This window comes from Actinokineospora sp. NPDC051303 (assembly GCF_055586285.1).
In genome coordinates this window covers 128,147-184,937 of record NZ_JBVJIN010000005.1, presented here as the reverse complement: position 1 = coordinate 184,937, position 56,791 = coordinate 128,147, and the positions used below count along the sequence as shown (strand labels likewise).

Below are 56,791 nucleotides of genomic sequence, written 5' to 3'. Positions count from 1 at the left end.
AAGTCGATCGATCGTTTGCAGGGGGCGGACTCCCTCTACGTCGCGCTCGGGAAACTCATGGAGCAGGCCGAGACCGCGGAGAACGCCCTCAAACAGGCCATCGCCAACTACCAGCACACCGACCAAGGCAACGCTGCCAAGTACAGGGGATAGCTAGCGTGGCCCGATATCTCGCACGCGCGGTGCTGCTGTCGTCCGCGCTCCTGCTCGCCGCCGGTTGCGGCGACCCCGTGGCGGGCACGCCCGGCGCGGCTCCAGCCGAGTCCAGCGCCGCTGAGCCGACGACTGGACCTTCCGCGTCCGCACCGACCTCGGCGACCGCACAGTCCTCGGCTCCCGTGAAGAAATCCACCTTCACCAACACCGAACTCTGCGAGCTGCTCACCGCGGACGAGGTGGCGCAATTCGGCGCCGCGAACCCGAAACCCACCTATAACGGCTTGAGCGGAAATCCGCAATGCCAGTGGCGCGGTGACACCGTGGTCGGAATTGATTTCGGGCCGGACTCGTCCGTGGAAGGGAACCGCACTGGTGAGGGGATCACCAACACCAACATCGAGGTCGCGGGGCTGCCTGCCGTGTTGCAGTTGAACGAGCCCTATGGTCTTTGTCAGGTGCTCACCAGGATCAATGGCGGGAAGTCGACCGTGGCGACGGGGGTGTCTCTGCTTTCCGGTGGCAGGGGCAAGTACGACAAGTGCGAGCTGGCGCAGAAGCTGGCGAATATCGTGATTCCCAAGGTTCAGGGCTAGGGGGAGAGATGGCGCCCAACGGCGGAGAGCATCGGTACGGCACCCAGGAGTACGCGGGCGACCGCGCCGCTGACGTGCAGCGGGGCCAGCGCAACATGCCGCAGGAAGACCGCTCGACGGGGCACGAGATCCAGCAGAGCATCGCCGCGAGCCAGGCCGCGAAGCTGGCGCCAGAGGTGCGGATGGGCGACGACCGGGTGGTCGTGCCGCAGAACTGGGCGAGCCGGACGAGCACTGAGCTGTTCGCGGCCGCCACGCAGCTCAACAACCCCACCACCGCTGACGCCCTCGGCCGTGGCTTCAACGAGAGCGGCAACCGGCTGATCGAGGCCGCCAACCGGCTCTACGAAGCGGTCGCCAAGCTGGAGCACGCCTGGCAGGGCGCCGCAGCCGACTCGGCGCGGCAGGCGTTGACGCCGCTGGCGGCGCAGGCCGGGCAGGCGGGGATCACCGCGCAGTACATGGGCACGGCCATGGCCCGGCAGGCGACGGCGGCGGCCGCGGTGAAGAACCTGCCGCAGCCGGTGGAGTTCGACGCGTCGACCGAGTTGAACAAGGCGCTGGCCAACCCCAACCCGATCGCGGGCATGGCCGACATGGCGGCGAAGGCGGAGGAGGCCAAGGCCGTCAAGCAGGAGCAGGTCACCTACCTGGAGAACTACACCCAGGCGATGACGGCCGTCGACTCGGCGACGCCGTCGTTCGTGCCGCCGCAGACCCGGATCGAAGGCGGGGGTGGCGACGGCGGGTTCCACGGCGGCGGCGGGGTCCCCTACGGCGCGGGCCCCGGTGGCGGCGCCGACCTCACCCCCGGCGGCTCCCACCACACCAGCCCAGCGGGCCTCACGCCCGGCGGGCCGGGTGGGCACACCCCCTACACCCCGCACAACCCGCAGACTCCCGCGCTTCCCGGCGCGCAGACCCCCGGCGGGCTGTCCAGCGGCACCAACGCGGCGGGCTACACGCCGCCCAACAGCAGCACCCATGTGCCGAACTTCTCCGCCACCGGGGCCAACCCCAACCTCAGCGGGCAGGGCGGCGGCTTCGCGGGCGGGCCCTTCGCCGGTGGCCGCGGCGGCTTCGGGCCGGGTGGCGGCGTCGGTGGCGCTGGCGGCCGAGGCGGAGCCGGGCTCGGCGCGCGCGGCGGCGCGGGAGCCTTCGCCGCGGGCGACCCGGACGGGCACGGCGGCCGTCCCGGTGGCCCGGGGCTCACGGCGGCCGAGGAAGCCGCGCGGGCTCGCCAGGGCCAGGGCGCGGGCACCGGCGGGCGCAACGCGTCCGGCATGGGCGCGGGCGCTGGCGGCGGCCGAGGGCAGGGCGACGAGGACACCGAGCACCAGCGTCCCTCGTACCTGATCGAGCCGGACCCGGAGGACACCTTCGGCACCGACCAGATCACCGCGCCCCCGGTGATCGGCCAATGAGCGAGCCGTTGGCCGAGCGCGCGGGCGCGTGGCGTGGCCGGATGAGTGGGCGGGCCCTGGTGAGCGAATGCGCGGGCGAGTTGTCGACGCGGTGCGCGGGTGTGCGGGGCCACCAGATGGATGGGGTGAGCGGGCGCGTGGGTGTGCGGGGTCGCCGAGGCAGTGAGGTGGCCGCATGACCGTGCAAGCAGCCGAGACGCTGAGTCCGTTGGCGCTCGACTTTCTTTGGGAGGCCCTGGGCGCGGGCGACCTGCCGTATCCGCTGGAGGTCCGGTCGCACGGGGCGACGGTGGACGAGCGGTCGCTGTTGCGCAGGCGCGTCCACGAGGAACTGCGTGAGCGGGGGCTGCTGGACCGGACCGGGCGGGTCGAGGCGCACATCGAGCGGTCGCTGGCGCTGATCGCGCGGCCGGAGATCTCGATCGACTCGGTGTTCCTGCCCGAGGTCGGCGGGCCCGCAGTGGCCGCGTTCGCCGCGGTGGCCGGTGGCAGCGGGGTCCTGGCCGTGCAGGCCGGTGGCGGTCTGCGGCTCACCCCGTTCCGGGCGGAAGCGCTGGTCACCGAGGTCGTGGGGATGCTGCCGGGCGCGCCGCGCGGCAGTGAGACCTCCATTTCGCTGCCCGCTGCCGAGTTCGCCGCGGGCGGGCGCGGCAACGGCGTCGCCGCGGAGGACACCAAGAAGGCGCTGGCCAGGCTGGTGTCGTCGCCGAACCTGCGGGGCGGCCAGCTCGCGGCCACCAGCCGCGACCGGATGGGCGGGCGCAAGCGCGGGCGGGTGCTGTCCTGGTTCGACAAGCCCTCCGGCCGCTACCTCAGCACCATGCGCCGCGGCCGCGACGGGCAGGACTGGGTGACCGTGGCCCCCGCGGACGCGCCCACCTTCCGGCACCGGGTGGCCGAACTGGTCGCGGAGGTGACCGCGCCAGCGCGCTGAGCTGCCGGGAACCATGCCCGGCGGCTCCACGTTGTCAACCATGGGCACCCAAGCCGGCACTTCGCGCGGTGAGGGCGTCCGTGCGGACGGTACTCTGGTGAGACCGGAATGCCTCGTCCGGCCGGGTAATGGGTCGTCATTGCCCTCACATGCAAGTCAGGGAGGGTGGAGGCCGCGTCGCGGCCGTAAGTGAATGGACCGCAAGCGCCTGCTTCGCAACCCGCTGCTGTGGATCGTGGCGGTGTTGCTGATCTATTTCGCCTTCAGCATGCTGTTCGACGACACGCGTGGCTACACCTCGGTGCCCACGTCGAAGGCCGTCGCGCAGATCCAAGCGGGCAACGTCAAGGTTGCCGAACTCGGCGACAAAGAGCAGCAACTCAAGCTGACCCTGAACAACCCGATCGACCACGACGGGCAGCAGGTCACCCAGATCCTCGCGCAGTACCCGGCCGGGGCGACCTCCCAGGTCTACGAGGCCCTGATCGCCAAGACCGGGACCGAGTTCAAGACCAGCGTCACCCAGGACTCGTTCCTGACCCAGATCCTGATCTTCCTGATCCCGCTTGGCCTGCTCCTGCTGCTGCTCATGTGGATGATGAACAACGTCCAGGGCGGCGGCAACCGGGTCCTCAACTTCGGCAAGTCCAAGGCCAAACAGTTGCCCAAGGACATGCCGAAGACCACGTTCGCCGACGTGGCGGGCGCGGACGAGGCGGTCGAGGAGCTCTACGAGATCAAGGACTTCCTGCAGAACCCGGCCCGCTACCAGGCCCTCGGCGCGAAGATCCCCAAGGGCGTGCTGCTCTACGGGCCGCCGGGAACCGGCAAGACGCTGCTCGCGCGGGCGGTCGCCGGTGAGGCCGGGGTGCCGTTCTACTCGATTTCCGGCTCGGACTTCGTGGAGATGTTCGTCGGTGTCGGCGCCTCCCGCGTCCGCGACCTGTTCGAGCAGGCCAAGCAGAACTCCCCGTGCATCATCTTCGTGGACGAGATCGACGCGGTCGGCCGCCAGCGCGGCGCTGGCCTCGGCGGCGGGCACGACGAGCGCGAGCAGACCCTCAACCAGCTGCTGGTCGAGATGGACGGATTCGACGCGCGCGGCGGCATCATCCTGATCGCGGCCACCAACCGCCCGGACATCCTGGACCCGGCGCTGCTGCGCCCTGGCCGGTTCGACCGGCAGATCCCGGTGTCCGCGCCCGACCTCCTGGGCCGCAAGAAGATCCTGGAGGTCCACGCCAAGGGCAAGCCGATGGCCCCGGACACCGACCTGCACAGCCTGGCCAAGCGCACCGTGGGCATGTCCGGCGCCGACCTGGCGAACGTGCTGAACGAGGCGGCGCTGCTGACCGCCCGGCAGAACGGGGCGTTGATCACCGGAGCCGCGCTGGAGGAGTCGGTCGACCGCGTGATCGGCGGCCCGGCGCGCAAGAGCCGGATCATCTCCGACAAGGAGAAGAAGATCACCGCCTACCACGAGGGCGGGCACGCGCTCGCCGCGTGGGCGATGCCCGACCTGGAGCCGGTCTACAAGCTCACGATCCTGCCGCGCGGGCGCACCGGCGGACACGCGCTGGTCGTCCCCGAGGACGACAAGCAGCTCATGACCCGCTCGGAGATGATCGCCCGGCTGGTGTTCGCCCTCGGCGGTCGCTCGGCGGAGGAACTGGTGTTCCACGAGCCGACCACGGGCGCCTCCAGCGACATCGAGCAGGCCACCAAGATCGCCAAGGCGATGGTGACCGAGTACGGCATGAGCGCCCGGCTGGGCGCGGTCAAGTACGGCCAGGACCAGGGCGACCCGTTCCTTGGCCGCTCCATGGGCCACGCGCCGGACTACTCCCTTGAGGTCGCGCACGAGATCGATGAGGAGGTGCGCAAGCTCATCGAGGCCGCGCACACCGAGGCGTGGGACGTGCTGAACACCTACCGCGACGTGCTGGACGACCTGGTTGTCGAGCTGCTGGAGAAGGAGACGCTCACCCGCAAGGACCTGGAGCGGATCTTCTCCCGGGTCGAGAAGCGGCCCCGGATCACCGCGTTCAACGACTTCGGCGAGCGCACCCCGTCCGACAAGCCGCCGATCAAGACCCCGCGCGAGCTGGCCAAGGAACGCGGCGAGCCGTGGCCGGAGGACACCGACCGGGAGCCGGTGCCGACCCCGGTCGCGGCCATCCCGGGCGCGGGCGACCTGCCCGGCGGCCCGCCCAGGACCAACCCGGAGCTTCCGCCGGGCGCCCCGGGCAACGGCGCGGGCCCCAACGGGATGCCGCCGCCGTACGGCCAGCCCGGTCCGTACGGGGCGCAGCCGCCGCCCTATGGGCAGCAGCCGCCGCCGTACGGCCAGCCGCCGCAGCAGCACACCGGCAGGCGCGACGGCCCGCCGCACTACGGCGCGCCGCCCGGGTGGACCCCGGCGACGACCCCGGGGCACCCGCAGGGCGGCCCGCACCAGTCGTGGCAGCCGTCGTGGGGTGAGCGGCAGAACGAGGCGAACCAGCACGGCGAGCGGCCGCACGGTCCCACTGGCCGGGATCAGGACTCCGATGGACGCGCCAACGGTTCCTAATGCGATGGTGGCGGCATTCAGCCGCGACGATCTGCGGAGGCGCCGATGACGACCAGCAGCGACGGGGCCGGGGCGGGTTTCGCCTCGGCCCCGGTGTTCGACAAGGACCGGGCTGAGAAGGCCGTCCGCGAACTGCTCATCGCCTGCGGTGAGGACCCCGACCGCGACGGGCTGTTGGAGACCCCGGCCCGGGTGGCTCGGGCCTACGCTGAGCTGTTCGCGGGCCTCTACATCGACCCGGATTCCGTTCTGGACAAGACGTTTGACGAGAGCCACGACGAACTTGTCCTCGTCACCGATATCCCGATGTACTCGACCTGCGTTCCCAGCGCGCAGACCGTGAACGCGGTCGGCGGGCGGAAGCGGGCGGCCGATGTCCGCGTCGGCGACCAGCTGTGGACCCTGGCGAACGGGACCGTGGAACCGACTTCCGTTGTCGAGGTCAGCGCCCGCGAGGCCAGGGGACTGGTCGAGGTCACCACGGCGGGCGGCGCGTTCACGGTGACCCCGGACCACCCGATGGCCACCCCGGACGGGTGGCGGGAGGCCAAGGACGTCGCCGGAACGTTCATCGAATGGACCCCCGAGGCCGGTCTCGCCTCCCGGAAAACCGGGCTGACCAGCGCGAGGAGGCCGGTGCTCGCGGCGGCGCTCCCGGCGGCCGACGCCTGGACGCGCAGGCACGGGTTCGACCAGCGGTCGCACGGGACGGTGCTGGCCGAGTCGGAATGGGCCCGGGTCGAGTCGGTTCGGGAAGTGCCGGGTTCCGGGACGCACACCGTGCACAGTTTCACCTGCGACCCACACCCGACTTTCCTGATCGCCGGGCACCTGGCGCACAACTGCGAACATCATCTCGTGGCATTCCACGGGGTCGCGCATGTCGGCTACATCCCCAATGAGCACGGCAAGGTGACCGGGCTGTCGAAACTGGCCCGCCTGGTCGACCTCTACGCCCGTCGCCCGCAGGTGCAGGAGCGGCTGACCTCGCAGATCGCCGACGCGCTGATGCGCAAGCTGGACCCGCTCGGGGCGATCGTGGTCATCGAGGCCGAGCACCTGTGCATGGCGATGCGCGGCATCCGCAAACCGGGGGCGCGCACGACCACCTCCGCGCTGCGCGGCCTGCTGCAGACCTCCCCGTCGTCGCGGGCCGAGGCGTTGCAGCTGATCAGCGGGCGCAGCCGGTGACTCTCCTGCCCAGCCCCGGCCGGTGCGCGGTGATGGGGGTGCTCAACGTGACCCCGGACTCGTTCTCCGACGGGGGCCGCTACCTCGACCGGGGCGACGCCATCGCGCACGGCCTGGACACCTGGGCGCGGGGCGCCGACCTGATCGACGTGGGCGGGGAGTCCACCCGGCCGGGCGCGGGGCGGGTCGACGCCGAGACCGAGACCGCGCGGGTGGTCCCGGTCATCCGGGAACTGGTCGCGGCGGGGGTCGTGGTCAGCGTCGACACCACCCGGGCGCGGGTGGCCGAGGCCGCGGTCGCCGCGGGCGCCACCGTGATCAACGACGTGTCCGGCGGGCTCGCCGACCCGGACATGGCGCGGGTCGCGGCCGAGACGGGCGTGCCGTGGATTCTGATGCACTGGCGCGGGCACAGCCGGGACATGGACGCCCTCGCCGACTACGTCGACGTCGTCGCCGAAGTGCGCGCCGAGCTGCTGGCCAGGGTGGACGCCGCGTTGCAGGCCGGGGTGTCCGAGCAGGCCATCGCGCTGGACCCCGGGCTCGGGTTCGCCAAGAACGCCGAGCACAACTGGGCGCTGCTGCGCGACCTCGGCGCGCTGCTCGAACTGGGGTTCCCGGTGCTGGTCGGCGCGTCCCGCAAGCGTTTTCTCGGCTCCCTGCTCGCCAAGGACGGCGTGCCCCGCCCGCCGGACGGCCGGGAGGACGCGACCGCGGCCGTGTCGGCGCTTGTCGCCGCGGCGGGCGCCTGGGGCGTGCGGGTGCACGACGTGGACCGATCACTCGACGCGGTGGCGGTGGCCGCCGCCATGACGGGAGCCCCGAAGGGAAGGCAGGAATGACTGACCGGATTACCCTCACCGGGCTGCGCGTGCGCGGGAACCACGGCGTGTTCGACCACGAGAAACGCGACGGGCAGGAGTTCGTCGTGGACATCACCCTGTGGATCGACCTCGACCGGGCCGCGGCCACCGACGACCTGCGGCACACCGTGCACTACGGCGAACTCGCCGAGCGGGCCGCGAAGATCGTCGCGGGCCCGTCGCGGGACCTCATCGAGACCGTCGCCGCCGAGATCGCCGAGGGCGAGATGGCCGACGACCGCGTGCACGCCGTCGAGGTCACCCTGCACAAGCCGAGCGCGCCGATCCCGCTGTCCTTCGCGGACGTGGCGGTCACCGTGCGGCGGTCCCGGCGGGCGCGCCGGTGACCAGGGCCGTGCTGTCCATCGGGTCGAACCTGGGCGACCGGCTCGCCAACCTGCGGGTGGCCGTTGACGGCCTCGCCGACGTGCTCGTCGCGGTGTCCCCGGTGTACGAGACGGCCGCCTGGGGCGTCACCGACCAGCCCGACTTCCTTAACGCGGTGCTGATCGTGCGTGACGACGCGACCGACGCGTGGGGCTGGCTGCGCCGCGGCCAGGACCTGGAGAACCGGGCGGGCCGGGTGCGCGAGCGGCGCTGGGGCCCGCGGACCCTGGACGTGGACGTGGTCACCGTCGACGGGGTGCGCAGCGACGACCCGGAACTCCTGCTCCCGCATCCGGGCACGCCGGAGCGGGCCACCGTGCTCGTGCCCTGGCTCGACATCGAGCCGGACGCCGAGGTCCCCGGCCACGGCAGCGCCCGCGCGCTGCTCGCGGGCCTGGACAGCGCCGGTGTCCGCAGGCGTGACGACCTGGAGTTGCCGTGAGGTTCACCAAGCCGCGCGACCTGGTGCCCGCGGGCGTGCTCACCGCCGTGATTGTGCACCTCGCCTTCCGGCTGTTCTACGGCGACCTGGTTCCGCTGCCGACGCTCGCTGGGGTCACGCTGCTCGTCCTGGCGATCGCGGAGACCGCGCTGGGGTTCGCGCTGCGCGCCCGCATTCGGCGCACGACGCCGGGCAAGGTGGTGCAGGCGCTGAGCGCGGCCCGCGCGGTCGCGCTGGCGAAGGCCTCGTCGCTGCTGGGCGCGATTATGCTCGGCGCCTGGCTGGGCGTCCTGGCCTATGTGCTGCCGGAAAGCGGACAGGTCGAAGCGGCCAAGAGCGACGTCCCGAGCGCGGTGATCGGGGCGCTGTGCGCGGCCGCCTTGATCGGTGCGGCGTTGTGGCTAGAGTCATGTTGCCGGACGCCCGACGATCCGAATGACCAGCGTCGCGACGGCGCGCGGTAAACAACGGGGCATCCGTTTGGTCTCGTCAAGATAACGGACCGGTACGGTAGTGCCCATGACGGCCCGGACCGAATCCGCCGAAGATCAGGACGCAGGCTCATCCGGCGCGCGCGTTCTGCTCTTCGCCGCGCTGGGGTTGGCCGTCGCCTCCACCGCCGTGCTGGTGCTCAGCGACTCGGTGCGCTGGCTGCGGCTGGGGGTCGTCGCCGCGCTGTGGGCCGCGCTGGCGGGCGCGTTCGTCGCCGCGAAGTACCGCAGGCAGGTCGTCGACCGCGCCGAGGAGGCCGCCGAGCTGCAGGAGGTCTACCAACTCGAACTCGAACGCGAGATCGCCGCCCGCCGCGAGTACGAGTTGGAGATCGAGGCCGAGACCCAGCGCAAGGCCGAGGAGAAGGCCCGCGACGATCTCGCCGCGCTGCGCGAGGAGCTGCGGGCGATGCGCGAGAACCTGGAGAAGCTGCTCGGGGGCGAAGTGTTGGTGGAGCGCTTCGCCCTGCACGCCGAGGCCACCCGCATGCGCGCAGGCGCCCAGGACTCCCCGGTGCTCGGTTCCCGGCGCAACGGCCAGCTCCGCCGCCTCTCGGCGGCCTCGTCCAGCGAACCGGAGACCGAGCTGATCGAACGCGTCCGCACCGACGCGCGCGGCAGGTCCGACCGCTGGTTCTCGGTGGACTCGGCAGGTCCCGGCGACGGAGTCGAGAACGAGCGCATCGACCCCGACTGGACCCCGTCCTGGGAGTCCGGCGAGCACCGCGTCCCCGGCCTCAAGGCCGCGCGGGAATCGCAGCGTGCGCGCACCGGCCATGAGCCGGACCGGGGCGGCCAGGGGATGCCCGTCCCGGGGCGCGCGGACGCGGCCAAGAGCCAGGCGATGCCGGTTCCGCAGCGCCCGGAAGCCCGCGCGGGCGCTGGCCAGGGCGACCCCGGGCGGCCCGGCTCGGAGGTGTCCGAGCGGCTGGGGGACGGCCGCCGCGCGCCGCAGCCCGAGGCGCGCGCGGGCCGGAGCACCGAGTCGTTAAGCAGACCGGGGGCCGGGGCGCGGGCGGACTACGCCGCGGACGGTCAGCCCGGTCGAGGTGCTCCGCAGCGGCCGCGGTCGGCGGTGGGCCAGTCCACCCAGGCGATGGCGCCGCCGCGGAACAGCCAGGAGTTCCCCGTTCCCGGGGCCGCGGAGAGCCACCCGCGAACCAGCCAGAATCTTCCGGGCGGCCCGCAGAACCGGCCGCCGCAAGACCGGTCAGCCCAGCAGAACCGACAGACCCAGCCCGCCGACGCGGGCGACGCCGAGCGCACCTCGGCGCGCCTCCACCCGGTCCAGCCGCAGGCCGACCGGACCGCCGTGGGCATGGCCCCCGTCCAGCCGAACCCGCCCCGCACCCCCGCTGCCCGACCCGCCGCGGACCAGGCCCCCGGGCGGCAGGCCCCTGAGCAGACCGCGGCCAGGATTCCCCCCGTGCAGCCGAACGCGGATGCGGCCCGGATGGCCCCCGGCAGGCAGAACGCGGACCAGCCCGCGGCCAGAGCCGCCCACGGTGGGGGCCAGGGGAGCGAGCAGGCGGCGGCAGGCGGGGCACGGGAGAACCGGACGAGCGCTCGTGGGGGAGCGGACCCGGATCGGCAGGAGGCTGCCCGGGGTGGTCACGCGGCCGCTCGGGGCGCCGCGCATCAAGCGGGCGCGCCGAGCGCGGCCGGGACGGCGGCGGGACAGTCCCGTGTCTCCGCACAACAGCACTCGGGGGCCCCGCAGCACCAGGGGCACCCGGCTGATTGGCCCCAGGAACCGCTTCCCGACGAGCCAGCGCGGCCCCAGGAGGGCGGCCGCCGTCGCGCGATCACCGGGACGTTCCCGCCGGTCAACCCCGCCGCTGCCGCCGTGGACGAAGCCCGGCGGGCTGCGGCTGCGGGCGGTCAGGCGGTCACCCGGCACGCCGTGGACGAGCCGGTCGGGCGGCACGGCGGGGAGGCAGGCGGGCACCACGCGGAGACCGCGCCCACCGGGCGGCGGGCTGCCCCGGAGACCCGGGGGCGGCGGGCATTGCCCGACGAGGGCGTGGGACGGCGGGCATTGCCCGCCGACGAGAGCCCGGGACGACAGGTGTTGCCGGGCGACGAAGGTGTGGGACGGCGGGCATTGCCCGACGAGGGCGCGGGGCGTCGGGTGTTGCCCGCCGACGAGAGCCTGGGACGACGGGCGTTGCCGGGCGACGAGGGTGCGGGACGGCGGGCATTGCCCGACGAGAGCGTGGGACGGCGGGCGTTGCCGGGCGAGGGCGTGGAGCGGCGGGTGTCGCCCGACGATGAGAGCGCGAGGCGGCACGCGTTGCCGGGCGATGAGGGTGTGGGGCGGCAGGCGGTGCCGGGCGACGACGGCGCCGGGCGGCGGGCGGCGCCGGACGAGGACGCCGCGGGGCGGCGGGCCGCGCCGGAGACCGCTGGCAGGCGGGCGCTGCACGAGGACGACGGCGGGGGCCGCAGGCGGCGGGCCGACGACGCGCCCGCGGAGACCGGGTCGCACGCTTCCGGGAAGTCGGTGAGCGAGTTGCTGGCCGCCAACGGGGCGGTGGCGAGTCCGCGCCGTCGTCGGCGGCGGGACGACGAGTGAGTGGATCATGCCGTGGGGTAGGACTCCGGTTGGCTCTATGATCACCTTCCGTGTCTGAGCAGCCCTTATCCCGCCACACGCCCCGTCGACTGACCGTGTTGCTTCCCGTGGCGGGGTTGGTGGTGTTGGCGGGGTGCGGGCTGACGCTGCTCGCGGTGAGCACCGCGCGGGTGGGGCTGGTCGCGGAGTTGGTGGGGGTCGGGGCGGCGCTGCTGCCGGTCGGGCCGGTGGTGGCGGCGTTTCTGTGGCTGGACCGGTGGGAGCCGGAGCCCGCCCGGTGGCTGTGGCTGGCCTTCGGGTGGGGCGCGTGCGGGGCGACGCTGACCGCGCTGCTGATCAACAACACCGCGGAGGCCGTGGGCGACCTGCTGCTCGGCAAGGGCAACGGCGACAAGATCAGCGCCGTGGTGTCGGCACCGCTGTTCGAGGAGGCGGCCAAGGGCGTCTTCGTGCTGGGGATCTACCTGTTCCTGCGCGCCGAGTTCGACGGCCTGGTCGACGGGATCGTCTACGCGGGGTTCGTCGCGGCCGGGTTCGCCTTCATGGAGAACATCTACTACTTCGGCCGCGCGTTCGCCGAGTACGGGTTCGGCGACAGCACCACCCCTGGGGTGTTGGCCGCGTTCATCCTGCGTGGCGTGGTGTCGCCGTTCACGCATCCGTTGTTCACGGTCATGATCGGCATCGGTGTTGGCGTCGCCGCCCGGTCCACCACGCGGGCCGTGCGCATTCTGGCTCCGCTGGGCGGCTACCTCGCCGCCGTGCTGCTGCACGCGCTGTGGAACGGCTCGGCGACTCTCGGGTCGGCCACGACGTTCCTGAGCATGTACTTCCTGGTGATGGTGCCGCTGTTCGTCGTGGTCGCCCTGTTCGTCAACTGGCACCGCAAGCGCGAGCAGCGCATCGTCGCCGCCGCGCTGCCCGCGATGGTGGAGTCGAACTGGATCGTGGCCTCCGAGGTGGCCCTGCTGGCGAGCCTGACCGGGCGGCGGAAGTGGCGCAGGAAGGTGCGCGCGCGGTCCGGGCGGGCGGCCGCGCGGGCGGTGGGGGAGTATCAGGCCGCGGTGAGCGAGCTGGCGTTCCTGTGGCACGCGATGGCGGTGGGGACGTCGGGCCAGGGCGGTCCGGCCCGGGAGGCGCTGCTGATCCAGGTGCTGCGGGAGGCTCGGGCGCGGGCGGTCGCCGTAGCCCAGCGAAGCTGAGTGACCGTGGCCCAGCGGGCCGGAATCACTCGCCCGGTGCGGTGAAGCTGGTCACCCGAATGCCACTTCGCCGGGCACGGACGGCTACTCTCGCGCCCGTCGTCTGGTACCCGCGCCGATGCGGGACTGGAACGAGGTAGGGAGCGCTTCGCCATGTGTTCGACGTGCTGGGGTCCGCGGTGACGCGCCCCGCCCGGCTGTCGGTCGGGGTCGTGTCGGCTGGCCGCGTCGGCGCCGTTCTCGGCGCCGCGCTCGCCCGCGCCGGGCACACCGTCGCCGCGGTGTCCGCGGTGTCGCGCGAGTCGCTGCGCCGCGCCGACGACCTGCTCCCCGACGTCGCCATCGCCCCGCCGGACGAGGTCGCCCGGGGCGCGGAACTTGTTTTGCTCGCCCTGCCGGACGACGCCCTGCCCGGCATGGTCCGCGGGCTCGCCGCGGCCGGGGCGCTGGGGCCGACGCAGATCGTCGTGCACACCTCCGGCGCGCACGGTGTCGAGGTGCTGGCCCCCGCCGCCGAGTTGGGCGCGCTCGGCCTTGCGCTGCACCCGGCGATGACGTTCACCGGCCGCCCGGAAGACCTCCAGCGCATCGCGGCCTGCTGCTTCGGGGTGACCGCCGCCGACGGCGACGAGGTGGCCTGGAACGTGGCCGAGGCGCTGGTCGTGGAGATGGGCGCCGAGCCGGTGCGCATCCCGGAAACCGCCCGCCCGCTCTACCACACCGCTCTCGCGCACGGCGCGAATCACCTGGTCACCCTGGTCGCCGAGGCAGCCGACCTGCTCCGCTCGGCGGGCATCGGCACCCCGGAGCGGCTGCTCGGCCCGCTGCTTTCCGCCGCCCTGGACAACGCGCTGCGCCACGGCGACCGCGCGCTCACCGGGCCGGTGGCCAGGGGGGACGCGGGGACTGTCCGCAAACACGTCGGCGTGCTCGCCGAGCACGCCCCCGACCTGCTGCCCGCCTACCGGGCGCTGGCCTCGCGCACCGCCCAGCGGGCCGTCGAGGCCGGTCTGCTGCGCGCCGACCTGCTGCCGGACGTGGCCGCCGCCATCGAGGAAGAGACCCCATGACCCGGTTCACCGCAGGGAAACTGCACGTCCACACCTCGCCGGAGCAGTTGGCGAAGGTCACCCGGGCACTGCGCGCCACCGGTCGCAAGATCGCGTTCGTGCCGACCATGGGCGCGCTGCACGCGGGCCACCGCGAGCTGATGGGCCGCGCCCGCCGCATCCCGAACACGGTGCTGGTGGCGTCGATCTTCGTCAACCCGTTGCAGTTCGGCGCTGGCGAGGACTTCGACCGCTATCCGCGTCCGCTCGACGCCGACCTGGCCGCGTGCGAGGAGGAGCGGGTGGAACTGGTCTTCACGCCCGCGCGGGAAGCGCTGTACCCGCCGGGCGCGCAGGTCACCGTGCACGCCGGGCCGCTGGGCGACGAGCTGGAAGGCGCGGCCCGCCCCGGGCACTTCTCCGGCGTGCTGACCGTGGTCGCGAAGCTGTTCAACATCGTGCGCCCCGACTACGCGCTGTTCGGTGAGAAGGACTACCAGCAGCTAGTGCTGATCAAGAAGATGGTGCGCGACCTGGACATGGAGCCGCACATCATCGGCGTGCCCACGGTCCGCGAGACCGACGGGCTCGCGCTGTCGTCCCGCAACGCTTTCCTCGACGCCGATCAGCGGGCCGCCGCCGTGGCGCTTTCCGCCGCTCTCACCGCGGGCGCGCACGCGGGCCGGGAAGGCGAGCAGGCCGTGCTCGCCGCGGCCCGCGAGGTCCTGGCCCGCACCCCCGAACTCAAGGTCGACTACGTCGCCCTGCGCGACCCCGACCTCGGGCCCGCGCCCGAGCGCGGCGACGCGCGCCTGCTGGTGGCCGCCAAGCTCGGCGACACCCGCCTCATCGACAACGTCCCGGTGCTGCTCGGCAGGCCGGACCTGGCCCAGCACGGTTAAGGAAGGTCGGCGACATGTTCCGCACGATGCTCAAGTCGAAGATCCACCGGGCCACCGTCACCCAGGCCGACCTGCACTATGTGGGCTCGGTGACGGTCGACCCGATCCTGCTGGAGGCGGCTGACCTGCTTCCCGGCGAGCAGGTGGCCATTGTCGACATCACCAACGGCGCCCGCCTGGAGACCTACGTCATCGAGGGCGAGCGGGGCAGCGGGGTGATCGGCATCAACGGCGCCGCCGCGCACCTGGTGCACCCCGGCGACCTGGTCATCCTGATCTCCTACGGCCTGATGGACTCCGCCGAGGCCGCCGCGTACGTGCCGAAGATCGTGTTCGTGGACGCGGACAACAAGATCGTCCACCTCGGCGGCGACGCCGGGCACGCGCCTGCGGACTCCGGCCTGCGCAGCGGCGCGGTCACCGCCGACCCGCCCGCGGAGACCGCCGACGCGGCCAAGCTGGACGCGCTGCTCGCCCACGAGAGCTGAGCCGGGCGTGCTGCTCACCATCGATGTCGGCAACACCAACATCGCACTCGGGCTGCACGCCGACGGCGACCTGCTGCGTGACTGGCGGATGCGCACCGACGCCAGGATCACCGCGGACGAACTCGCGCTGACCATGCGCGGCCTGCTCGGCGAGCACGCCGACCGGGTGACCGGCATCTCGGCGCTGTCCACCGTCCCCGCGGTGCTGCGCGAGCTTCGAGTCATGCTCGGCCGCTACCACCCCCGCGTGCCCCGGGTGATCGTGGAGCCCGGGGTCCGCACCGGGGTTCCGCTGCTGGTGGACAACCCGAAGGAGGTGGGCGCCGACCGGGTGATCAACACTCTGGCGGCGCACCACCTGTTCAGCACCGCGTGCGTGGTGGTCGACTTCGGCACCTCGACCAACATCGACGTCATCTCCGCCAAGGGCGAGTTCCTCGGCGGCGTGTTCATGCCCGGCATCGAGATTTCGGTGGATGCCCTGGCCGCCCGCGCCGCGGCCCTGCGCAAGGTGGAGATGGTCCGGCCGCGTTCGGTCATCGGGAAGAACACCGTCGAGTGCCTCCAGTCGGGCATCATGTTCGGCTTCGCGGGCCAGGTCGACGGCCTGGTCACCCGCATCTCCCGGGAACTGGAGCGCACCGGCCACGACGGCCCGATCACGGTGATCGCCACCGGCGGCCTGGCCCCGCTGGTCGTGGACGAGGCCGCCACGATCCAGCACCACCGCCCGGACCTGACCCTGATGGGCCTGCGCCTGGTCTTCGAGCGCAACTCCCGCTAGCGGCTCTTATCGCCGGATCGCACGTACCACGCTCGTGATCAGCGGGCGGTCGAACTCGCCAGCGGAGGTCTCCGGGCGCGACCACAGGTAGGTGCGGGCCCGGTCGAAGACTTGGGCGCGCTCGGCGTCGTCGGCCATGGCGATCTGGGAGTGGGTGCCGAGGGTGGCCAGCAGGGACTCCACGGTGCGGCGCTGGCGGTGCGGGAACGTCTTCTGCTCGTGCGGTTCGAGCAGGTGGTGGCTGGGCACGTCCACCTTGACCCGCTGCACCTCCCCGAGGCTGGTCGCGGTCAGCTTGGCCAGTCCGGCGACCCACTCGACGCTGAGGTCGTCGTGGTTCCACAGGGCGCAGAAGACGCCGCCGGGGCGCAGCACGCGGGTGATCTCGGTGAGGGCCTTGTCGGTGTTGAACCAGTGGAAGGCGTGGCCGACCAGGACCGCGTCGACCGAGGCGTCCGGCAGCGGGATGTCCTCGGCCGAGCCGTCGAGAGCGGGCACGTCCGGGATGCGGCGGGCCAGTTCGGCGCGCATGGCCTCGTCCGGCTCGACGGCGGTCACCTCAAGGCCGAAGGCGAGCAGGCCCTCGGTGAGCCGCCCGGTGCCCGCGGCGAGGTCGAGCACCCGCATCCGGTCGCCGATGGCCCATTCGATGGCCTCGGCCGGATAGTTGGGGCGGTGCTGGGCGTAGGCGGCGGCATTGGCGCCGAAAGAACTGGCCCGCTTGGCGAACAACTCCGTCTCGTCCATGCCCGAAACCGTATCCCTGCCTGCCGTGGATACCGGTTTGGGTAGCCGCCGGGGTTCTCCGTACCCTTTGCCCCGTGACCGAAGAGCAGCCTGACTCCCCGACCGGCGACGACCTGCCCGAGCAGATGCGCATCCGCCGGGAGAAGCGGGAGCGGCTGCTCGCCGCTGGCGTCGAACCGTACCCGGTGGAACTGCCGCGCACGCATACCCTCGCGCAGGTCCGCGCGGCGTATTCCGATCTGCCGACCGACACCGCGACCGGCGACAAGGTCGCGGTGACCGGGCGCGTGATGTTCGTGCGCAACACCGGCAAGCTCTGCTTCGCGACGTTGCGCGAAGGCGACGGGACCGAACTGCAGGCGATGCTGAGCCTGGACAAGGTCGGCGCGGACGCGCTTTCGGCGTGGAAGTCCGATGTCGACCTCGGCGACCATGTTTTCGTCTCCGGCGAGGTCATCACCTCCCGGCGCGGCGAGTTGTCGGTTCTGGCCGACGAGTGGCGATTGGCGGCCAAGGCGCTGCGACCGTTGCCGGTGGCGCACAAGGCGCTCAGCGAGGAAGTGCGGATTAGGCAACGCTATGTCGACCTGATCCTGCGCTCACGGGCGCGGGACACCGTCCGCAACCGCGCCGGTGTGGTGCGTTCGCTGCGTGAGAGTTTTCACTCGCGCGGATTCATCGAGGTCGAGACGCCGATGTTGCAGACCATGCACGGCGGCGCCGCGGCGCGTCCGTTCAGCACGCGCTCGAACGCGATGGACATGGAGCTGTTCCTGCGGATCGCGCCGGAGCTGTATCTCAAGCGGTGCCTGGTGGGCGGGCTGGAGAAGGTCTTCGAGATCAACCGCAACTTCCGCAACGAGGGCAGCGATTCCACGCATTCGCCCGAGTTCGCGATGCTGGAGTACTACGAGGCGTATGCGACCTATGACACCAACGCCGCGATGACCCGCGCGCTGGTGCAGGAGGCGGCGGAGTCCGTTTTCGGCTCGCAGGTCGTCACGCTGGACGACGGCACGGAGTACGACCTGTCCGGCGAGTGGACGACGCTGACGATGTACGGGTCGCTTTCCGGCGCGCTCGGCGAGGAAATCACTCCGGACACCCCCGCCGACCTGCTGCGCAAGCACTCGGTGGCGCTCGGTCTTGAGCTGGACCCGGCCTACGGGCACGGCAAGCTGGTCGAGGAGCTGTGGGAGCACCTGGTGGGCGACCATCTGCACGCGCCGACGTTCGTGCGGGATTTCCCGCTGGAGACCTCGCCGCTGACCCGCCAGCACCGCACCGAGGCGGGGGTGGCCGAAAAGTGGGATCTCTACGTCCGCGGATTCGAGCTCGCCACCGGATACTCCGAACTGGTGGACCCGGTCGTGGAACGCGAACGGCTGGAGGATCAGGCGCGGCTGGGCGCGGCGGGCGATGACGAGGCCATGCGCGTCGATGAGGACTTTCTGCGCGCGATGGAGTACGGAATGCCACCGAGTGGCGGTGTGGGAATGGGCATCGATCGGCTGTTGATGGCGCTCACCGGGCTCGGCATCCGGGAGACCATCCTCTTCCCGCTGGTCCGTCCCGAATGACCCGTTCGGGTATCCGGTACTAACGCAATCCGCGAGATTTGCGCTAACCTGCTGCTGGCAGTATTCGCACTGGTGGCCGGAACGCTCAACATGAGAGCTCTTGCGAGTCGCTCATCGGGCGGGCACATTCAAGCGGCAAGGAGGCGCAGATGGCGCAGAAGGTCACGGTTTCGCTGGTAGACGACCTTGACGGCTCCGAAGCCGAGGAGACTGTCCAGTTCGGCTTGGATGGCGCGTCCTACCAGATCGATCTGTCCGCCGAGAATGCCGATAGGCTGCGCGAGGTGCTTGCCGACTTCATCGACCACGCTCGTCGTTCCGGTGGGCGCAAACGCCCGGTCGGGAAGGCGGCGTCGGGTCGTGTGCCGCGCACCGCTTCCGCCGATCGCGAGCAGAACCAGGCAATTCGCGAGTGGGCCCGCAAGCAGGGCATGAAGGTCTCCGACCGGGGTCGAATCCCGTCGGACGTTCTGGACGCGTACAACCAGCAGGCGTGACCGGTCACTAAAGAGGCTGCCGTTTGGGTAGGCAGCCTCTTGCTTTTTCGCTGATCGTTTGTTACGCGTCGGCAAAGTGTGGAAGTGTCGCCGCCGGAAATCAGTTTTTCCGGCACACCCTGGGGCAGGTTCGGCACGCGCCCTGTCCCGCTTCGAGCAGGTAGTGGAAGCAGCAGCTCTCCCGCCGCCGCGTCCACCGCGTCGGCCCGCCGCTCTCGGCGACGGGGCGCAGCGTGGAGTCCGAGGTGAGCGGGGCCGGGCCGTCCGCGAGCACGAGCGCGGCGTCGAGCACGCCAGCGCCCTCGTCGCCGCCGTAGCGCCCCGCGAGCCACAGCGAGTTGTCGAGCACGTCGGTGGCCGCCGCCCAGAGCATCCGCCGCCCCAGCCGCACCTGGGGCGCGTACACCTCGACAAAGCGGGCGGCGTGCGCGGTGAACCGCCCGCGCAGGACCGCGGCCAGCGCCCGCTCGTCGGACACCACGGTCGCCTCCGGGGTGCCCGCGGCCGGGTCGTCGGGCAGGCAGACGAACCGCGGCGACAGGACCGCGATGGCGTCCGGGTGCGGTCGCGGCTGGGCCATCCGGAAGGCCAGGTCGGCGGGCCGCAGCGACGGGACGCGGCGCTCGTGGTGGAACAGCAGGCCCGCGACGTAGCCGGGGACGGTCAGGTACCAGGTCATCACGTAGCCCGCGGTCGTACGTTCGGGTGAATCCCCGTAGGTCTCGGTCAGCCAGCGGGCGAGACCTTCACGCCATCGGGCGAATCCGTCCGGCATGGCCAGGAACTCGGCGCACCGGGTCCACCGCGAGCGGTCGTCCGGCAGCCCGAACCGCACCGCCGTGCGGGCCTGCCGCGGGTTTACCCGTTCGAGTGAGGCAGCGAGGTACCCCTGTCGGTCCCTGCTGCCGACCTCGATGCGGTATCCGGCCGTCATCGCCGCCTACCTTCCGCGCATCGGAGGCACGCGTTAGGCCACATGGGTGCCTCCTTCCTGGGCTGTCCGGGTAGTGAGGATTGCCTTACCTTACCGAACCTCGCTGACATCTGTCGGACAGACCGGCCGTTGGGAAGCGCACACTTGTGGGTGGCGGGGTGTTCGCGCTCAGCGGACAGGGCGCGTCTTGCGGAATCCGAATGCGCCGTCGCACGTTGGGTATGACGAAAGGGACCACTGTTCAGGTCGAGGCGGCACGGGTTCGGCCGCAACTGGCACGCCAGTGCCGGGGCCGGGCCTACTACAGTGGTCTCACGGTGCTGAATCCACGCGAAGGATGTGGAGAAGGGCCGCCGGCGCAGCAGTCAGGGAGTGCGAATGTTCGAGAGGTTCACCGACCGCGCGAGGCGGGTGGTCGTCCTGGCCCAGGAAGAAGCCAGGATGCTCAACCACAACTACATCGGCACCGAGCACATCCTCCTGGGCTTGATCCACGAGGGTGAGGGTGTCGCGGCCAAGGCGCTTGAGTCGTTGGGGATCGCACTGGAAGGCGTGCGGCAGCAGGTCGAGGAGATCATCGGCCAGGGGCAGCACGCGCCAAGCGGGCACATCCCCTTCACCCCGAGGGCGAAGAAGGTCCTGGAGCTGTCGCTGCGCGAGGCGCTGCAGCTGGGCCACAACTACATCGGCACCGAGCACATCCTGCTCGGCCTGATCCGCGAGGGCGAGGGCGTGGCCGCCCAGGTGCTGGTCAAGCTCGGCGCCGACCTCAACCGGGTCCGCCAGCAGGTCCTGCAGCTCCTGTCGGGCTACCAGGGCGGCAAGGAGTCCACCGAGACCGGTGGCCGCGGCGAGGGCACCCCGTCCTCCTCGCTGGTGCTCGACCAGTTCGGCCGCAACCTGACCGCGTCCGCCCGCGAGGGCAAGCTCGACCCGGTCATCGGCCGCACCAAGGAGATCGAGCGGGTCATGCAGGTGCTGTCCCGCCGCACCAAGAACAACCCCGTCCTCATCGGCGAGCCCGGCGTCGGCAAGACCGCCGTCGTGGAGGGGCTCGCCCAGATGGTCGTCAAGGGCGAGGTGCCCGAGACGCTCAAGGACAAGCAGCTCTACACCCTCGACCTCGGCTCGCTGGTCGCCGGTTCCCGGTACCGCGGCGACTTCGAGGAGCGCCTGAAGAAGGTGCTCAAGGAGATCAAGACCCGCGGCGACATCATCCTGTTCATCGATGAGATCCACACCCTCGTCGGCGCGGGCGCGGCCGAGGGCGCGATCGACGCCGCCTCGATCCTCAAGCCGATGCTGGCCCGGGGCGAGCTGCAGACCATCGGCGCGACCACCCTGGACGAGTACCGCAAGTACGTCGAGAAGGACCCGGCGCTGGAGCGCCGCTTCCAGCCGATCCAGGTGGGCGAGCCGTCGCTGGAGCACACCATCGAGATCCTCAAGGGCCTGCGCGACCGGTACGAGGCGCACCACCGCGTCACGATCACCGACGCCGCCCTGGTCTCGGCCGCGACGCTGGCCGACCGCTACATCAACGACCGGTTCCTGCCGGACAAGGCGATCGACCTCATCGATGAGGCGGGCGCGCGGATGCGCATCCGCCGGATGACCGCGCCGCCGGACCTGCGCGAGTTCGACGAGAAGATCGCCGACGTGCGCCGGGAGAAGGAGTCCGCGATAGACGCGCAGGACTTCGAGCGGGCCGCGAAGCTGCGCGACACCGAGAAGCAGCTGCTGGGCCAGAAGGCCGAGCGGGAGAAGCAGTGGAAGGACGGCGACCTCGACGTCGTCGCCGAGGTGGACGACGAGCAGATCGCGGAGGTGCTGGCCAACTGGACCGGCATCCCGGTGTTCAAGCTCACCGAGGAGGAGACCTCCCGCCTGCTGCGCATGGAGGACGAGCTGCACAAGCGGATCATCGGCCAGGAGGACGCCGTCAAGGCCGTCTCCCAGGCGATCCGCCGCACCCGCGCGGGCCTCAAGGACCCGAAGCGGCCGTCCGGCTCGTTCATCTTCGCCGGTCCGTCCGGTGTCGGTAAGACCGAGCTGTCCAAGGCGCTGGCGAACTTCCTGTTCGGCGAGGACGACGCGCTCATCCAGATCGACATGGGCGAGTTCCACGACCGCTACACCGCCTCGCGGCTCTTCGGCGCCCCGCCCGGGTACGTCGGCTACGAGGAGGGCGGCCAGCTCACCGAGAAGGTGCGGCGCAAGCCGTTCTCGGTGGTGCTGTTCGATGAGATCGAGAAGGCGCACCAGGAGGTCTACAACACCCTCCTGCAGGTGCTGGAGGACGGCCGACTGACCGATGGCCAGGGTCGCACGGTGGACTTCAAGAACACTGTGATCATCTTCACCTCCAACCTGGGCACCCAGGACATCTCGAAGGCGGTCGGCCTCGGCTTCACCAGCGGCAACGACCAGGGCTCGAACTACGAGCGCATGAAGAACAAGGTCAACGACGAGCTCAAGAAGCACTTCCGGCCCGAGTTTCTCAACCGCATCGACGACATCATCGTCTTCCACCAGCTCACCGAGCAGCAGATCATCACGATGGTGGACCTGATGATCAACCGCGTCGAGACGCAGTTGAAGAACAAGGACATGGCCATCGAGCTGACCGACAAGGCCAAGAAGCTGCTGGCCAAGCGCGGCTTCGACCCGGTGCTGGGCGCCCGGCCGCTGCGCCGCACGATCCAGCGCGAGATCGAGGACCAGCTGTCGGAGAAGATCCTGTTCGGGGAGATCGAGCCCGGCCAGATCATCATCACCGACGTCGAGGGCTGGGACGGCGAAGAGGGCAACGCGGACAAGGCGAAGTTCGTCTTCCGCGGCGAGCCCAAGCCGACCCGGGTGCCGGACTCGCTGCCGGTCGAGCTGTCCGCGCCCAGCGGCGGCACGGAGACCGGCGAGGGCTCCGAGTCCGCGGAGTGAGCTAGCGCGCACGTTGTCGAAGGCGGTCTCCCCACGGGGAGGCCGCCTTCGATCTTTTCGGGGTGGAAAAAGAATCACCATGTGAGTAGCATTACTGAAAAGTGTGAAACGTTCCGCTTAAACGCGTCAAACGGGTGGTTTTTCCGTCAATTTGTTCACGGTGTGTGGCTCTGCTGCCCGAATGTGCGATGCGCCGTCACGCGGTCGGCGGAGCTGGAATCCCGGATTGGCGGATAGCGCCCGGCGGTCGATCGTGAGGGAATGTTGCGGCACCGTAAATACGGCAGCCGCGGATTTCTGATCAAACCCACGATGGTCGACTTCGCCGGAGGGGTGTGACATGGATCTTCGATATGAGGCGTTCTGCTTTGTCGACCCCCTTTTCTTCGACGAGCCTCGACAATCGGCAACAACCACCGACGGGTTCTCGACAACATTGCCCGCACCCGCCGAGGGCTGGGTCGACGGAGTCGTCGGCACCTGGCGGATGCTGCGGCCGATCGACGTCGCTTTGCCTGGTCAGGGCTGGAAGATCCATGTCTCGGCCACCCTGGGCAACGCCGAGCGGGTGCTGCGGGCAGTGCACGCGCACTGCCTCGACCGCGGGCTCGCCTACAAACATCTCCTCAGCCCGAGCGTGCTGCTCGCGCGCAATTCCAAATACGCGCCCCGGTCCGGCAGTGGAAAACTTGTCACCATCTATCCGGTGGACGACGACAGTTTCAGCCAGGCGCTGACCGAATTGTCGATATTGCTCGCGGGCGAGGCCGGTCCGTACATCCTCAGCGATCTCCGCATTGGCTCCGGGCCGCTTTATGTCCGTTATGGCGGCTTCGCCGAGCAGTGGGTGGAGATCGACGGAACCAGGGTGCTCGCGGTGCGCGCCCCGGACGGCACGCTCGTGCCGGACAAACGCGAGCCCACGTTCTCGGTCCCCGACTGGGTCACGGTCCCGGACTGCCTCGCCCCGCACCTCGCCGCCCGCAAGGCGGGCAACCCCGACGACTTCCCGTACCGGGTCACCGCGTCGCTGCACTTCTCCAACGGCGGCGGCGTCTACCGGGCCACCCGCAAATCCGATGGCGCCGAGGTCGTGCTCAAGGAGGCCCGCCCGCACGCCGGGCTCGACCGGGACGGCGTGGACGCGGTGGCGCGGCTGCGCGGCGAGCACGACATCCTCGTCCGGCTCGCCGACGTCGACGGCATCCCCGCCGCGCACGACCTCGTCACGGTCTGGGAGCACACGTTCCTGGCCATGGAGCCCGTCGCCGGTCAGTCGCTCGGCGCGTGGCTGGCCCGCACCTACCCGCTCACCCGGCAGCACGCGAGCGACGAGGCCGTCGCCGAGTACACCGAGCGCGCCCTCGGTGTGCTGGGGCGGGTCGAGGACCTGCTGGCGCGGGTGCACGAGCGCGGAGTGATGTTCGGCGACCTGCACGCGCTCAACATCATCATCGATGACGACGACCGGGTCTCGCTGATCGACTTCGAGATGGCCTCCGCCGAGGCCGAACCAGGCAGACCCGCGCTCGGCGCACCGGGGTTTCGCGCACCGGCCGGGCGCACGGGCTTCGACGTCGACCGGTACGCGCTGGCCGCCCTCCGATTATGGATCTTCTTGCCGCTCAACGCCCTGCTCGAACTCGCCCCCGGCAGGCTCGACGCCCTGGTGGACGTCATCGAGCGCCGCTTCCCCCTCCCGCCCGGCTACGGCGACGGCATCCGCCGCGAGCTGCGGCAGACCGACCAGGCTGAGACCGCCCCGGCTGAGACGGCCCCGGCGGCTACCGAACTCGACCGGCCCGACCCCGACTGGGGTCAGGTCCGCAAGGGCCTCGCCGAAGCCATCCTCACCAGCGCCACCCCGGAGCGGGACGACCGGCTGTTCCCCGGGGACATCGAGCAGTTCCGGGTGGGCGGCGCCTGCTTCGGCTACGGCGCGGCGGGCGTGCTGCACGCCCTCGACGTCGCCGGGATCGGCCGGTACCCCGAGCACGAGCGCTGGCTGATCGAGGCCGTCCGGCGCACCCCGCCCGCCCGGCCCGGATTCTTCGACGGCGCGCACGGCATCGCCCACGTCCTGGAGAACCTCGGCCACCACGAGGACGCCGCCGCTGTGCTCGACGGCGCGGAGAACCTGGTCGCGCAGACCCGGGACCACAGCCTCGACGGCGGGCTCTCCGGGATCGCGCTGAACCTGCTGCACTTCGCGGGCACCTGGCACGACCGCGACCTGCGGGCCCGCGCCCACGGCATCGGCGACCGGCTCGCCGACGCGCTGCGGGCGGCGACGCCGAGCCCGTTCGCCCGGGCTGGCCTGCTCAACGGCTGGTCCGGGGTCGCGCTGCTGTTCCTGCGGCTGCACGACGACACCGGCGACCGCGGCTGGCTCGACCTCGCCGAGCAGGCTCTCAGCCGTGATCTCGACGAGTGCGTGACCACCGACGACGGTGTCCTCCAAGTGCGCGATCAGGGCGCCCGGACCCTGCCTTACCTGGCGATCGGCAGCGCGGGAATCGCCTTGGTCGCCGAAGAACTGGCCGCCCGCCGCCCCGACGCGGCGATCCTGGACCGCCAACCGGACCTGCTGCGCGCCTGCCACGGCGAGTTCGTCATCCACCCCGGCCTGCTGTTCGGCCGGTGCGGGCTGCTGGTCACCCTCGCCGCGGCGCAGCGGCGAGTGCCGGACCCCGAGCGGGCCGAGGCGATCGGCAGGCACCTGGCCGCGCTGGGCTGGCACGCCGTCCCGCACGGCGACGGCGGCATCGCCATGCCGGGAAACCAGCTGCTGCGCCTGTCGATGGACCTCGCCACCGGCGGCGCGGGCGTCCTGCTCGCCGTCACCGCCACCCTCGACGGCCACGGCCGGGTGCTGCCCTTCCTGGGCGCGGTCCCATCACCCCCGATTTCCGGTTATCCGACCGGTGAACAAGAAAGGAGCACGTCATGGAGATGATCCTGAACCTGCAGGAGCTTGAGGCGCCCAACGAGCTGGGCCACAACGACGGCGGCGGACACGGCGGCGCGAGCAACCTGAGCCTGCTCGCCTCCTGTGCCAACAGCACCGTCAGCCTGCTGACCTGCCACTAGGTAAGTAGGCAAGCGGGAGCGGCGCAGGACTGGTGCGCCGCTCCCGCTTCCATTCTGGACTGTTGACATTCCCGCGAGAAAGGGCCGGACGTGGGCGTTCCCGGCGATGCGCTGCTCCGCTCGATGGTGCGCCGCGACCGCGGCTGGGTGGCGCTGCTCGTCGTGACCGCCCTGATCGCCACGGCGGCGGGCCTGCTGCTGCCCACCGCGCTGGCCGCCGCGCTCGACGGCGTGCGCGCGGCGGGCTCGCCCGTGCTGTGGGTGGTGGTCCTCGGCGGCGTCGGCATCCTCGCCGAAGTCGCGGGCATGGTCCTGACCGCCCGCGTCACCGCCACCGCCACCGCGCGCCTACGCGCCGATCTTGGCGACCACCTGGTCCGTCTCGGCACACACTCGGATTTCGCTGACGGCGACGCGGTAAGCCGAGTCACCGGGGACTGTCTAGGCGCGGGGCAGATCGCCGCGATCGCCGTGCAACTGCTCGGGGCGCTGGTGATGTCCGCGGGCGCGATCACCGCGCTGGCGCTGCTGGACTGGCGGCTCGCCGCGGTGTTCCTGTGCGCCGTGCCGCTCGCCCTGTTGCTCGCCCGCTCTCACCTGCGCCTGACCGCGGCGGACGTGCAGGCGTACCAAGAGGTCTCCGGTGAACTCGGCGCGCGCCTACTCGACGCGGTGGCGGGCCTGCGCACCATCACCGCCGCGGGCGTCGCCGACCAGGAGACGGCCCGCGTGCTGCGCCCGCTGCCCCAACTGAGCGCGGCCGGGGCGGGCATGTGGCGCACCCAGGCCCGGATGGTCTGGCGGGCGGGCCTGCTCATGCCCGCCGTGCAGGTCGCCGTCCTGGCCGCGGCCGGATTCGGCGTGCTTACCGAACGGCTCACCATCGGCGACATGCTCGCCGCGTTGGGGTACGCGGTGCTGGGATTGGGCGTGGTGCGCCAGATCCCCCTGCTGACGACGCTGTCACGGGCCCGCTCCTGCGCGACCCGGATCGCTGCCGTGCTCGACACTCCCGCCGAGGACGGCGCTGGCCTGCCGCTTCCGCCCGGGCCGGGGGTGGTGGAGGTGCGCGGGGTCAGCGTCGACGGCGCGCTGTCGGAGGTCGACTTCGTGATCCCGGCGGGAACCGCGGTGGCGGTGGTCGGGCGGTCCGGGTCGGGCAAGTCCGTGCTGGCGTCGGTCCTCGCGGGCCTCCAGCGCCCTGATCGCGGTGAGGTGCGGTTGGACGGCGTGCCGTTGCGTGCCGTTGCCGACGCGGACTTGCGGGCCGCCATCGGCTGCGCCTTCGAGCGGCCCGCCCTGCTCGGGTCGAGTGTCCACGCGGCGGTCGCTTACGGGGTGCGGGCGGATGAGGCGGCGGTGCGGGCGGCCTGTCGGTCGGCGCACATAGACGACCTGGTGGTTCGCCTTCCCGACGGTTACGCGACCCCGTTGACCCGGACGCCGCTGTCGGGCGGTGAAGCCCAACGGCTGGGGTTGGCCAGGGCGGTGGTGCGCACGCCCCGGGTGCTGATCCTTGATGACGCCACCGCGAGTCTGGACGCGGTTACCGAGGCTGCGGTGGAAGCGGCTCTCGCTGCGCGTTTTCTTACCCGTGTCACTGTCACTCACCGCGCTGGTGTCGCGAGTCGCGCGGATGTGGTGGTGTGGTTGGAGGGTGGGCGGGTGCGCGGGATTGGGCCCCATGACGTTCTCTGGGGGGAGTCTGGTTACCGCGCGGTGTTCACTGAAGAGGAGGCACGGTGAATACCGCTGTGGGTGGTCCGGGGGTTGGCTCGATGGGGTGGAGTGGTTTCTTCGGGGCCCCTACGAAGGAAGATCGCCGTGTGAAAGACGGGTGGGAAGCCTCCGGCCTCACACGCGCAGCCAGCTTAGCGATCTTCCTTCTCCCCCGAAGAAACCACTCCACCCCATCGAGCACCTGGCAGGGTTGGTGCTGCCTGGCAGGTGGGCGGGTGTGTTGCTCCTGCTTTACCTGTGGAGGGGTGGCAGGGGACAGCGAAATCACCCACTCGCTGATCACATTCGACCCAGCCAGGTACGCAATGAGCAGGTATCCAATGAGCAGGTGCCCCAATGAGGCGGAGCAACAGACTGGCCCGGCTGTCCGGTCGCGGCCAAGGTTGCTGCTTCAGCCTGTCCAGTGGCTGGCGGGGCCGAGGCGCGTGGGCGGCAGACTTGCCGATCACCACACCAGCCAGCGCCTACTCGCCTGCCACCCGGCACCCGCCCGGGGGCGTGCCGTGCGGTGTTGCGTGGGTGGTGGGGCATGACTGTCACTAGGGCGTATTGGTTGGGGCTTGGGGGGCGCTGGCGGGCGTGGTCGGGGTTGCTTGCTTGTTCGCTGTTGGAGGGGCTTCCCGCGTTTTTGTCGGGCAGGTTGGTGCAGCGTGCTGTCGATGAGGGGTTTGCCGTTGGCAGGCTTGGGGTGGGGCTGGCCTGGCTCGCCGGGTTCGCGGTGGCGGCCGTGGTGGGGGCGTTTGGGGCGCGGTTGGTGTGGCAGCGGCTTGGGGTGATCATCGAGCCGTTGCGGGACAGCCTTGTTCGGTTGGTTGTGGGTGGGGTGCTACATGACCCGGCGCCGCCGCGTGGTGGGCCGGACGCGGCGGGGGTCGCGCGGATCACTCAGCACGTTGAGGTGATTCGGGACGCGACGGCGGGGTTGCTGGTGCAGGCCCGGGGGCTGGTGGTGACCGTCGTGGGGGCGTTGGTGGGGGTGACGGCCATGGCGGGGGAACTGGCCTGGCTGGTCGCGGTTCCCGTGGTGGCCGCGCTGGTGGTGTTCGTCGCTCTGCTGCCCACGTTGGCCCGCCGCCAGCGGGCACTCGCCCTGGCCGACGAGCGCACGGCGGGCACGGTCGGCGGTGTCCTTACCGGAATGCGCGACGTGGTGGCCTGCGGGGCACGGAACGTCGCGGCGGGGGAGGTGCGGGCGGCGGTCGGCGCCCAGGCCGAGGCCGCCATCCGCATGGCCACTGCGGCGGCCGCACGCACTCTCGTGATCGCGGTAGGCGCTTTCCTGCCGTTGGTGTTGGTTCTGCTGTCGGCCCCTACCGCGGTGGCAGACGGCAGTCTTACCGCCGGAGCGGTACTAGGCACCCTGGTCTACCTAACCGGCACCCTCACCCCTGCCCTGCACAGCCTCGCCGCGACCGCGAGCACCGTCGTCCTCCGACTGTTGGTCGCCCTCCGCCGACTAGACGAAGTCCAGCCGCCACCTCCCGCCGTCGGTGCCGAAAAGCCCGCCCACGGCACCATCACCGTCCGGGCGCTGACGCACCGCTGGGGCGACCACGCCGAACCGGTGCTGCGCGACCTCGATCTGGACTTGGCCCCCGGCGACCACTTGGCCGTGGTCGGTCCCAGCGGCATCGGCAAGTCCACCTTCGCCGGAATCCTGACTGGCACCCTTCTCCCCACCAGCGGCGAAGTCCGCCTGGGCGGCGTCCCCGTCGCCGACATCGACCCGGCGCGCCGACACGACCTGATCGCCTTCACCCCACAGGAGTCCTACATTTTCGCCGGGACAGTCCGGGAAAACCTGACCCTGCTCAACCCCACCGCGGCCGACCCCCACCTCCTGGCCGCGGCCGACGCGGTGGGCGCCACCGAGCTGATCCACCGCCTAGGCGGCCTCTCCGCCACCCTCACCCACGCGGGCGCAGGCCTATCCGCAGGCGAACGACAGCTCTTAGCCCTAACCAGGGTCTACGCCAGCCCAGCCAAGATCGTCGTCCTGGACGAAGCCACCGCCAACCTCGACGCCCCCACCGAGTCCCGAGCCGAACGCGCCTTCGCCACCCGCGGCGGCATCCTGATCGTGATAGCCCACCGCCTCACATCAGCCATCCGAGCCACCCAAGTCCTCCTCATGGACGGCCGCGAAACCCACCTGGGCGACCACCCCACCCTGCTGGCCACCGCACCCGCCTACGCAGCCCTCATGCACGCCTGGACCCCGTCCAAGAGCACCCAACGGCAACCCACATGACCCGTAGTCCACCCGCAATCGGGCAGCGGCCTAAGCGAACGCGGCGCGGCGGAACCGGCTGATTACCCAGCACACCAGGTAGATCAGGAACGAGATCGCCGTGACGAAGGCGCTCACCGGGGCCCCGGGCGCCAGTGACAGCACGATCCCTCCGACGGCGGACACCTCGGCGAACAGGATCGCCAGCAGGGTCGCGCGCAGTGGGCTGGCGGTAACCCGGCACGCCGCGGCGGCGGGGGTCACCATCAATGCCAGGACCAGCAGCGAGCCCACCGTGCGCACGCCCAACGCTGTGGCCACGCCGACTAGGACCGCGAACACCAGTGCCAGCGCCGTCGTCGGCACGCCGCGGGCGCGGGCGACGTCGGCGTCCACGCTGGCGAACAGCAGCGGCCGGTACAGCAACGCCAGCACCACGAAAACACCCACCGCGCAGCCGGTGAGCAGGGCGATGCTGGCGAAGTCCTGGCCGACGATCTGCCCGGTGAGCAGGCCGAACTTGTTCGACGCCCGCCCTTTGTAGAGCCACAGCATCAGCACGCCCAGGCCGAGGCCGAACGCGAGGACGACGCCGATCACCGAGTCGTAGTCGGAGCTTCGTCGGGACAGCAGGCCCAGCACCAGCGCGGCGACGATGGCTCCGGCGAGGGCGCCGTTGCCGACTTCCCAGCCGAGCAGGAGGGCCGCCGCGCCGCCGGTGAGGGCGAGTTCGCTGGTGCCGTGCACGGAGAACGCCATGTTCCTGGCGACGATCAGCGGTCCCAGGACGCCCGCGAGCAGCCCGAGGATGGCCGCGACGAGCAGCGCGCCCAGCACGAAGTCCAGGCTCAGCAGCTTGATCGTCAGCTCTACGTCGAACAGGTTGTCCATCAGCGCTCCGCGAGGTGGTGGTGCGGGTTGTCCTCGCACAGGTCGCTGTGGGCGCCGACGACGTGGATCTGGCCACCGACGCGCACGACGGCGACTTCGGTTCCGTACAGGTGCGACAGGGTTTCCGAGGTCATGACCTCGTCGGGGGCGCCGATCCGGAAGCGGCCGTCGACCAGGTACAGGATTCGGTCGACCAGGGGCAGCACCGGGTTGATCTCGTGCGTGACGAACAGGACCGCCGTGTCCGCCGCGCGCCTGCGGGCGTCGATCAGGGCGCTTACCGCGCGCTGGTGAGCCAGGTCGAGGGACAGGAGGGGCTCGTCGCAGAGCAGGACGGTCGGGTCGCCGACCAGGGCCTGCGCGACCCGCAGCCGCTGCTGTTCGCCGCCGGAGAGCAAACCGATCGGGCGGTTGGCGAAGCCGGTGGCGCCGACCGCGGCCAGCGCCTCGTCCACCCGCCGCCTGCGCTCGCGGATGCCGCGCACGCCCAGGCCCCAGCGGTGGCCGTCGTAGCCGAGGCCGACGAGGTCGCGGCCGCGCAGGGCGAGGGTCGGGTCGACGGCGCGCTGCTGCGGGATGTACCCGATGCGCCGGTTGCCCTTACCGGGCGGCTCACCGGCCACGTTTACCGTGCCACCGGAAAGTTTCTGCAGTCCCAAGAGGACACGCATAAGACTGGTCTTACCGGAGCCGTTGGGCCCCAGGACAGCCAGGAACTCGCCGGGACGCACGTCCAAGTCCAGCCCGTCCCACAGGACGCGGTCCCCGTAGGCGAGCCGGGCGTCCGCGAGCGACACCGCCGCCGCGCCGCCGGGACGAGGCGGTGCGGCGGGCGGCGCCGGGGAACGCTCTACCGTCATGCCTTCGCCACGGCTCCGGCGAGCGCGTCGACCTGCTTGCTCATCCAGTCAAGGTAGCCGGTCGAGCCCTCGGGCAGGGTCTCGGTCACGCCGACGACCGGCACGCCCGCCGCGGCGGCCTTGCCCTTGAGCTGCTCGGTGATCGGGGTCTCGGTCTGCTCGTTGTAGACCACCGCGGCGACCTGCTTGCCGGTGACCAGCGCCTCGGTCTCGGCGACCGCGGCCGCGGGCGGGTCGGTCTCCTCCTCGATGGCCTCGGCGAACGCCTCGGGGGTCGCGTCGTCCAGGCCCGCGGTTTCCAGCAGGTAGCCCGCGACGGGCTCGGGGGCGACGACCTTCGCGCCCGGCTTGGCCGCGCCGATCCCGGCGGCCCGCTTGGCGAGTTCGTCCAGCTTGCCGCCGAACGCGGTGGCGTTGGCGGTGAACACGTCCTTCTTGTCCGGGGCCGCGGCGCCCAGCTCCTCGGCGAGCTTGTCGGCGACTTTCCGGACGGTCGGCAGGTCGTACCAGACGTGCTCGTTGACCGCGTGCGCGTGGCCGTCCGCGTCGGGAGCCTCCGACTCGTGGCCTTCTTCTTCCTTGCCCTTGCCGGACAGGTCGAACGCGACGATCTTGCGCGCGTCCTTGCCCGCGGTGTCGGCGAGCCCGGTGAAGAAGTCGTCGTAGCCGCCGCCGTTGGACAGCGCGACCTTGGCGCCCTCGAAGGCGGTGGCGTCCGAGGGCTTGGCTTCGTAGCCGTGCGGGTCGGCGCCCGGGTCGCTGAGGATGGCCTTGACCGTCACCGCGTCGCCGCCAACGGCCTGGGCCACGCTCGCCCACACGTTGGTCGAGGCGACCACGGCGATCTTGTTGTCCGCCGCCGGGCCAGCGGGCGTGCTCGGTGAGTCTCCACACGCCGCCGCGCCGAGCAGGGTCAGGGCGGCCAGGCCGGTGAGTGCCGTGCCGGGCCTTCTGAGACGCGAGGTCATGTGCGCTCTCCTGGGTGATTGGTGGTCGCCTGGGTGCGACAATGGAAACCGTTGTCGTCACCATAGCCCACCTGCGCCCATCGATCGGGTGGCCGCGCCAACCAGGGCGTGACCGGACCGGACTTCTGCAATTGGTTCTGAACCGTTACGGTCAGTCCATGGCGCGGTCAATGCATGTGCGACGGCCGGCGACTCTCGCGTCGCTGGCGGCGGAACTCGGGGTCTCCAGGACCACCGTGTCCAACGCCTACAACCGGCCGGACCAGCTGTCCCCGGAGCTGCGCAGACGGGTTCTGGAGACCGCGCGCAGGCTCGGCTATCCCGGGCCCGACCCGGTCGCCCGCTCCTTGCGCACCCGCAAGGCGGGCGCGGTCGGGCTGTTACTCACCGAGAACCTCTCTTACGCCTTCCGCGACCCCGCCGCCCTCGGTTTCCTCGAAGGGCTCGCGCTGGCCTGCGAGGGCGCTGGCCAGGGCCTGCACCTCGTCCCGGTCAACCCCGAGCGCGAGGACGTCGCCGCCGTGCACCGCGCGGGCGTCGACGGCTTCGTCGTCTACTCGGTGCCCGACGATGACCCGCACCTCGCCGCCGTGCTGTCCCGGCCGGTGCCGACCGTGGTGGCCGACCAGCCCACCGTCGAGGGCGTCGACCGGGTCGGCATCGACGACAAGGCCGCCATCACCGCGCTCGCCGACCGGCTCATCGCCCTCGGGCACCGCCGGATCGGCGTGATCTGCATGCGCCTCGCCCGCGACCGCAACGACGGTTTCGTGCCGGTCGACCGGCAGCAGACCGCCCACTTCCACGTGCAGCGCTCCCGGCTCGCCGGGCTGCAGGACGCCTTCGGCGCGGTCGGCGTCGACTGGGCGCGGGTGCCGGTGGTCGAGCGGTTCGACCACAGCACGGCCAGCGGGGCGTCCGCGGCCGCGCAGCTCCTCGACGCCGACCAGGACGTGACGGCGCTGATCTGCACCTCCGACATCCTCGCTCTCGGCGCGCTCACCGAGGCCAAGCGGCGCGGGCTGCGGGTGCCGCAGGACCTCACGGTCACCGGGTTCGACGGCATCCCGGACGGCGAGCGGGTGGGGCTGACCACGGTCCGCCAGCCCGTTCTGGAGAAGGGGCGCGCGGCGGGCAAGCTGCTGCTGGCCTCGGTGGACCCGACCCGGCCCCGCGAGATCACCCTGGACACCGAGCTGGTGCTCGGCTCCACCTCGGCTCCGCCGCGCACCGCGGACGAGCGCTGGTTCGGCCCCTGATCACGGGGTGATCGTGATCGGCACGCCCGCGCCAGCCAGCGGGCCGAGCTTGGCCGTCACCACGTAGTCGCCCGGGGGGACCGCCGCGCGCGTCGGCGGGCACCCCGGGGCGGACGTGCGGCCTGCCCAGGTCACGTCGAAGCCGTGCCGCTCGCCGGGGTTCAGGACGTGCCGGTGCTCGCCCTTGGCCGCGTAGCAGTCGTTGCTCGACCACACCCGCGTCGCGCCGTCGGGGCTGGTGACCACCAGTTCACGCTGCGCGCGGCCGATGTCGCGGGTGCACGGGTGCGGCCCGGTGTTGGTCACGACCAGCCGGAGGACCGGTCGCTGCCCGGCCCGGTAAGTCGGCGCTCCCAGCTCGGCGGTGACCGCGACGGAGGCGTCTGGGCAGGGCTCGCCCGGATCCGGCGGGGGAGGTGGCGGCGGTGTGGTGGACGTCGCGGCTGACGTCGGCGGTGACTGAGAAGACGTGGTCGGCGGCGACGATGAGGTGGATGGCGCGGGCGGTGAGCTGGTCGGGCCGGAGCCCGCGACCGCGGCGGCGCCCGGCGACACGTCCTGCTGCTGGTCGCCGATCAGGCCGTCGATGAGCCAGATGAGCGCGACGACGCCGAACGCCGTGCCCGCGACGGCGAGAATGCGACGCCGCAGGTAAACGCCTTTGGGCAGAGGTCCGGATGGCTCCATCACCTCGGTAACGGTATCCGCGGCCCGGCCGCCGAACGCCGGTTTTTCGCTCACCCGATTGGCGGGTATTGGTCGCTGGGGCCGCACGAAGAGTGATAATCACCAAACATGCCTTGTGGGACATGGGACATCCAGTCCACTCTTTGATCAACCGAAACTCACCGGAGGTGGCCGTGACCGCGATCGACGACCTGCTCCAGCGCCATATCGATGGCCCAGACCGCGGTGTGCCGGAGGCTCCCCCCGCGGTCCCCAGCCTGCACCTGACGATCGTGACCTGCATGGACACGCGCATCAACGTGTACGACGTGTTCGGCCTCAAGCAGGGTGAGGCGCACATCCTGCGCAACGCGGGCGGCATCGTCACCGAGGACGTGATCCGCTCGGTGTCGATCAGCCAGCACAAGTTGCAGACCCGCGAGGTGATCGTCATGCAGCACACCCGGTGCGGCCTGGCCACGTTCACCGACGACGAGTTCCGCGACAGCCTCGCGCAGGAGACCGGGCTGCGGCCGCCGTGGGCGGTCGAGACGTTCCGCGAGGTCAAGGACAGCGTGCAGCAGTCGGTCGAGCGGGTGCGGCGCAGCCCGTTCGTCCCGCACACCGACAAGGTGCGCGGCTTCGTCTACGACGTGCAGAGCGCCACGGTCACCGAGGTGGTCTAACTACACTCTCCCGGGTGCCCAGCCTCGACGTGATCGAAGTCCTCGACTGGTTCGACGCGAACGCCCGCGACCTCGCCTGGCGCAAGCCGGGCACCACCGGCTGGGGTGTGCTGGTCAGCGAGATCATGCTGCAGCAGACCCCGGTCGCCCGGGTGGAGCCGGTCTGGCTGGCCTGGATGGCGCGGTGGCCGCTGCCGTCTTCGCTTGCCGCGGTGAGCCAAGGTGAGGTCGTGCGGGCGTGGGGCAAGCTCGGCTACCCGAGGCGGGCACTGCGCCTGCACGCCGCCGCCGGGGTCATCGCCGCCGAGCACGGCGACGTCGTGCCGTCCGACATCGACACTCTGCTGGGCCTGCCGGGCATCGGCGCCTACACCGCGCGCGCCGTCGCCGCGTTCGCCTACGGGCAGCGCTGCCCGGTGGTCGACACCAACGTGCGCCGCGTCGTCGCCCGCGCGGCGCACGGCGCGGGCGACGCCGGTCCGCCGTCGACCACCCGTGACCTCGCCGATGTCGAGGTGCTGCTGCCCGCCGACCCGGCCACCGCGGCGCGCGCGTCTGCGGCGCTGATGGAGTTGGGCGCGGTCGTGTGCACCGCTCGGGCTCCTCGATGCGGTGACTGCCCGATCGCGTCGTCGTGCGCGTGGCAACGGGCGGGCCGACCGGCTTACGACGGGCCCGCCAAGGCCGTGCAGCGGTTTGCCGGGACCGACCGGCAGGTGCGCGGGCTGCTGCTCGACGTGCTGCGCGGATCACCTGATCCAGCCCCGAAAACCCGCCTCGACCTGGTGTGGAGCGACGCGGGCCAGCGCGACCGGTGCCTGCACTCGCTGGTGGTGGACGGCTTGGTCGAGCAGACCGCCGACGGCCGGTTTGCCCTGCCCGGCGAGCACTGACAGTCTGTAACGAGGTAACACGATAGTTGGTCAAGCATTGCCGGATCGTGGTGCGACGCCTACCCTCGGCTACATATCGTTGCTGAGGGAGGTCGCCATGGCCCTGACCCGACGCGCACTGCTGCGAACCGGCGTCACCGTCGGCCTGTCCGGAGCGAGCCTGCCCGCGCTGACCGGTTCCGCGCACGCGAGCCCAGCCGTCCCGATCATCGCCACCTGCGTCGACTGGGGCGCCCGCCCGCCCGCGGCGCCCATCGAGGTCCTCGACCGCAAGCCCGCCTACATCGTCGTGCACCACACCGCGACGGAGAACAGCGACGACTTCTCGCTGGAGCACGCCTACGCCCTCGTGCGGCACATCCAGAACCTGCACATGGACACGCGCGGCTGGATCGACAGCGGCCAGCAGCTGACCAACAGCCGCGGCGGCCACCTCGCCGAGGGCCGCCACCGCACCCTCGAAGTGCTGGGCAACGGCACGAAGCACGTGCTGGGCGCCAACGTCGCCAATCACAACAGCGAGGTCTTCGGCATCGAGAACGAGGGCATCTACACCGATGTCGACGTGCCCGCGCCGCTGTGGGACTCGCTGGTCGGCCTGGTCGCCTACGTCGCGCGGCAGTACGGCATCGCGCCCGCCGAGATCCGCGGCCACCGGGACTTCAACAGCACCGAGTGTCCCGGCAACGTCCTCTACGCACGCCTACCGGAGCTACGGCAAGCGGTGGCGGCCCAACTCGGCCAGTCCGTCGCCCCGCGCGAAACCTGGCCGCTGCTGAAACCCGGCGACACCGGCCCCCGCGTCCTCGCCGCCCAACACCTCTTACGCGACCGCGGTAAGACCGTCACTCCTGACGGCGTCTTCGGCGAAGAGACAGCCGCGGCGATGCGCGAGCTGAGCGTCCAAGCCGGACTCCCCTACGACCCGTGCTACGCCAGCCGCCATGCCGACGAGCGCCACCTCATCGGCGCGGGCGCCTGGCCCACCCTCATCCGCCCGGTCGACCTCGCCGACACCAGCGAGGCCGCCAAGGCCGCCCGCGCGCTGACCGGCCGACGCGCGGGCCGGATCGAAGCCCGCGACTGGCCCGGTTTGCTCGCGCGGTAAGCGGAAATCCGTCACCCGATGGAATGGTCTTGGGCCGCCACGCCCGATCGGCGGTGCGGGCGGCGGGGTGAGCTGTCAGCATGCCCAGTCATGGTCGAACCCCATAACCCATTCCGCGCCCTCTACCCGGGCGCCGACACGATGATCGGAGACCCGGCGAGCGTGGGCCGATGGACGCGCGGCCCGGCGGGTCCGCCGCTGGCTCCGGTCTGGAGCAAGGCCGTGCACGTCCCCTCCGAGGTCGCCATCCGCGCCACCTCGGCCCTCGTCCCGGCTCTCCGGACTTCCGCGCGCAACGGCTGAACGACGACGGCCGCTTCCGGGACTCCCGGAAGCGGCCGTCGCGGTCCTGGCCTCAGCCAACCCGGCGGCGGTAAGCGCGCAACGCCAGCGGGAAGAACACCGCGGCGATCGCGATAGCCCACAAGAAGGCCCAAGCCGCGTCGCCGACCCACTCTCCGCCCAAGAGCAGACCGCGGCCCGCGTTGGTCAGGTGCGTGACCGGGTTGATCTCCACCCAGCCGCGCAACCAGCCCGGCATGGTGGCCGCGTCCACGAAGACGTTGCTGCCGAAGGTGAGCGGGAAGATGAACGCCACCAGCGTGCCCGGCACCGCCTGCGGGCTCTTGACCAGCATCCCGACGAACACCGACACCCAGCACAGGCAGAGCCCGAACAGGATCATCAGCACGATCGCGATGAGGAACCGCCCCGGATCGGTCTGCACCCGGAAGCCGAGGATCATCGCGAAGCCAATGAGGACGGTCAGGGTGACGACGAACCGCACGACGTCGCCGAGGACCGCGCCGATCAGCGGCGCCGAGCGGGCGATCGGCATGCTGCGGAACCGGTCGAACACGCCCTTGGTGATGTCGGTGTTCAGCGCCATGCCGGTGCCCAGGCTGGCGAACGCGATGTTCTGCACCATCAGGCCGGGCAGCAGCAGTTGCAGGTACTCGCCGGGGCTGCCCGCGAGCGCGCCGCCGAACAGGTACACGAACAGCAGCAGGAAGATGATCGGCTGCAGCGTCACGTCCAGCAGCGACTCGGGGTTCTTGCGGATCTTGGTGACACTACGGCCAGCCAGCGCGAGCCCGTGCCGGACGGTCGCGGACGGTCCGATGTGGAGGGTCGTCATGCCGCGCTCCCTTCGATGGCCGGGACGCGGCCGGTCAGCGTCAGGAACACCTCGTCCAGGCTGGGCAGGCGCAGCGCGAGTTCGTCCGCGGTGATGCCCGCCTCGTCCAGTCTGCGGACCAACGCGGACAGCAGCATCGGGTTGTCCACCGGGCTGGAGAGCACCCCGGTCTCCTTGTTCACTAGCGGGTCAGCCCCGGTGAGCTGCCGCAGGATCGCGGCGACGGCGTTGCCGTCCGCGGCGAGCGTGGGGCGCACCTGCAGGCTCTGGCCGCCGGTGCGGCGCTTGAGCTCGTTGGGCGTGCCCGCCGCGATGACCTTGCCGTGGTCGATCACCGTGATCAGGTCGGCCAACTGGTCGGCTTCCTCCAGGTACTGCGTGGTCAGCAGGACGGTCACGCCGTCGTCCACCAGCCCGCGGACAGTAGCCCACACCTCGTTGCGGCTGTGCGGGTCGAGGCCGGTCGTCGGCTCGTCCAGGTACAGCACCTCCGGGCGGCCCACCAGGCTCGCGGCCAGGTCGACGCGCCTGCGCATACCGCCGGAGTAGGTCTTCACCCCGCGGGACGCGGCGTCGGTCAGCTCGAAGTTCGCCAGCAACTCGGCCGCCCGCGCCTTCGCCGCTGCCTTCGACAGGCCCAGCAGCTTCCCGATGAGCACCAGGTTCTCCGTGCCGGACAGATCCTCGTCCACCGACGCGTACTGCCCGGTCAACCCGATCAGCCCGCGCACCGCGGTCGCCTGCCGCACCACGTCGTACCCGCCGACCCGGGCCCATCCCTCGTCGGCCCGCAGCAGTGTCGCCAGAATCCGCACGGCGGTCGTCTTCCCCGCCCCGTTCGGCCCGAGCACCCCGAGGATCTTCCCCGCGGGCACGGCCAGGTCGACACCGTCGAGCGCCCGGGTGTCGCCGAACCGTTTCACCAGCCCCTCGGCCTCGATCGCATAAGTCATAGGTCCCCCTGATGTCTCTCTTTGCGATCCAGCGTCCACGGCCGCGCTGTCAGCCCCCGCACGCGACGCTGTCAGCGCTGTCGCCGCGTGACAGCGGTTGACAGCCGCTGGTCAGGCATGCTGGTCACATGGCGCAACGGCGAGCTGAGGAGCGGTGTGCGTAGACAGCCCACCGCGACCGACGACCTGGACCCTGAACCGCTCCGGCGGCGGCGCAGGCGCGGAGTCACGGCTTTCCTGGTCCTGTTAGTCCTGCCGCTACTCGCCATCTGCGTGCTGCGGCTCGGCCGGATCGACGGCAACCGGTTTACCGTCGCGGCGTTAGCCCTGACCCCTTATGTCGCGGGGTACGGACTACTCGTGACCCTCTTGGCGCTGGTTCTCCGCCGCGCCCTGATCACCCTGGTCGCCCTAGTGCTGACCGCGTCCCTGTCGATCCTGCTGATCCCCCGCCTCCTGGCCGACGGCGACCCGATCCCCGAGGGCCAACACCTCCGCGTGTTCTCCGCGAACCTGCTCCTGGGCCGAGCCGACCCGACCACCGTCGTCCGGCTCATCCGCGACACCCAGGCGGACCTCGTCACCCTCCAGGAACTCACCCCACAAGCCATGGCCGCCTTGGACCGCGCCGGCCTAGCTGACCTGCTGCCCTACCGCGTCCTCCGCACCCGCCCCGGCGGCGAGGGCAGCGGCATCCTGGCCCGCGTCCCACTGCGACAGATCGTGCTGGTGCGGGACCGCATGTCGTTCGAGCAACCCGCAGCCGTAGTGGACCTTTCCGGCCCGGTGGACATCGAGATCCTCTCGGTGCACACCATCCCACCCGTCCCCAACGCCACCGCCAGACACCGCTGGACCCAGGAACTGGCCGCCATGCCCACCCCCGACCCCCGAGGCCGCCCCCGAATCCTCTCGGGTGATTTCAACGCCACCCTCGACCACCGCGCCCTCAACGACCTCATGGATCGGGGCTACTACGACGCAGCGGAACTCGCAGGCGAAGGACTACGCCCCACCTGGTCCCAACCCCCCTTCGGCCCCCCAGTGACCATCGACCACATCCTGGTAGACCGCCGAGTAGGCGTCACCACAGTCGCCGTCTACGACCTCCCCGGCAGCGACCACAACGCCGTCCTCGCCGAACTGGCCCTCCCCTCAGCCCCGCGAAACTAGCTCCCAACGGGAGAAAGCAGCACACCCGCCCCGGCCGATGCGCACCCGGATCCGCCAGTGCCCGCCGATCTCCCGACCACCCATGATCGCGAGTTATCCACAGCCCCGACGCACCCTCTTCCTCTCGCTGACCTGGGCCGATAGACTGGAGCAGGGCCCGGCCCCCAGGGCGGGTGGGGTTTGTTGTGGGGGCTGTGGGGCTGGCGAATGACGATCTTTCGCGGGCTCGGTGCGGCCTGCTCACCTGCCAGCCGCACCGAAGATTCGCCAGGGCGCTCGACAGGGCGGCGCAGCGCCCTTGCCCAAGCTGCCAACCGCACCTGAAGCAGCCAGATCCCCGACGCAGGTGGACAGCACACCCCGCCTATTCACCAGGCCGAGTCCGCGCTCGTCAGATGCTGGAAGCAGTAGAAGCGGCGAACCCGCCCTCCTGCCAACCGCACCCAAAGTTGCCAGGCCCCCGGTGAGAACGCACCCGCGAACCCACCCTCCCACCAGACAGCATCAAAGCCGCCAAGTGCCAGATGGACGAGCGGGACAGCGAACCCGCCTACCTGCCAGCCGCGCGGCTCTGCCAGGTGCCCGGGGCTGAACAGAGAACCAGCCCCCTACCAGCAGGAACCCGAATCTGCCAGGTGCTCGATGGGGTGGAGTGGTTTCTTCGGGGGAGAAGGAAGATCGCTAAGCTGGCTCCGCGCGTGTGAGGCCGGAGGCTTCCCACCCGTCTTTCACACGGCGATCTTCCTTCATAGGGGCCCCGAAGAAACCACTCCACCCCATCGAGCGGACCCACGAAACCCAGCCCACGGAACCCCATCGAGCAGACAGCCAGCCCAAGACCGTCACAACCGAGACTGAATCCCAGACAGCGCCTCAACAGCCCCCATAGCAAGCGAAACCCCGCGCCCATGCCGAACCTCAGGCTCACGCGGATTGATCCGAATCAGATTCCCCGTAGCGGCACTGGCCAACTCAGCATGCCGACGAACAGTCGACACCGCGGTCCCCGCCCCAATCTCCACAACCACCAGGTTCCGCCCATGCTGAGCCCGCCGCCAAGTCATCAGGGCGTCAAGAGCCGTCTGGCTACGGTCAGGAACCCAATGCGCGTCACCGAACATGAGGATGTTCGGCCGCGCCAAGCTGCCACAATCCGGGCACTCCGGCAGCGGCCCGACAGCGCGCAGAGTCTCCGGGTCGACCTCGATGTCATCCCCCGCGGGCCACACCTCGTGCCTGCACGGAAGGGTGCACTGGAGGTGGTGGATAGAACCGTGCACTTCGGCGACGTCGGCGAAGCCCGCCTTCTGGAACTGCCCGTCAACGTTCGACGTGAACACCCGCGCGTCCCATTTGCGCAGGATCTCGAAGCCCGAATGCGGCACCGTCGCGCGGTACAGGGCCAGCCGGTGCCCGTAGAAGCCCCACGCCAGTTCCGGGTCGTGCGCGAAGTGCACCGGATCGGCCAGTTCCTCGAACCGCAGCCCCAGCCGCGCGTAGGGCGGGTAGGCGCGCCAGAAGCCTTCGCTGCCGCGGAAGTCGGGCAGGCCGGAGTCGACGCCCATGCCCGCGCCCGCGCAGACCAGGACGGAGTCGGCGGCGGCCACCATGGCCGCCGCCTGGTCGAGCGCGTCGGTCATTCGGCCGCGCGGGGGCCCGCGGTGTGCACGACCTCGAACTCCAGGAGGCTGGAGCCGGTGCCGACCGGCTTGGCGCGCTCGCCGGAGTGGGCTTCCTTGGCCGAGCCGCCCATCCACGCCTGGAAGTGCTCTTCGGTCTCCCATCGGGTGTAGACGAAGTAGCGGGTCTCGCCCGAGGTGGGGCGCAGCAGCTCGAACCCGAGGAATCCGGGCTCGCCTTCGACGGCGCCCAGGCGCGCGGCGAAGCGCTTCTCCAACTCGGGTCCGGCGCCCTCGGGCACCTCGATCGCATTGATCTTCACGACTGCCATGCCGTCAGCCTACTGGCGCAGCGGCCCCGGGTAGAGGAACTCGTCGGCGGGTTTGGCCGCCTGGTGGAACCAGGCGTCGAAGAAGCGGCTCAGGTCCTGGCCCGCGACCTGCGCGGCCATGGCCTCGAACTCCGCCCAGGACGCGTTGCCGTCCTTGTGGGTCGCGGTCCACTTCTTGAGGAGCTCGTCGAACTTGGGGTCGCCGATCTGCCTGCGCAGGGCGTGGATGGCGAGCTGGCCCTTGTCGTAGACGGCGGTGAACTCGTTGCCCGCGCCCATGTCGACCAGTTTGCGGTTCCAGTAGCGGGGGCGTTCGGCGTTGCGGGCCACCTGGGTGCGGTAGCGCTGGTCGAGGTTCTCGCTGTCCTTGGCTTCGGCCCACATCCACTGCGAGTAGGACGCGAGGCACTCGTTGAGGCAGATGTCGGACCAGTTCTTGACCGACACGCTGTCGCCGAACCACTGGTGGGCCTGCTCGTGGACGACGACTTCCAGCTCGGCCCACTTGGCGTAGATGGGCCGTCCCTGGGTTTCCAGAGAGAACGGCATGTTCTCGTTGAGGAAGATCCCGCCCGCCGCGCTCTGCGGGTACGGGCCGAACTTCTCGGTGAGGAACGCCAGCACCTCCGGCATCCGCGCCTGGATGGGCTTCTTGTCCTCAGCGCCGGGGGCGTAGGCGTTGACCACGGGGGTGCCGTCGGGCAGCGCCGACCGCTCGAAGGTCCACTTGTCGATGCCGACGGTGGTCAGGTAGGGCGCGATCCGGTTCGGCTCCACCCAGGTGTGGGTGGTCCAGCCCGCGTCGGTCACCGGCGGTTCTTCCCGGCCGTTGGAGATCACGCTCCAGCCCTCGGGCACCCGCGCCGACAGGCGGAAGGTCGCCTTGTCCAGCGGGTGGTCGTTCACCGGGAACCAACTGCTCGCCGAGTGCGGCTCCCCGGCCACGAACGCGCCGCCGGAGGTGGCGATCTGCCAGCCGCCCTTGCCCAGCGGCGTGTCCTTGCCCGCCTCGGGGACGCCCGCGTACTTGACCCGGGCTTGGAACGACGCGGCCTTGGCGACCGGCGCGGCCGGGGTGACGACGAGTTCGTGCTCGCCCGCGCGGGCGAAGGTCGCCGCCGCGCCGTCGACCTCGACCGAGGCGACCTCGAAGCCGGTGAGGTCCAGGTTGAACCGGGACAGCGCGTCCGCCGCGGTCGCGGTGACCGTCGTGTCGCCTTCCAGCCGCTTGGTAGACGGGTCGTAGCTGATGCTCACCGCGTAAGAGGTGACGTCGTAGCCGCCGTTACCGTCGTCCGGGTAGTACGGGTCGCCGATGCCCTCGGCGCCGACACCGCCAGTCACCTGGGGTTTCGGCTCGGGTGGCGCCGGGGACGTCGTCGGGGCGGGTTCCTCGGCGACGTTCGTGCAGGCCGTGAACGCGGTCGCGGCCAGCAGGACGCAGACGAGGCGAGGGGACATCGAGCACTCCAAGCTGGTCGGGGCCCCCATCATGACCCGTGCCCTGTGTAGCCGGAGTTGCCTCGGGCACACTCGGGCCATGAGCAGGCCGCACGTGGTCGAGTTCGGCGGCGACGGGCCGCCGATCCTGCTGTTGCACGCCCTGATGGGCCGGGCCAGCACGTGGTGGCCGGTCGCCCGGTGGCTCACCGCGTACGGCCGGGTCGTCGGGCTCGACGCGCGCGCCCACGGCCGCAGCCCGCACCGCGGCGGGCAGTGGCGCACCCCGGACTTCGTGGCCGACGCCGCCGAGCTGGTCGCCGGGTTCGGCGAGCCCGCCGTGGTCGTCGGGCACTCCATGGGCGCGCTGCACGGCATCGTCCTCGCCGCGGATCACCCGGACCTGGTGCGCGCCTTGGTTGTCGAGGACGCGGGCGTCGACCTGCGCGGGCGCACCGTGGACGGCTGGCGGGAGCTGTTCGAGGCGTGGCCGGTGCCGTTCCCGTCGTTGGCGCACGTGCGCGAGTTCTTCGGGCCCGCGGGCGCCTACTTCGCCGAGTGCGTCGAGGAACGCGCGGACGGCTACCACCTGATCGCCGACGTGGACGAGTTGTTCGAGATCGCCGCCGAGTGGGGCGGGCGGGACTACTGGGAGTTCGTGGAGCGGGTGCGGTGCCCGGTGCTGGCGATCGAGGCCGAGCACACGGTGATGCCGCCCGGCCAGCAGGCGGAGATCCCCGCCCGCGCTCCCGGCGGCGGGAAGCACCTGGTCGTGCCGGGCAGCGGCCACCTGGTGCACGACTCCGCCCCGGAGGTTTACCGGGGCGCGGTAGAGGCTTTCCTGTCCGACGTCCTCGGCCGGTGACTACCGCTCGACCAGCACGTCCACCTCGTCGGTGAGAGTGTCCAGGACCGCGACCCGCCGCACCCTGGCCTGAATCGGCTCGACCGGGAACACCGTCCCGAACCCGGTGACCAACTCCGCGTCGCTAACGCCGTGCAGGAGAGCGCAGTGCGGCATCCAAGAGCCGGGCAGGTAGTACGCGTTCGGATTGCGGACCTTGCCCGCGAGCACGTCATGCACCGCCGAGTGCACCGCCAAGAGCTCGCCGTCAGTCACCGCGGCCAGCATGAGCACGTTCTCACTGGTGGAGAACGTCGACAACGCGGAAAGCCACATGCTCGGCACGGACAACACCCCAAGATCGGCCTTTAACGCCGCCCGAGTCTTCCGCGGAATCTCCGACGCCACCGCGAACGCCACATGCGGTGGAAACTTCCGCTCCGACGGCAGCCCAGCCGCGTCCAGCTTGCCCCACAGCGCCCGCACGGCCGCGTCGGCCCGATCATCGAAGGTCACCACCACGGCCTGTGCCATGCCGGTAAGCCTGCCACCCGCCCGAAGCGGTCTTCAGGCCCCCGTGGCCTTTGTCCGCTCGATCTCGCCGTCCACCAACTCCCGCACCCCGTCGGCGACCTGCGTCAACCGCACCAACATGTCGAGGTAGCGCTCCCGCGCTTCCTCGGTCGGCTGCCGGTCAACCTCCCGCGCGGCGAGCATTACGGACGCGTCCAGGTTGTCGGCCCTGTCCCGCAACTGCCCCAGACTGGCCCGCCAACGCCCAGCCTCGTCCGCCTGCTCATGCCGCCACTCCGGCGTCCCCTCCACGGTCACACCGCGAGCGTAGGCGCACCCACCCGCCTCCCGCACGGCTTCCCCCAAACGCCCCGTCGCCGGATCCCCCCGTGGCTACCACCGGATTCCGCATCAACGGATTCCACCAGGGGCCACGACATGGAGTGGGTAGACATGGACGGCCTGGCCAAGAACATGAGCAAGTTCTCCGCCAGCGCCAGAGCAGGCGAGTTCACCGTCAACCAACACGGCGGCGACGCCATCCTGGCCGCCATCCGCGAGATGCGGAGAACATCCCTGAACTTTGCCAGTTGAGTGAGGAAGCCCTGGTCATCGGTGGCGACCTGCACCAGGTACGGCGCCATGATCTTGGCGTTGTTGCTGCTGCCCAGCTTGGGCTGCTGGGCAAGCGGACTACGGTGTCGGCCTTGGCATCCGGGACAACCAGGGCATCGGTGAGTTCGACACCTCACTGGGCGCGGCCACCGACACCACCATCGGTGGTAGGCCCGCCAAGCAGCAGCACTCCAAAACCGGGTCCTGTGTCATCGCCGTGTCGGTCACCGACACCGCTCGTGTCGATGTGATCGCCACTGCGGGCGACTTTGCTGAGGGCTGCCGGATCGGCACCCAGGTTGCCGAGGCCGTAGCCGCCCAGCTTCCCTGACCCGGGTCAGGCCGGGGCGGGGCGTCCGACGGCTCGGCGTAGTTCGGTGAGGGCGGTTTCGCGGTCGAGGGCTTGGCCCGCGGTGAAGGCGGCGGTGCGGGCTTCTGGTCCCAGGGCGGCGTCCAGGTTGGCGATGAGGTCCACCAGCTCTGGATTGCCCAGGTCGGGGGCGCCGCGCAGGGCCGCGCCGACGCCGAGCATGCGGGCCGCGGCCAGTGCCTCGCCGCGGGCGGACAGGGCTTGGGCGGCTTGTTCGCCGATGGCGCCGATCAGGGGCATGTCGGGGATGTCCTCGACGCTGGTCAGGGCGTTGGCGAGGTGGGTGAGGGCGGTGTCCGGGTCGTTCTCGGCGAGGGCGAGTTGGGCGCGGACGCTCGCGTACAGCGCGTCCCAGTGCGGTGACTGGCGGGGGACCACGGCCAGCAGCGTCTGGCCTTCGGACAGCAACTCGCGGGCTTCGGCCAGGTCGCCGCGCAGGCGCAGGAGGCTGGACAGCCAGCCGAGGATGAGCGCGAGGTTTTCCCGGGAACCGCTGTCCCGAGCCGCCCGCAGGGCCGCTCGGAGGTCGCGTTCCGCGCCGTCGAGGTCGCCCGCGCGGCCGCGTTGGACGGCGAGGCGGCCGAGCATTCCGGGCAGTTCCTCGGTCGCGCCGAGTTCGCTGACCAGGCGGACGGATTCCTCGTACGCGGCGACGGCGCCAGCGTGGTCGCCGCGCAGGGAGCGCCGTTCGGAGACCTGGCCGATGGCCATCGCCTGCCCCCAGCGGTCGCCCAGGTCGCGGAAGACCGCCAGGGCGCGTTCGGCCTCTGCTTCGGCTTCGGCGAGTTCGCCCAGGTTCTCCAGGAGGAACGCGGTGCCGAGCCGGACCAGGCCGCGCGCCCACGGGTCCGGGTGGGTCGCGCCTCGGCGCAGGCCGTCGCGGGCGTCCTCGACGTCGCCACTGAACGCGGCCAGCATGGGTTCGAGCATGGCCATCATCGGGACGTGGGTCATGGCGTCGGTCGCGGCCAGGTCGGCGCGCAGCTCGCGGATGGTGTCGAGGTCGGGGATGCCCGCCGCCTGGCCGAACGCGGCCATGGCGCGCAGCGCGGCCCGCGCGTACCCGGGCGCGGGGCCGGGGACCGCGTTGACCTGGGTAATCAGGTTCAGCGCCTCCCGGTGGTGCCCGCTGAGCATCCAGAACCAGCCCGCGCTCAGCGCCAGCCGGTGCGCGAGGTCCGCGTCGCCCATGGCCACCGCGTAGTGCAGCGCGGCCAGCATGTTCTCGTGGTCCGCGGCGATCCGGGCGAGCCAGACGACCTGCTCCGGGCCGCGCAGGTAGGTCTCGGCCTGTTCCAGCAGCGCGAGGAAGTAGTGGCTGTAGCACTCGCGGACCCGCTCGGTCTCGCCCGCCTCGGCCAGCCGCTCGGCGGCGTACGCGCGGACGGTTTCCAGCATCCGGTACCGCACCTGCCCGTCCCGGCCCTCGGCCGCGTGCGCGATCGACTTCTCGACCAGGGACGCGAGCACGTAGACAGTGTCGTCGCTGTCCTCGGCGGGCAGCTCACTGTCGGCGGCGACGGCGGTGACCGCGTCGGCGGTGGCCCCGCCGGGAAACACCGACAGGCGTGCGGCGAGCACCCGCTCGGGCTTCTCCAGCAGCTCCCAGCTCCACTCGACCACCGCCCGCAGCGTGCGGTGCCGCGGCAGCGATGTCCGGCTGCCACCGGTGAGTAGCCGGAACCGGTCGTCGATGCGCTCGGCGATCTGGTTGACCGTCATCGAGCGCAGCCGGGCGGCGGCCAGCTCCAGCGCCAGCGGGAGCCCGTCGAGCCTGCGGCAGACCTCGGCGACGGTCGCGGCGTTGCGATCGTCCACTGTGAACCCCGGGCTCGCGGACGCGGCCCGGTCGGCGAACAGCCGCACGGCTTCGGCCGCCGTCACCGCCGCCACCTCGGCGTTCTCGGCGGGCAGCGCCAGCGGCCCGACCGGGAACACGACCTCGCCGGTGATCGCCAGCGGCTCCCGGCTCGTGGCCAGCACCCGCACCCCCGGGCACCGCGCCAGCAGCGCGTCGGCGAGCCGCGCCGCGGCGCCGATCAGGTGCTCGCAGTTGTCCAGGACCAGCACGCCCCGCTGCGGGTACAGCACCTCGGCCAACCGGTCGAGCACGTCGACCGGCCGCGGCGCGCCCGCGCCGGGCGGCTCCATCAGCGGGGTCTCCCGGACTCCGAGCGCGCCGAGGACCGCGGCGGCCACGTCCTCGCCGCTGGTCACGCCCGCCAGCTCGACCAGCCACGCGGTCTCGTCCCGCGCGGCGATCACCTCCCGCGACAGCCGCGTCTTCCCCGCGCCGCCCGGCCCGACCAGCGTCACCAGCCGGGTCGTCGCCAGCAGCCGCGACACCTCGGCCAGCTCTGCCTGCCTACCCACGAAACTGGTAAGCGCCACCGGCAGCCGCCGCCCCGGCGCCCGCGCCACCTCGCCGCGCAACACGGCCACGTGCAGGTCACGCAGCTCCGCGGATGGCTCGACCCCTAGTTCATCGACCAGCGCCCGCCGCGCCCGCTCGTACTCCGCGAGCGCTTCCGCCTGCCTGCCCGCGAGCGACAGCGCGTGGATGAGCAACGCGGCCGGGCGCTCGCGCAGTGGGTGTTCGGAAACCAGGGTCCGCAACTCGATGATCGCTTCGACGTGGCGTCCGGCGCGTATCTCGGCGTCCAGCCGGTCTTCCTGGGCCGCTGTCCGCAGCTCTGTTAGCCGGGCTATCGCTGGGGCGGCAAATGGTGCTTCCTCCAGGCCGGTAAGCGCGTCTCCTCGCCAGAGGTCTGTCGCTTGCCTGAGGAGGTCCGCCGCCTTGGTCGCGTCGCCGTCGCGCAGTGCCGCTCTGCCTTGGGCGGCCAGGTGCTCAAAGCGGATCGCGTCCACGTCGTCGCCGGTGATCAGGAGGCGGTAGCCGGCCGGGTGCGACTCCAGGACTTCGCCCGCCTCTGGGCGCAGGGCTCTGCGCAGCCGGGAGACGAGCGATTGCAGGGCGTTGGTGGTCGGCGACTCGGTTTTCCAGAGGTCGTCTATGAGGACGGTGGCGGGAACGGCTTGGCCCGGGGTCAGCGCCAGTCGGGCCAGCAGCATCCGCAGCCGGAGACCGCCTGGCTCGATCCAGTGGCCGCTGGCGCCCTGGACGCAGAGGGGGCCGAGCATCGCAACCTGCACGGGATCAGCCTGTCAGAGTTCGGCCGGTGCGTGCTCTGGGTTTCCGCCCTCTGCGGAGGCGCCCGACGGGACCGGTGTCACTGGAGCATCAGCACGGCTTGCAGGTGTCCCACCAGTGCGCCGATGGTGGCGCCGACGGCTATCAGTTTCCATTCGTCCTGGCGGAAGGCGGGGCGCAGCAGGCCCTCGTATTCCTCGCGGGTGAGGCGGTTCATCTTCTCCGCGATGGTGTTGCCGATGTCCAAGGCGCGGGTGGCGTAGGGCTCGGCCTGCAGCGCGGTGGCGTTGAGGCGGGACATCGCCTTGTCGGCGGCCGCGTGTTTGAGTTCTTGGAAGCGGCGGGTGCCGACAGCCACGGCCACCAGGGGTTTGGCGATGCTTGCCTGCTCGTCGACAGTGCGTTCCACGGTCTGGCGGATCATGGACAGCAGGCGGTCCGACTTGGGGTTCCGCAGGATGCCTTCCACGATGTTGGGGACGGTCATCACCTCGCGGGCGATCAGGGCGCCGTACTGCTTGGCCACCTCGGCGCGCCTGCGTTGGAACACGCCCTGGAAGGGGAACAGGCCGAGGATTCGGACGGGTTCGCGGGGAAAGAAGACCAGTTTGATGGCCAGCCAGTCGGTGAACCAGCCGATGGCGGCGCCGAAGATCGGCAGGATCAGTGGTTCGCGGGTCAGCGCCCACACCCCGGTCTGGACCAAGCCGAGGGCGAAGCCGAAGTAGATGCCGCAGCGGGCGATGAACGCCATCTCCGGCCGCGAGATGTCCCTGACCAGGCGGACCAGTAGCTCCTTGTCGCGTTCCAGTGCGGTGATCGCGACCTGTTGGACGTCGAGGACCTCGCCGATGTTGGCCTGGATCTCGGCGACGACCCGGCGGACCAGCACGGGGCTGCCTGCCTGCACCTGCTTGACGATCACGTCCTGGGCCAGGACCGGCAGCATCTCCCACAGCTGCGGGTGGTGCTTGGCCATCACCTCGCGGGTGATCTCATCGATGGTGAGCAGCAGCGGGCCCTGGATCTGCCGGGTGATCTCGTCCGGGTCGAGGCGGGCGACGATCTCCCTCGGGTCGACCAGCCTGCTGGTGATCAGCTCGGCGGAGACCCGGATCATCCTGGCCGAGTTGCGCGGGACGACGCCCTGCCAGCCGAGGAACGGTTCGAGGACGCCGACGAACCGCACCGGGCGGAACATCATCTCGATGGCCACCCGCTTGGTGACGTATCCGATGATCGCGGCGACGAACGGCATCGACACGTAGACGAGCCAGTGGGCGGCGAAGTGGTCGAGGATCGAGCCGTTCAAGCACATCCTCCTCGACTGAAACCCGCTAAGAGGCTAACTCAGTGCAGGACCACCAGCACCTGTAGCTCGCCCACGAGGAACCCGATGATCGCGCCCACCGCGATCAGCTTCCACTCGTCCTGGCGGAAAGCGGGCCGTAGCAGGCCCTCGTATTGCAGCGGGGTGAGCTGCTGGATCTGCCGGATGATGGTGTTGCGGATGTCGAGCGCGTCGGTGGCGTAGCCCTCGATGTGCCGGATGGTGTCGGGGATGCGCTCGATCGCGGCGCGCGCGGCCTCCTGCTTCATCTCCTGGTACCGGCGGGAGCCGACGGCGGCCACCACGAACGGCTTCGCCAGGCTCGCCTGGGTGTCGATGGCCCGCTGCACCTCGCGGTGGATCTTGGCGTAGAGGCGGTCCGACTTGGGGCCGGTGAGCACGGCCTCCAGCACGTTCGCCACGGTCAGGATCTCGGTGGCGATCAGGTCGCCGTAGTCGCGGGCGACCTCCATGCGGCGCTTCTGGAACATGCCCTGCCAGGTCACCAGGCCGAGGAACCGCTTGGGCGCGCGCGGCAGGAAGATCATTTTCAGGGCGAGCCAGTCGGTGAGCCAGCCGGTGATGCCACCGAAGATCGGCATGATCCACGGGTTCTTTGTCAGCGCCCAGGCGACCACCTGGATCAGGCCGATGACCAGTCCGAACCAGATCCCCGAGTGCGCGATGAACCGCATCTCCGGCCGCGCGGTGTCGCGGATGAGCCGGTTGAGCATGGCCTTGTCGCGCACGAGGCTGCGCACGGCCATGTCCTTGACGTCGAGGACGTCATCGATGTTCTCGGCCAGGTCCCGCATCAGCTTCTCGACGATGCGCGGCCCCTCGGCCCGCACCCTGGCCAGGATGAGCCGCTGCGCCTGCTGGGGCATCAGCTCCCACAGGTTCGGCTGGTAGCGGGCGAGCAGGTCCTGGGTGATCTCGTCCACGGCCCGCTCGATCGGCTCCCGCAATTCCGCGATGACCTGCTTCGGGTCGAGCCGGGCGAAGATCTCCTTCGGGTTGATCAGGTTGGTGGTCATGAGCTCCATGGCCACGCTCGCCATGCGGTGCGCGTTGCGCGGAATGACCCCCTGCCATCCCACGACCCCGACGCCGACGAACTCCAGCGGCTGGAACATCATCTCGATGGCGGCCCGCTTGGTCACGTAGCCGATGGCGGCGGCGATCAGCGGCATCGACAGGTAGACGTGCCAGTGCGCCCCGAAGTCGGCCACGATGCCCTGCCAGTCCACCCGCTCACCCCTCTCACCGTCCCCGACCAGCATCTGAGCATCCCACAGCCCGCTGGGCGCTCCAGGGCGAGACAGTACGGGTCGGCCCCACGACAGTGGCTCGCCCGGACAGGTAACCGACCGGCGAAATTGTCACTGATCGTGCGCCGGACCGGGGTTCGTCCGCTGTTTGTGGTGTTTTTCAGGTTCTATCGAGCGCCGCTGGACAACCCTATGCGGGCATTGCGAACACAAACGCCTGCTGGTTGCATGGGTATTGCCGCCAGCGAATAGGCAGGTGTCATTCGGCAGGTGTCATCCGGCTCGATGAAAGGGAAACGCTCGATGCTGAAGAGAATGCTCAAGGTCGCCTCGGTGACGATACTCGCGGTCATCGCCGTACTGGCTCCGACCGCGGTCGCCGTGGCGGAGCCAGTGGCGCCGCCCGCCGTTTCGGCGGTATCCGACACCACGGTCGACTTGGGCGGAGTGAATCTCAAGTCGTACTGCCAATACCACGGGTTTGACGACGTCACCCTCCTGCCGCCGAAGGACGTGTACAGCTGGCGCTGTCACCTCGACGGCGAGGTCTACGGGATCGACATGTACGACGCCTGCTGGTGGCAGTACCGCAGGCCCTCCCGGCCTGACTTCTACGAGTTCAAGGACCCCTATTCCTGGTACTGCTGGATCTAGTTTCTAGTTCGCCCGCGCGGTAGTCGCACCGCCACGAGAGCACAGGTCAGGGCAAGTCGGCCGATCCGCCCGTTCGGGCGGGTCGGCCGGCGTCGTTTCGGGCCCGGCTGCCCGATCGAGGTAACCCACTAGTGGTGGCCCCTGAACTGGCTACCGGGCTGAACTCGATCACTATTCGTGATCACCGCCGTCCGCCGTCCGAACGTCCACAAGGGACTGCGGCTTTTTCGCTCCCTTTAGGGCAGCCCCAAAACGGGCATTGCGACTACTGAAAACGATCTCCTATATTCGGAGGGCTGCCGACGGAAAAGCGTCCGGCGTCAGCATCACGCGTCCGGAAAAGAAAGGGAACAGCTCGATGTCGCACAGAATCGTGAAAATGTTCTCGGTAGCGGTGGCCGCCCTCGTGTGCGCCCTCGCTCCCGCCGTCGCCTCGGCCGAGGAGGCCCCGGCGCCGCCCAGCGCCGTCGAGACCACGGCGCTGCAGGACGACGTCTACCTGGGAGTGATCGACCTCCAGGCCTACTGTCGGCACTTCTACGGCGGCGACGTCTTCCTGAAGGACGCGCGCAGCGTGTACGGCTGGGAGTGCCGCTACAACGTCAACGAGCGCATCCCGATCAACATGTACGCCGCCTGCCAGCTCCAGTACCGGGAGCCGTGGGCGCGGCCCGGCTTCACCGACCGCCGCAACGCCTACAGCTGGTTCTGCTACCTCTCCACCGACTAGCCACGTTCCGCGGTCGACCCGTCGAGGCCCGATATCCACCGGCGTCCCACGCCGTGGGTCTCGGGCTTCCGGTCAGAACTGGTAGTACAGGAACGGGCTGAACGTCCCCGTCGCCACCAGGATCGCCGCCCACAGCATGCCCGGCACCATCACCGTGACCCGCAGAATCCGCGCCGTCCGGCTGCGGGAGGACTCCAGCAGGGGACCGGTCACCGGGCTCGCGGGCAGGAGGAAGATGATCGCGGCCAGCGCCAGGGTCACCAGCACCTGGTTGCCCAGCGCCGCGTCGACCTGGTCGGTCAGGCCGGTGAAGTCCGGCAGCAGCATGTGGCCGATCATCACCAGCGCCTGCCCCATGTCGGCGGCGCGGAAGAACACCCACCCGAACACCACCAGGACCAGGGTCAGGGCGCGCCTGCCGATCCGTCGCCACGGGTTGGCAGGCGCCCGGTCCAGCCCGTAGCCGCGCTCGATGACCAGCAGCGCGCCGTGGTAGAGCCCCCACACCAGGAACGTCCAGTTCGCGCCGTGCCACAGGCCGGTCAGCACGAACACGATGCTCAGGTTCCGGTAAGTGCGCCCCGCGCCCTGGCGGTTGCCGCCGAGCGGGATGTAGACGTAGTCGCGGAACCAGCGCGACAGCGACATGTGCCAGCGCCGCCAGAACTCGGTGATCGTCACCGCCGAGTACGGGCGCGCGAAGTTCTCCGGCAGCCGGAACCCGACCATCCGGCCCAGCCCGATCGCCATGTCCGAGTAGCCGGAGAAGTCGAAGAACAGTTGGAGCGTGTACGCCACCGCCCCCAGCCACGCCACCGCGAACGTCATCTGGTTGGCCGGGGTGTCGAAGCACTGCTCGACCAGCGGACTCAGCGAGTCCGCGACGATCACCTTCTTGCACAGCCCCAGCGCGAACCTCGGGAACCCCGACGCCACATCGTCCAACCGGTGCGTCCGCTGCTGCGGCAGCTGGTCGGCAAGCTCCCGGTACCGCACGATCGGCCCAGCCACCAGCTGCGGGAACATCGCGATGTACGTGACGAACGCGACCGGGTCCCGCAGCGCGGGCCGCTCCCCCCGGTAGATGTCCACCACGTACGAGATGTGGTGGAAGGTGTAGAACGAGATCCCGATCGGCAACAGCAGGTGCACCACCGGCAAGTCCGCCCCGAACAGCCGCGCGAACCCCGCGATCTGCTCGGTGGCGAACCCCGCGTACTTCCACACCAACAACACCGCGACGTCGAACGCCACGACCGAGACCAACACCCGTCGCCGCCGAGCCCGCCCGGTGTCCCACTCGTCCGGCTCCAGCCACGGCCCCGCCATGAAGTTGACGGCCATCGTGGTCAACAGCAGCAGCGTGCTCGGCCCAGCCCCCGCCGCGTAGAACACGAGACTGGCGACCGCCACAATCCCGTTCCGCCAATGCCGAGGCGAGGCCAAGACGCCGATCAGCACTACTGGCGTGAAGAACCACAGGAACAACGGACTGGCAAACGACATCCTCTGCTCCCTCGGCGATCAACCCCCCGCTGACCTTAGCGACTCAGATACCCCCAGATGGATCAATCGCACCCACCAACCCCCACCTTCACCACCTTGGGCGTCCCCACGTCCCCTTCGAGCACCCCGTCACTGGCCCTGGGCCTGCCGAAATGCGAGGGAAACTCACCGTGAGCCGCTGACTCTCCGGCTCGCGGTCGTGTCGTTCCCCAACTCGTGGGCCTGGTGCTTGTCGGATGCGTGCGGGTACCCCAGGTAAGTCGGTGCGGGGGATCATGGGCGGATGCGCGAGGGGATGCCCGGGGAGTCCGACTCGGTGAACTTGGTGAGCGGGGATGTGGCTGGGCGGTCGGTTCAGGCCGGTCGCATCGAGGGCGATGTGTACCTGGGGACGGGGCCACGGCAGTCCGGGGTGTTGCTGCCGTATCGGTCGTCGGGAGTTCCGTCGCGGACGCATGGGTTTCAGCGGCGGGTGGTGCCGGAGTTGGACGCCCGGGTCGTGGGGTCGGTGGTGTTGTCGGGGTTGGGCGGTGTCGGGAAGACGCAGGCCGCTGCCGACTATGTGGACCGGGTGTGGAGTGCCGGTGAGGTGGAGTTGGCGGGGTGGGTGACCGCGTCATCGCGTGATCGGGTGGTGGACGAGTTCGCCCGGTTGGCCGCTGTTGTGTCGGGTGTGGCCGATGAAGACCCTGCGGTGGGGGTGCGGCGTTTTCTGGATTGGTGCGCCACGACGACCCGGCGGTGGTTGGTGGTGCTGGACGACGTGCAGGACCCTGCTGACTTGACGGGTTTGTGGCCTAGGGGTGGGGCTGGTCGGGTGGTGGCGACCACCCGTCGTAGGGACGCGGTGTTGCGGGCGGCGAATCGGCGGGTGGTGCCGTTGGAGGTGTTCACCGAAGAGGAGTCGGTGGCGTACCTGGGTGAGATGCTGGCCGATCAGCCGCATGTGCTGGACGGCGCTGCCGAGTTGGCGAGCCTGCTGGGGTTTCTGCCGCTGGCATTGGGGCAGGCGGGGGCGTACGTGCTCGACCAGTGCATCACCTGCGCGGAGTACGTGGATCGGTGGCGGGGGCAGCGCCGCACGTTGACCGAGATGTTCCCGCCGGTGGGCGCGTTGCCCGATGAACGAGCGGACACGGTGGCCACGACCTGGGCGATGTCGGTGGATCTGGCCGACAGCATGGCGCCCGTGGGGTTGGCGGGGCCGGTGTTGGCGGTGGCGTCGGTGTTGGACCCCAACGGTGTCCCGCTGTCGGTGTTCACCTCACCCCCGGTTCTGGCGTACCTGAGCACGGGCTCGGGTGAACCGGTGGGGGCCGAGCAGGTGCGGGGTGCGTTGAGTTGTCTGCACCGGTTGAGCCTGATCACCCTCGACACCGCACCGGGCAGGGCTCATGTGGCGGTGCGGGTGCACGCGTTGGTCCAGCACGCTACCCGCGATCGGATCGGTGAGTCCCGGTGGCCGGTGCTGGCCCGAGTGGCTGCCGACGCACTGCTGAAGGTGTGGCCGGAGGTGGAGCGCGACACCGCGCTGGCGGCGGTGCTGCGGGCCAACACCACGGCGTTGGTCACTGTCGCCGGGAACCACCTGTGGCACCCCGACGCACACGGCCTGCTGTTCCGCGCGGGTAATAGTCTGGGCGAGGCCGGACAGGTCATAGCCGCCGTCGCCTACTACGACGACCTGTGCACCACCGCCACCACCCACCTCGGCCCCGACCACCCCGGCACCCTCACCACCCGCCACAACCTGGCCCACTGGTGGGGTGAGGCGGGTGACCCTATCGCGGCGGTGTCCGCGTTGGAGGCGTTGCTCGCCGATCGGTTGCGGGTGTTGGGCCCCGATCACCCTGGCACCCTCACCACCCGCCACAACCTGGCCGATTGGTGGGGTGAGGCGGGTGATCCTGTCGCGGCGGTGTCCGCGTTGGAGGCGTTGCTCGCCGATCGGTTGCGGGTGTTGGGCCCCGATCACCCTGGCACCCTCACCACCCGCCACAACCTGGC

General features: G+C 70.7%; 50 protein-coding genes and 2 pseudogenes (1 of these 52 only partly in view). 35 read left to right on the top strand and 17 right to left on the bottom strand.

Going from position 1 to position 56,791, the window contains the following annotated elements; translation table 11 throughout:
• The 17 genes and pseudogenes from ACZ6SD_RS06285 to ACZ6SD_RS06205 form a co-directional block, all read left to right on the top strand.
• Window positions 1-153, top strand: the 3' end of a protein-coding gene (locus ACZ6SD_RS06285) for a hypothetical protein (protein WP_465315841.1). It extends 216 nt beyond the left edge of the window; only the last 153 of its 369 coding nucleotides appear in the window; its start codon lies beyond the left edge, outside the window; its stop codon occupies window positions 151-153.
• Window positions 154-182: 29 nt separating this feature from the next.
• On the top strand, window positions 183-752 hold the full coding sequence (locus ACZ6SD_RS06280) for a DUF3558 domain-containing protein (RefSeq protein ID WP_465315840.1): 570 nt from the start codon (window positions 183-185) through the stop codon (window positions 750-752).
• 8 nt (window positions 753-760) lie between these two features.
• Window positions 761-2,176 carry a hypothetical protein gene (locus ACZ6SD_RS06275; protein WP_465315839.1) on the top strand — a complete coding sequence of 472 codons (1,416 nt, stop codon included), beginning with the start codon at window positions 761-763 and terminating at the stop codon, window positions 2,174-2,176.
• Window positions 2,177-2,351: 175 nt separating this feature from the next.
• The gene (locus ACZ6SD_RS06270) at window positions 2,352-3,110 is read left to right on the top strand and encodes an ESX secretion-associated protein EspG (protein ID WP_465315838.1); all 759 of its coding nucleotides are present in this window, start codon (window positions 2,352-2,354) and stop codon (window positions 3,108-3,110) included.
• A gap of 193 nt (window positions 3,111-3,303) precedes the next feature.
• Entirely contained in the window at window positions 3,304-5,682 is a 2,379-nt protein-coding gene (ftsH, locus tag ACZ6SD_RS06265; protein ID WP_465315837.1) for an ATP-dependent zinc metalloprotease FtsH, read from the top strand.
• 45 nt (window positions 5,683-5,727) lie between these two features.
• Window positions 5,728-6,003, top strand: a pseudogene (locus tag ACZ6SD_RS06260) (GTP cyclohydrolase I); the annotation flags it as partial.
• A gap of 522 nt (window positions 6,004-6,525) precedes the next feature.
• A pseudogene (gene folE / locus ACZ6SD_RS06255) lies at window positions 6,526-6,873 on the top strand (GTP cyclohydrolase I); the annotation flags it as partial.
• Window positions 6,870-7,715 carry a dihydropteroate synthase gene (gene folP, locus ACZ6SD_RS06250; RefSeq protein ID WP_465315836.1) on the top strand — a complete coding sequence of 282 codons (846 nt, stop codon included), beginning with the start codon at window positions 6,870-6,872 and terminating at the stop codon, window positions 7,713-7,715. The pseudogene folE and the gene folP, both read left to right, overlap by 4 nt.
• On the top strand, window positions 7,712-8,083 hold the full coding sequence (folB, locus tag ACZ6SD_RS06245) for a dihydroneopterin aldolase (RefSeq protein ID WP_465315835.1): 372 nt from the start codon (window positions 7,712-7,714) through the stop codon (window positions 8,081-8,083). Before folP ends, folB begins: the two co-directional genes overlap by 4 nt.
• Complete coding sequence (gene folK / locus ACZ6SD_RS06240; RefSeq protein WP_465315834.1) at window positions 8,080-8,565, top strand: 2-amino-4-hydroxy-6-hydroxymethyldihydropteridine diphosphokinase; 486 nt, start codon at window positions 8,080-8,082, stop codon at window positions 8,563-8,565. Before folB ends, folK begins: the two co-directional genes overlap by 4 nt.
• A complete protein-coding gene (locus ACZ6SD_RS06235; RefSeq protein WP_465315833.1) occupies window positions 8,562-9,029 on the top strand; it encodes a DUF3180 domain-containing protein in 468 nt (155 codons plus the stop codon). The genes folK and ACZ6SD_RS06235 overlap by 4 nt, the downstream gene beginning before the upstream one ends.
• A 55-nt stretch (window positions 9,030-9,084) precedes the next feature.
• Window positions 9,085-11,631 carry a DUF6779 domain-containing protein gene (locus ACZ6SD_RS06230; protein ID WP_465315832.1) on the top strand — a complete coding sequence of 849 codons (2,547 nt, stop codon included), beginning with the start codon at window positions 9,085-9,087 and terminating at the stop codon, window positions 11,629-11,631.
• 50 nt (window positions 11,632-11,681) lie between these two features.
• Entirely contained in the window at window positions 11,682-12,833 is a 1,152-nt protein-coding gene (locus ACZ6SD_RS06225) for a PrsW family intramembrane metalloprotease (protein ID WP_465315831.1), read from the top strand.
• A 179-nt stretch (window positions 12,834-13,012) separates the two neighbouring features.
• On the top strand, window positions 13,013-13,903 hold the full coding sequence (locus tag ACZ6SD_RS06220; RefSeq protein ID WP_465315894.1) for a Rossmann-like and DUF2520 domain-containing protein: 891 nt from the start codon (window positions 13,013-13,015) through the stop codon (window positions 13,901-13,903).
• Window positions 13,900-14,784, top strand: coding sequence for a pantoate--beta-alanine ligase (panC, locus tag ACZ6SD_RS06215; protein WP_465315830.1), 885 nt, complete (start codon window positions 13,900-13,902; stop codon window positions 14,782-14,784). Before ACZ6SD_RS06220 ends, panC begins: the two co-directional genes overlap by 4 nt.
• A 14-nt stretch (window positions 14,785-14,798) precedes the next feature.
• Entirely contained in the window at window positions 14,799-15,272 is a 474-nt protein-coding gene (panD, locus tag ACZ6SD_RS06210) for an aspartate 1-decarboxylase (RefSeq protein ID WP_465315829.1), read from the top strand.
• 7 nt (window positions 15,273-15,279) lie between these two features.
• Window positions 15,280-16,056, top strand: coding sequence for a type III pantothenate kinase (locus ACZ6SD_RS06205; protein WP_465315828.1), 777 nt, complete (start codon window positions 15,280-15,282; stop codon window positions 16,054-16,056).
• A 6-nt stretch (window positions 16,057-16,062) separates the two neighbouring features.
• On the opposite strand, the gene ACZ6SD_RS06200 is transcribed toward ACZ6SD_RS06205, so the two are convergent.
• On the bottom strand, window positions 16,063-16,803 hold the full coding sequence (locus ACZ6SD_RS06200; RefSeq protein WP_465315827.1) for a class I SAM-dependent methyltransferase: 741 nt from the start codon (window positions 16,801-16,803) through the stop codon (window positions 16,063-16,065).
• Between the two features lie 125 nt (window positions 16,804-16,928).
• Here ACZ6SD_RS06200 and lysS point away from each other — a divergent pair, with 125 nt between their 5' ends.
• Window positions 16,929-18,383: a lysine--tRNA ligase gene (lysS, locus tag ACZ6SD_RS06195; protein WP_465315893.1), complete on the top strand. Its 1,455-nt coding sequence runs from the start codon at window positions 16,929-16,931 to the stop codon at window positions 18,381-18,383.
• A gap of 149 nt (window positions 18,384-18,532) precedes the next feature.
• Window positions 18,533-18,880, top strand: coding sequence for a histone-like nucleoid-structuring protein Lsr2 (locus tag ACZ6SD_RS06190; protein WP_465315826.1), 348 nt, complete (start codon window positions 18,533-18,535; stop codon window positions 18,878-18,880).
• Between the two features lie 100 nt (window positions 18,881-18,980).
• Here the strand turns inward: ACZ6SD_RS06190 and ACZ6SD_RS06185 are convergent, their stop codons facing one another.
• A complete protein-coding gene (locus ACZ6SD_RS06185; RefSeq protein ID WP_465315825.1) occupies window positions 18,981-19,814 on the bottom strand; it encodes a (2Fe-2S)-binding protein in 834 nt (277 codons plus the stop codon).
• A gap of 378 nt (window positions 19,815-20,192) precedes the next feature.
• Between ACZ6SD_RS06185 and ACZ6SD_RS06180 the strand changes: the two genes are divergently transcribed.
• From ACZ6SD_RS06180 to ACZ6SD_RS06160, 5 genes are all read left to right on the top strand, one after another.
• Window positions 20,193-22,754, top strand: coding sequence for an ATP-dependent Clp protease ATP-binding subunit (locus ACZ6SD_RS06180; protein ID WP_465315824.1), 2,562 nt, complete (start codon window positions 20,193-20,195; stop codon window positions 22,752-22,754).
• Window positions 22,755-23,094: 340 nt separating this feature from the next.
• On the top strand, window positions 23,095-25,710 hold the full coding sequence (lanKC, locus tag ACZ6SD_RS06175) for a class III lanthionine synthetase LanKC (protein ID WP_465315823.1): 2,616 nt from the start codon (window positions 23,095-23,097) through the stop codon (window positions 25,708-25,710).
• Entirely contained in the window at window positions 25,701-25,844 is a 144-nt protein-coding gene (locus ACZ6SD_RS06170; RefSeq protein ID WP_465315822.1) for a SapB/AmfS family lanthipeptide, read from the top strand. Before lanKC ends, ACZ6SD_RS06170 begins: the two co-directional genes overlap by 10 nt.
• A gap of 123 nt (window positions 25,845-25,967) precedes the next feature.
• Window positions 25,968-27,590, top strand: coding sequence for an ABC transporter ATP-binding protein (locus ACZ6SD_RS06165; protein WP_465315892.1), 1,623 nt, complete (start codon window positions 25,968-25,970; stop codon window positions 27,588-27,590).
• A 523-nt stretch (window positions 27,591-28,113) separates the two neighbouring features.
• Window positions 28,114-29,835, top strand: coding sequence for an ATP-binding cassette domain-containing protein (locus ACZ6SD_RS06160; RefSeq protein WP_465315821.1), 1,722 nt, complete (start codon window positions 28,114-28,116; stop codon window positions 29,833-29,835).
• 30 nt (window positions 29,836-29,865) lie between these two features.
• Here the strand turns inward: ACZ6SD_RS06160 and ACZ6SD_RS06155 are convergent, their stop codons facing one another.
• The 3 genes from ACZ6SD_RS06155 to ACZ6SD_RS06145 are packed head-to-tail and all read right to left on the bottom strand — an operon-like array spanning window position 29,866 to window position 32,533.
• Window positions 29,866-30,705, bottom strand: a complete 840-nt coding sequence (locus ACZ6SD_RS06155; protein WP_465315820.1) for a metal ABC transporter permease — start codon at window positions 30,703-30,705, stop codon at window positions 29,866-29,868.
• Window positions 30,705-31,565 carry a metal ABC transporter ATP-binding protein gene (locus ACZ6SD_RS06150; protein ID WP_465315819.1) on the bottom strand — a complete coding sequence of 287 codons (861 nt, stop codon included), beginning with the start codon at window positions 31,563-31,565 and terminating at the stop codon, window positions 30,705-30,707. Before ACZ6SD_RS06150 ends, ACZ6SD_RS06155 begins: the two co-directional genes overlap by 1 nt.
• Entirely contained in the window at window positions 31,562-32,533 is a 972-nt protein-coding gene (locus ACZ6SD_RS06145; RefSeq protein WP_465315818.1) for a metal ABC transporter solute-binding protein, Zn/Mn family, read from the bottom strand. The genes ACZ6SD_RS06150 and ACZ6SD_RS06145 overlap by 4 nt, the downstream gene beginning before the upstream one ends.
• 158 nt (window positions 32,534-32,691) lie before the next feature.
• Here ACZ6SD_RS06145 and ACZ6SD_RS06140 point away from each other — a divergent pair, with 158 nt between their 5' ends.
• Complete coding sequence (locus tag ACZ6SD_RS06140; protein ID WP_465315817.1) at window positions 32,692-33,792, top strand: LacI family DNA-binding transcriptional regulator; 1,101 nt, start codon at window positions 32,692-32,694, stop codon at window positions 33,790-33,792.
• On the opposite strand, the gene ACZ6SD_RS06135 is transcribed toward ACZ6SD_RS06140, so the two are convergent.
• Window positions 33,793-34,482, bottom strand: a complete 690-nt coding sequence (locus tag ACZ6SD_RS06135) for a hypothetical protein (RefSeq protein WP_465315816.1) — start codon at window positions 34,480-34,482, stop codon at window positions 33,793-33,795. It abuts the gene before it with no gap.
• A gap of 170 nt (window positions 34,483-34,652) precedes the next feature.
• Between ACZ6SD_RS06135 and ACZ6SD_RS06130 the strand changes: the two genes are divergently transcribed.
• The 4 genes from ACZ6SD_RS06130 (at window position 34,653) to ACZ6SD_RS06115 (ending at window position 37,448) form a co-directional block, all read left to right on the top strand.
• A complete protein-coding gene (locus tag ACZ6SD_RS06130) occupies window positions 34,653-35,144 on the top strand; it encodes a beta-class carbonic anhydrase (protein ID WP_465315815.1) in 492 nt (163 codons plus the stop codon).
• Between the two features lie 14 nt (window positions 35,145-35,158).
• On the top strand, window positions 35,159-36,037 hold the full coding sequence (locus ACZ6SD_RS06125) for an HhH-GPD family protein (protein ID WP_465315814.1): 879 nt from the start codon (window positions 35,159-35,161) through the stop codon (window positions 36,035-36,037).
• A 97-nt stretch (window positions 36,038-36,134) separates the two neighbouring features.
• Window positions 36,135-37,145, top strand: a complete 1,011-nt coding sequence (locus ACZ6SD_RS06120; RefSeq protein ID WP_465315813.1) for a peptidoglycan recognition protein family protein — start codon at window positions 36,135-36,137, stop codon at window positions 37,143-37,145.
• Between the two features lie 90 nt (window positions 37,146-37,235).
• Window positions 37,236-37,448, top strand: coding sequence for a hypothetical protein (locus ACZ6SD_RS06115; protein WP_465315812.1), 213 nt, complete (start codon window positions 37,236-37,238; stop codon window positions 37,446-37,448).
• Between the two features lie 52 nt (window positions 37,449-37,500).
• On the opposite strand, the gene ACZ6SD_RS06110 is transcribed toward ACZ6SD_RS06115, so the two are convergent.
• Entirely contained in the window at window positions 37,501-38,283 is a 783-nt protein-coding gene (locus ACZ6SD_RS06110) for an ABC transporter permease (protein WP_465315811.1), read from the bottom strand.
• Entirely contained in the window at window positions 38,280-39,236 is a 957-nt protein-coding gene (locus tag ACZ6SD_RS06105; RefSeq protein ID WP_465315810.1) for an ATP-binding cassette domain-containing protein, read from the bottom strand. The genes ACZ6SD_RS06110 and ACZ6SD_RS06105 overlap by 4 nt, the downstream gene beginning before the upstream one ends.
• A 156-nt stretch (window positions 39,237-39,392) precedes the next feature.
• On the opposite strand from ACZ6SD_RS06105, the gene ACZ6SD_RS06100 reads away from it, so the two are divergent.
• Window positions 39,393-40,409, top strand: a complete 1,017-nt coding sequence (locus ACZ6SD_RS06100) for an endonuclease/exonuclease/phosphatase family protein (RefSeq protein WP_465315809.1) — start codon at window positions 39,393-39,395, stop codon at window positions 40,407-40,409.
• Window positions 40,410-41,251: 842 nt separating this feature from the next.
• Here ACZ6SD_RS06100 and ACZ6SD_RS06095 read toward each other — a convergent pair.
• From ACZ6SD_RS06095 to ACZ6SD_RS06085, 3 genes are read right to left on the bottom strand one after another with little or no spacing between them, the layout of a single operon-like run.
• A complete protein-coding gene (locus ACZ6SD_RS06095) occupies window positions 41,252-42,049 on the bottom strand; it encodes an SIR2 family NAD-dependent protein deacylase (protein WP_465315808.1) in 798 nt (265 codons plus the stop codon).
• A complete protein-coding gene (locus ACZ6SD_RS06090) occupies window positions 42,046-42,360 on the bottom strand; it encodes an antibiotic biosynthesis monooxygenase family protein (RefSeq protein ID WP_465315807.1) in 315 nt (104 codons plus the stop codon). The genes ACZ6SD_RS06095 and ACZ6SD_RS06090 overlap by 4 nt, the downstream gene beginning before the upstream one ends.
• Window positions 42,361-42,369: 9 nt before the next feature.
• Window positions 42,370-43,821 (bottom strand): M1 family metallopeptidase, encoded by a 1,452-nt coding sequence (locus ACZ6SD_RS06085; protein WP_465315806.1) that lies wholly within the window; start codon window positions 43,819-43,821, stop codon window positions 42,370-42,372.
• A gap of 79 nt (window positions 43,822-43,900) precedes the next feature.
• Between ACZ6SD_RS06085 and ACZ6SD_RS06080 the strand changes: the two genes are divergently transcribed.
• Complete coding sequence (locus tag ACZ6SD_RS06080) at window positions 43,901-44,665, top strand: alpha/beta fold hydrolase (RefSeq protein WP_465315805.1); 765 nt, start codon at window positions 43,901-43,903, stop codon at window positions 44,663-44,665.
• On the opposite strand, the gene ACZ6SD_RS06075 is transcribed toward ACZ6SD_RS06080, so the two are convergent.
• Window positions 44,666-45,178, bottom strand: coding sequence for a 2'-5' RNA ligase family protein (locus tag ACZ6SD_RS06075; RefSeq protein WP_465315804.1), 513 nt, complete (start codon window positions 45,176-45,178; stop codon window positions 44,666-44,668).
• A 33-nt stretch (window positions 45,179-45,211) separates the two neighbouring features.
• Window positions 45,212-45,475: a hypothetical protein gene (locus ACZ6SD_RS06070; RefSeq protein ID WP_465315803.1), complete on the bottom strand. Its 264-nt coding sequence runs from the start codon at window positions 45,473-45,475 to the stop codon at window positions 45,212-45,214.
• Between the two features lie 120 nt (window positions 45,476-45,595).
• Here ACZ6SD_RS06070 and ACZ6SD_RS06065 point away from each other — a divergent pair, with 120 nt between their 5' ends.
• Entirely contained in the window at window positions 45,596-45,751 is a 156-nt protein-coding gene (locus tag ACZ6SD_RS06065; protein ID WP_465315802.1) for a hypothetical protein, read from the top strand.
• Window positions 45,752-46,109: 358 nt separating this feature from the next.
• Here ACZ6SD_RS06065 and ACZ6SD_RS06060 read toward each other — a convergent pair whose 3' ends face one another.
• The 3 genes from ACZ6SD_RS06060 to ACZ6SD_RS06050 form a co-directional block, all read right to left on the bottom strand.
• Entirely contained in the window at window positions 46,110-49,295 is a 3,186-nt protein-coding gene (locus ACZ6SD_RS06060) for a BTAD domain-containing putative transcriptional regulator (RefSeq protein WP_465315801.1), read from the bottom strand.
• 77 nt (window positions 49,296-49,372) lie between these two features.
• Window positions 49,373-50,551 carry a DUF445 domain-containing protein gene (locus tag ACZ6SD_RS06055; protein WP_465315891.1) on the bottom strand — a complete coding sequence of 393 codons (1,179 nt, stop codon included), beginning with the start codon at window positions 50,549-50,551 and terminating at the stop codon, window positions 49,373-49,375.
• Between the two features lie 92 nt (window positions 50,552-50,643).
• Window positions 50,644-51,906, bottom strand: a complete 1,263-nt coding sequence (locus ACZ6SD_RS06050; RefSeq protein ID WP_465315800.1) for a DUF445 domain-containing protein — start codon at window positions 51,904-51,906, stop codon at window positions 50,644-50,646.
• Window positions 51,907-52,197: 291 nt separating this feature from the next.
• On the opposite strand from ACZ6SD_RS06050, the gene ACZ6SD_RS06045 reads away from it, so the two are divergent.
• Entirely contained in the window at window positions 52,198-52,548 is a 351-nt protein-coding gene (locus ACZ6SD_RS06045) for a hypothetical protein (protein ID WP_091457554.1), read from the top strand.
• Window positions 52,549-52,927: 379 nt separating this feature from the next.
• Window positions 52,928-53,278 carry a hypothetical protein gene (locus ACZ6SD_RS06040; RefSeq protein WP_465315799.1) on the top strand — a complete coding sequence of 117 codons (351 nt, stop codon included), beginning with the start codon at window positions 52,928-52,930 and terminating at the stop codon, window positions 53,276-53,278.
• A gap of 72 nt (window positions 53,279-53,350) precedes the next feature.
• Here ACZ6SD_RS06040 and ACZ6SD_RS06035 read toward each other — a convergent pair whose 3' ends face one another.
• The gene (locus ACZ6SD_RS06035) at window positions 53,351-54,784 is read right to left on the bottom strand and encodes an MBOAT family O-acyltransferase (RefSeq protein WP_465315798.1); all 1,434 of its coding nucleotides are present in this window, start codon (window positions 54,782-54,784) and stop codon (window positions 53,351-53,353) included.
• A gap of 283 nt (window positions 54,785-55,067) precedes the next feature.
• Between ACZ6SD_RS06035 and ACZ6SD_RS06030 the strand changes: the two genes are divergently transcribed.
• A partial coding sequence (locus ACZ6SD_RS06030; RefSeq protein WP_465315797.1) for a tetratricopeptide repeat protein occupies window positions 55,068-56,791 on the top strand: 1,724 nt, incomplete at its 3' end.

Bases quoted from the DNA above. Each gene is read 5' to 3' on its own strand.
- ACZ6SD_RS06140 (WP_465315817.1), top strand. From the start codon at position 32,692: ATGGCGCGGTCAATGCATGTGCGACGGCCGGCGACTCTCGCGTCGCTG.
- ACZ6SD_RS06230 (WP_465315832.1), top strand. From the start codon at position 9,085: ATGACGGCCCGGACCGAATCCGCCGAAGATCAGGACGCAGGCTCATCC.
- ACZ6SD_RS06105 (WP_465315810.1), bottom strand. From the start codon at position 39,236: ATGACTTATGCGATCGAGGCCGAGGGGCTGGTGAAACGGTTCGGCGAC.
- ACZ6SD_RS06155 (WP_465315820.1), bottom strand. From the start codon at position 30,705: ATGGACAACCTGTTCGACGTAGAGCTGACGATCAAGCTGCTGAGCCTG.
- ACZ6SD_RS06180 (WP_465315824.1), top strand. From the start codon at position 20,193: ATGTTCGAGAGGTTCACCGACCGCGCGAGGCGGGTGGTCGTCCTGGCC.
- ACZ6SD_RS06170 (WP_465315822.1), top strand. From the start codon at position 25,701: ATGGAGATGATCCTGAACCTGCAGGAGCTTGAGGCGCCCAACGAGCTG.
- ACZ6SD_RS06165 (WP_465315892.1), top strand. From the start codon at position 25,968: ATGGTGCGCCGCGACCGCGGCTGGGTGGCGCTGCTCGTCGTGACCGCC.
- ACZ6SD_RS06035 (WP_465315798.1), bottom strand. From the start codon at position 54,784: ATGTCGTTTGCCAGTCCGTTGTTCCTGTGGTTCTTCACGCCAGTAGTG.
- ACZ6SD_RS06095 (WP_465315808.1), bottom strand. From the start codon at position 42,049: ATGACCGACGCGCTCGACCAGGCGGCGGCCATGGTGGCCGCCGCCGAC.
- ACZ6SD_RS06040 (WP_465315799.1), top strand. From the start codon at position 52,928: ATGTTCTCGGTAGCGGTGGCCGCCCTCGTGTGCGCCCTCGCTCCCGCC.
- ACZ6SD_RS06185 (WP_465315825.1), bottom strand. From the start codon at position 19,814: ATGACGGCCGGATACCGCATCGAGGTCGGCAGCAGGGACCGACAGGGG.
- ftsH (WP_465315837.1), top strand. From the start codon at position 3,304: ATGGACCGCAAGCGCCTGCTTCGCAACCCGCTGCTGTGGATCGTGGCG.
- ACZ6SD_RS06065 (WP_465315802.1), top strand. From the start codon at position 45,596: ATGGAGTGGGTAGACATGGACGGCCTGGCCAAGAACATGAGCAAGTTC.
- ACZ6SD_RS06120 (WP_465315813.1), top strand. From the start codon at position 36,135: ATGGCCCTGACCCGACGCGCACTGCTGCGAACCGGCGTCACCGTCGGC.
- lysS (WP_465315893.1), top strand. From the start codon at position 16,929: ATGCGCATCCGCCGGGAGAAGCGGGAGCGGCTGCTCGCCGCTGGCGTC.
- ACZ6SD_RS06145 (WP_465315818.1), bottom strand. From the start codon at position 32,533: ATGACCTCGCGTCTCAGAAGGCCCGGCACGGCACTCACCGGCCTGGCC.
- ACZ6SD_RS06270 (WP_465315838.1), top strand. From the start codon at position 2,352: ATGACCGTGCAAGCAGCCGAGACGCTGAGTCCGTTGGCGCTCGACTTT.
- panC (WP_465315830.1), top strand. From the start codon at position 13,900: ATGACCCGGTTCACCGCAGGGAAACTGCACGTCCACACCTCGCCGGAG.
- lanKC (WP_465315823.1), top strand. From the start codon at position 23,095: ATGGATCTTCGATATGAGGCGTTCTGCTTTGTCGACCCCCTTTTCTTC.
- ACZ6SD_RS06275 (WP_465315839.1), top strand. From the start codon at position 761: ATGGCGCCCAACGGCGGAGAGCATCGGTACGGCACCCAGGAGTACGCG.
- ACZ6SD_RS06055 (WP_465315891.1), bottom strand. From the start codon at position 50,551: ATGCCGTTCGTCGCCGCGATCATCGGATACGTCACCAAGCGGGTGGCC.
- ACZ6SD_RS06200 (WP_465315827.1), bottom strand. From the start codon at position 16,803: ATGGACGAGACGGAGTTGTTCGCCAAGCGGGCCAGTTCTTTCGGCGCC.
- ACZ6SD_RS06085 (WP_465315806.1), bottom strand. From the start codon at position 43,821: ATGTCCCCTCGCCTCGTCTGCGTCCTGCTGGCCGCGACCGCGTTCACG.
- panD (WP_465315829.1), top strand. From the start codon at position 14,799: ATGTTCCGCACGATGCTCAAGTCGAAGATCCACCGGGCCACCGTCACC.
- ACZ6SD_RS06050 (WP_465315800.1), bottom strand. From the start codon at position 51,906: ATGCTGGTCGGGGACGGTGAGAGGGGTGAGCGGGTGGACTGGCAGGGC.
- ACZ6SD_RS06075 (WP_465315804.1), bottom strand. From the start codon at position 45,178: ATGGCACAGGCCGTGGTGGTGACCTTCGATGATCGGGCCGACGCGGCC.
- ACZ6SD_RS06150 (WP_465315819.1), bottom strand. From the start codon at position 31,565: ATGACGGTAGAGCGTTCCCCGGCGCCGCCCGCCGCACCGCCTCGTCCC.
- ACZ6SD_RS06090 (WP_465315807.1), bottom strand. From the start codon at position 42,360: ATGGCAGTCGTGAAGATCAATGCGATCGAGGTGCCCGAGGGCGCCGGA.
- folB (WP_465315835.1), top strand. From the start codon at position 7,712: ATGACTGACCGGATTACCCTCACCGGGCTGCGCGTGCGCGGGAACCAC.
- ACZ6SD_RS06110 (WP_465315811.1), bottom strand. From the start codon at position 38,283: ATGACGACCCTCCACATCGGACCGTCCGCGACCGTCCGGCACGGGCTC.
- ACZ6SD_RS06115 (WP_465315812.1), top strand. From the start codon at position 37,236: ATGGTCGAACCCCATAACCCATTCCGCGCCCTCTACCCGGGCGCCGAC.
- ACZ6SD_RS06190 (WP_465315826.1), top strand. From the start codon at position 18,533: ATGGCGCAGAAGGTCACGGTTTCGCTGGTAGACGACCTTGACGGCTCC.
- ACZ6SD_RS06080 (WP_465315805.1), top strand. From the start codon at position 43,901: ATGAGCAGGCCGCACGTGGTCGAGTTCGGCGGCGACGGGCCGCCGATC.
- ACZ6SD_RS06160 (WP_465315821.1), top strand. From the start codon at position 28,114: ATGACTGTCACTAGGGCGTATTGGTTGGGGCTTGGGGGGCGCTGGCGG.
- ACZ6SD_RS06045 (WP_091457554.1), top strand. From the start codon at position 52,198: ATGCTGAAGAGAATGCTCAAGGTCGCCTCGGTGACGATACTCGCGGTC.